The following is a 57671-nucleotide window of genomic DNA, read 5'->3' as shown; positions in this document are numbered from 1 at the left end:
TATCTGGCTGTTTGGTCTGGACAATAAAAGCCAGATGTTGCACCAGTTCCTGTAACACGGTGGATGGATCACGCACTTCACCATCATTAATATCGAAGCCGTTATAAAACAGCCATAAGTTGTCCTGCGCCAACAGCAGATTATCTAAAAATGCCCCTTGATCATCTTCCAGACGGGAACGGTCTCCCAACTGGGGTTTCAGCAAATCCATCAAATCGAAAGGTAAATGCTGGCTGCGATTTGGAAACTTGCCGCTATCGAGTCCAAGCATCACAATCAATTTATACGGGACAGGACGAATCTGCCCAATTTGACTAAAGGTAATTTGACCGGTCGGTTCAGCATGTTCCAACTGAGTTTCCAGCGTACTGTTAATTTCCGCCAGCAAATAAGGCAAGGGTAAGCTCAAACTGCGTAAGGCATGATGATCGTGCTCATCATAAAAACTCGCCAGTGTCAGCATTCGTTCTTGTTTTTTGATAATCTTATAAACCGCCGTTAAGGATTCAACACCGGCTTCTTCAAACTCGGCAATGTCCTGCATCAGGTATTTTAGCCATTGCTCCACAGGTACACTTTGACCTTGCTCATGCGCAATCATCCAGTCACGACGTGCATCAAAATCCTGATAAATCTGAATCAACTTGGCAATCAGCTCAAAGTCACTCGGCAAGACTTTGGCAAAACTCAGCGTGCCTTGAAACAAGCTATGTTCAGGAATGGCAATCCCCAAAGCCAAACGATCAAGCGCGAATTTAAAACTAAAGCGGTAGTCTTCATCGCCCTCACACAGGCTGCGTTTCAAATGCTGGGCATCTAGTCCACGCTTAAAGCCGGCATCTATCAGCAATTCAGTGATTCGTTCAATCGAATTGACTTCTAAAGCGTAGCGCTGCTGGGTTGCACTTAGACTGAGCCAATCGGCAAAATCTTCAATAGTAAACCGTTTTTGAATCAGCTCAATTCGCCCCAACACGGCTTTCCAGGCATTCAGTGCATCCAGTTGAGTCACGCCGGCAATTTTAATCGGCAAATAAACACTGTCTTTGGACAGTTGATGACTGCTGCCCGCTTTTTGCTGAATCAGGTCGCGCTCGCTAGGCGGTGGTGCAAATACACTACGAATCAGTGGTTCAAGCTCACTCAAACTTGGGCTTAAAACCAAGATGTCATTTGGTCTGCGTGGTGCATCTTTTGTGCCTTGTGCCAGCCAGTGAATCAGTTGTTCTTTTAAAACTTCGAGCTGGCGCAAACTGGAATGGCAGACATGAATCTGAATCGAATCATCCTGTTCATCCAGCACATATTGATGCTTTTCAGGCTCGACTAGATACAACACATCGGACTGAATTTTACCGAGCAGATTATCTTGATATTCATCGACAAAGGCATCTGCCCAGACCCCATCTTCGCCTGAAGACAAGTTGGACAACAACGAAAAATGATCTCGGGCCTGTTTACCAAAACGGGTCAGTAATGGATGGCGTGACTCACGCTGTTCTGCATTGAAATTTAGGGTAAATTCCTGAAAGAATTTCTCAATATCGGCATCCCTGGCTTTCGGATTTTTGGCAATAAAGCGTTCTTTGACCCCTACGTCGTAACGCGCTTTCCAGTTCGGATCGACACTGTCTGCCCAATATTCCTGTGATGGGTTGTAATGCAGAATATAGATGTCAATGTACTGCCCCAAACGGCGTAAAAATTCCAGTTGCATCGGCGGCAAATCGAGCAAGGTGAAAATCACCAACTGTCGTGGCAGTTTTTTTAAAGCCGCTTTACGTGTTTCAGGATCATCCAGAATTTCCCAGAACATGGCATCAATACTTTGCATTTGTTCAAAGTCCTGATGAAACACTTCCTGCCATAACCAGCGCTGCCACGCTTCCAGTTCACGTGCCTGATTTAAAGTAAATTCGGAAATTTCAGTATTGGTTTTAAAGAACATATCTTCAATGGAGAGTTCTTTATTTTGTCCCCACGCCTGTAACCAGTTGGTTTGGCAACTGCACATATTCGGCGGACAATTTTTCTGGCAATGCCCTCGATACTCCATGTAATGGCTAAACAGACGTGACACCTGTTCTGCTACCCAATACAGCATGCCCTGCTTTTTCAGCTGTTTTTCGATGCCTTGCTCTAAACGGTCGGCACTGTCATAAATCCGCTGCACAATAGAACGTAAAGGGTGATCGTGTGCCAAAGGATTTTGTTCAGCCTGAATAAAGGCTTTGAGTGCCTGAAACACGCGCCACTTAATAATAATGCGCGGGATATTGGCTTTACGGACTTGTTCTTTTTGCTCAGTCAGCACCCATTGATAGGCTGACCATTGAAAACCACGAATTCGATGATGAAACTGGGTATTGGCACTGATGCCTTTTTGTTCGGCCAGTTTCTGTGTCAGCCAGGCTTCAACTGCATGTGACGGCACAATAAAATGCTGGGTTTGCAGAACTTGAAAAGGCGTATTCGCAGGCATATTCACGGTCGTCAGCATGGCATGTACCAGTACATCAATACGCTGACTTTGAATCACATGAATTGCCATGAATGAGCTACCCCTTTAATGTTCGAAAATGAAATACCTACAAAACCATAAAGATTATTTACTATACATCTGCATCTGTCTATGTCACTTTTAGATTTCGGTTCGAATCAAAAATGTGTTTGAAATTCGCGCCTTAATAATGATTGAATAGAAAAACCAACACCAAGTTCAAGGTATTTACATTATGAAAATAGATAAAATTCCAGACTCAATAGACCCAGCATTAAATTTGGAAACCATTCGTGCAGAATGCTTAGAACTTGTCAAAAAACGTGCTTATTTTTCTGCAGGTGCTGCCGTCGTGCCTGTTCCGTTTCTGGATGTTGTCATCGACGTTGGAATTTTGTCACAACTCATTCCAGAAGTGAATGCACGTTTTGGTTTAGCTCCTGAACAAATCAGTGTCTATGATCCAGAAACCAAACAAGTGCAGTGGAATGAACTGCGTAAACGTGGAGTCGAATTCTCCGGTTTGGTCGTGGCACGTACTGCGGTGAAAAAATCCCTCAACAATGTGGCAGCAAAGGTCATCACCAAACAAGTGACTAAATTTATTCCTTTAGGCGGGCAAATTATTGCGGCAAGTTTAGGCTATTTTGTGATGAAAAAAGTGGCCGAGGCACATGTAGAAGAATGTTACAAAATCGCCAGTGGCGTTCAGCAAAAACAAAGAGCCCATGTAGTGAATTAACAACCTTTGTATGATAAGTATCGGACAATCAGGGCAGATCATCTCGTAACTGAGAGCTTAATCCGCTCTCAGTTGTTTTAAAATGGCGCGTAATACTTCTAAACGTGCGGTATTTTTATCATTGTTGGCAATAATGTACCACGGTGCATAATCGGTACCGGTTCGTTCAAACATATCTGCCGCGGCATTTAAATATTCATCCCATTTTTCACGATTACGCCAATCATCTGCGGTAATTTTAAAGCGTTTATGCGGGGTATCTTCACGTGCTTTAAAGCGCGCTTCTTGTTCATCTTTACTAATGGCCAGCCACAATTTAATCACCACTGTTTGACTATTGACTAAATCTTTTTCAAAACGGTTAATTTCATCATAGGCGCGTTGCCATTCAGCCTCACTGGCAAAACCTTCAATACGCTCGACCAATACCCTTCCATACCAGGAACGGTCAAAAATGGTAATATCCTCATCGGTCTGTAATTTGTTCCAGAATCGCCATAAATACGGGTGACGCAACTCATATTTTTCAGGTGCGGCAATGGTGTGAATATCATATTCACGTGGATCCAGATTTTTGACAATCCGTTTAATTGCACCGCCTTTACCTGCCGCGTCCATCCCTTCAAAAACAATAATGGCTTGACGATCATCAAAACGCAGGGCTTCGGCCACTTTTAGGGAGAGTTTTTTCAACTCTTTTTTATAGTCTTCATTACTCGCAGGCTGATTTTCCGGATGCAATAAAGCCTCTGCAACAATCGCTTGTTTCCACTCGGCTTGGGTTGTAACCAAATGTTCTGGACAATTCTCTAAGGCAGCTAAAATGATGTGGGCAAATTGCTGATCCCGTGCTTTTTCATCCTCACATTCAATCACCGTCCAGTCATCGGTAAAACGCTGGCGCAGTTTTTGTAAATTGTCATATTGCTTTTTATTGCGCCAGTCCAGACCATGTAATTTATGCCAGTGCACTTCACTAGGGTCCATATTGTCGAGTCGTTTCTGCAAAGATTTCCAGGACAAGTCAAACCAGACCTTAATCACATCGACATGGTTGTTTTTTAAATCCTGCTCAAACGCCCGCATATCTTCGATATAGGCATCAAACACAGTTTCATCTAGCGGTTTAGACACATGCAAAGCGGTGACCAGCAAATCACTGTACCAATTGCCAAACATCACCATGATTTGCCCTTCAGCAGGAATGAAAGGTGCATAAGGTTGCCAAAAAGTTTGCTTCTGATCCAGCATAATCGGTGGATCGGCTTTAACTCGCAAATAACGCGGATCGACCCATTCACGCAGTTGCTTAACCGACTCCCCTTTACCTGCAAGTTCAATTCCATTGACTAAAACCAACACGCTTTTGGCATTTTTTTGGTCGCGGGTATTTCTTAAAAGATATTGCGCTTCAACCAGGTTCAAGGAGAGTTCATCTTCATCCACGAGCTGACTTTCTATTTTTTCTGAAGGCATATTATTCTCTAATCTATTGTTCTTCATTGCAGTATAGCGAAGCTCAAAACCACACAATAGAGCAAGATGTTCAGTTTATGTTGCTTAGAATTGATTATTTCGACATCAAACTGACCGATTTGAAATCATTTTTCTATCATATTGTCATAGCGACTTCATCAATCTCCCTCTAATATTTAGCTATCTAAAAAAAATAGAGACGCATAATGTCAAAACTGGCTGCATTGGATGAATTGTTAGAGTTGTACTATCAATTGAATTATCATCAAAATCCTGACATTTCCCCACGTCTTCAAGATGTTCAAGCCTGGCAAAAACAGCGCATGCAAAACACGCATGTCAAACAATTCGCAGAAAAACACAATATTTTAATGTCCGAATACTTTCTGAATCGACTGTATGGCGGTTCAGATTTCGATGCTTTAGCAGAGCAAATTGCCCGTTTAACCAAATATGCCCATAAAGCAGAAAATCTGATTCCTGAAAATGCCATTAAAACCGGCACCTCTGGCGTTGAACTGGCGATTTTAGCCGTACAGCTAGATGAACAAGTCGCCATGCAATTGCTCGAAGATTATCATCCCCATGAAGCTTTAACTGATGAGATGATGCGTCTGACTTACCTTAAACTGAATCAGGGACAACATCGCCTCAAGCAGTTGGATTTACTGGATCAGCTCGGTTTTAGCCTAGATAAATACATGCGTTCATTCATGGTTTATACCGCATTTAAAATGTGTAAAGGCACTGCTCAAAAATATAACTTTCAGGTGATGTATGAGTTTATGCAGGATGGCTTTTTAGCGATGAAACCGTTAAAGTCGGCTGAGAAGTTCGTCAAAGATTTTACTGCGGTTGAACGACAAATCATTCATAAAGTTCATGCTGGTGATGCCCATCCATTTCAATAACGTCAGGCTGTGATGGAAGTAACACTGAGCCGCGAATAAAAACACAGAACAAATTTCTGTATATTATTCATAACAATTGCATGCTGATTACTGTACAACGTCTTAGAATCTGTCATCATGCAAGCACTGCAACATTAACCCTATTTTTATGTTAGGAGTGACTCTATGTCTAACGAAAATCAAACGCCTACCTCCACACCCGAGCCGGCACAAAATAAAGACAAAGTGAGTCCATTCTTAACTGAACCATTACCGCAAGGGACAGCACAAGGTCAGCAACACACCTTACAACAACAGTTGACCGATACGCCTGTCACCGGTTCAGTTCCTAAATACAATCTGCCGCGTGGCGCAAACACCGGCAATGTCGGTGAAACTACCCATTTTGGTTTTAAAACGGTAAGTAGCGAAGATAAAGCACAAAAAGTGGCGGAAGTGTTCCACTCGGTCGCGAGCAAATACGACATCATGAATGACTTGATGTCATTCGGTATTCACCGTTTATGGAAGCGCTTTGCCATTAACATGTCTGGCGTACGTCGTGGTCAGCATGTATTGGATATTGCAGGTGGTACAGGTGACTTGGCTAAAGTCTTCAGTCGTGAAGTTGGTCCTACCGGTCATGTGGTACTGTCTGACATCAATGAATCAATGCTGAATGTCGGTCGTGACCGTTTAATCGATGCCGGCTGTAGCAATGTCGATTTCGTTTTAGCCAATGCTGAAACTTTAGAGCCATTTGCAGACAACAGTTTTGACCTGCTCACCATCAGCTTTGGTTTACGTAACGTGACCGACAAAGATGCGGCACTCTCTGCAATGTACCGCGTGCTTAAGCCAGGCGGGCGTTTATTGGTGCTTGAATTCTCTAAACCTGTGTTTGAGCCATTCTCTAAACTTTATGACTTGTATTCGTTTACCGCTTTACCCATTATGGGCAAAATTATTGCCAATGACTCGGAAAGCTATAAATACCTGGCAGAATCCATCCGTATGCATCCAGACCAACGTACCCTTAAAGGTATGATGGAAAATGCAGGCTTCCAAAACTGTGATTACCACAACTTAACCGGTGGTATTGTGGCGGTTCACCGCGGCTTTAAACTTTAAGGTTTCATGCTATGTGGTCGATTCTGGCACTCGGTGCAGTTGAACGATTAATTCATCATGTGATTGATCTGGATGCGATTACCCGCATCCAGCTGAATGAACTGCAAGGCAAAATGTTGCGTGTGGTGATTGATTCACCACAGCTTTCTGTCGATGTATTTTTTGACGACAATAAGGTGCGTTTAGAACCGACAATCACCGGTCAAAGCGATGAACCCTCGATTTTCGAACAACGCCCGTTTGATAAAAACCAGCAAGTTTCTGAAGCGACCGCCACTTTGCAAGTTAAAAATGTGGTCGAGCTGTTGAAACTGTTATTGGCGGACGATGTCGGCAATATTCCGCTGCAAGGTGACTATCATTTGTTGCAGGATATTCAACGCATCATGCAACAGGCCGAACCGGATTTAGCCTCGCATTTAAGTCCGTGGATTGGTCCCGCCCTTGCACATGAACTGGGTAAGATTCAACTTGCACCGAAACATTTAAAACGTACCCTTTCAAGCTATGCATTCTTTGCCGAAGATGCATTAAAAGAAGATACAGGTCTGTTTGCCCCACGCTGGCAAATGGATGATCTCAATCAAGACACCCGAATTTTTAATCAAAACTTAGATCGCGCCGAAGCCAAAATTCAGCAGCTTCAGGCACAGATTGATTCAACTCAAAACCAGGTATAAACATTTATGATTCCGCACGTTTCACGTTTACTCGAACTTTGGCGCATCGCCGCGCACTATAGACTCGACACGTTGTTTCCTGCGGAAGAATTACCTGAAAAAGCCCGTCATGTTCTAAGCCTGATTCGCATGCACCCCGCTGCCTGGTCTAGCCGTGAACGTAAAAATCCACTCAAGCTGAAAGAAGCTTTAGAGGATATGGGGCCGTTAGCGATTAAACTCGGGCAATTGCTCTCGACCCGTCGTGATTTGATTCCACCCGAAGTTTTACAACAATTGGTGCTTTTACAAGACCAAGTCAAACCGTTTGACAATAACGTTGCCAAAATGCGCATTCAGGAATCGCTGAAAGCCGATGTAAATACCCTGTTTGCCCGTTTCGATGAACAACCACTTGCCGCGGCTTCCATCGCTCAGGTGCATACTGCGGCCTTGCATGATGGCCGTGAAGTGGTGGTGAAAGTCACCCGCCCCAATATTCGCACTCAAATTTTACAAGATTTTGAAATTCTAGATTGGCTCGGTGCCGCCTTAGAAAAACGCTTGGAAGCAGCACGTGCACTGCATTTATCGGAAATTATTCAGGACTATCGTCAAATCATTCTGAATGAACTGGATTTGACTTTAGAAGCCGACAACACTCGTCGTATGCGCCATTACTTCACGGGCTCAAGTATGATGTATGTGCCTGAAGTGTATATGGACAGCAAAGATGTAATGGTCGCTGAACGCATCACTGGCGTTCCTATTTCCGATATTGCCACTTTTGACCGTATGGGTATGAATCGCGCGGACTTGGCAGAGAAAGGTTTAACCATCTTTTTCACTCAAGTGTTCCGTGACAACTTCTTCCATGCCGACATGCATCCGGGTAACGTGTTTGTTGAAACCATTAACCCGAGTAATCCACGCTTTATTGCGCTGGATTGCGCGATTATGGGTGAACTTTCCAAACACGATCAAATGACCGTGGCACGCATGTTACTGGCAGTGATGAACAGTGACTTTATGCAACTGATTCTGGTGGTGCATCAAGCCGGTTGGATTCCGCCGGGCACAGACCAAGATGCTTTAGCGCGTGAAATGCGTCGTACCGTGGGACCCATGGTATCGAAACCTATGCATGAGCTGGACTTTGCCGGTATCCTGATTCAAGTGATGGATATTGCCCGTCGTTTCCATCTGGAAATTCCACCGCAGTTGATGCTGTTGCTGAAAACTTTGGTGCATGTAGAAGGCTTGGGAACTGATCTTTATCCGGAACTGGATATCTGGAAACTGGCAAAACCGATCCTCACCGACTGGATTAAAGCGCAAATGAATCCGCAGAAGAACCTGAAGGAATTGGGACAAAAAATTCCAGACCTTCTTCTGGGCGCACAAGACTTACCGAGCCTGATGATCGACAGTTTAAACGGTCTAAAAAACCAGTCTGCTTGGCATTCAAAACAGTTAAATGAATTGCAAAGCATGCGTTTGCAAATGGAAAACCAACAAAAACGCAGCTGGATTTTCGGTAGTTTAATGGCGATATTATTATCGATTGCGATTATTGCACCATGGTATGTTTCGATTCTGCTGATTGTATTTTCAAGCTTGCTTGCGGTTTGGCGTGTGGTGAAATAAAGAAATTCATGCAAATCTAGATTTTTAAGCAGCCAGACTATTTAAATAGTCTGGCTTTTTTTCTGCCTAATGACTGAGCAGTCAACAACTGATGACTCTTGCCATTGTTGCTTATGTCTAACAGCCTAAAATAACAACACACTTGTATATTTAATCATAGATCATGACGCAAATCCTGCTGAAACGTCCGCCTGCATTAAACTTAGGTGCCGGTCATCTTGCACGCCAACTGATTGAAAAAGAAGGTCTACAAGCACGCTTTGTAGATATTATTCCCGGTGCTGCAGGTGGTCCGAAAGGCATTGGCATACAAGGTTTAGACCAAGCTATTTTTGGCAATTTCTTGGCACAAGCCCCACAGCGCAGAACTCTGATCGGTTCATCCATTGGCAGTTGGCGTTTTGCCAGTATTCTGGCTTGGGGTGCTAAAGAAGGCACTGAACGTCTTTCAGAACTTTATACCAACCTGTATTTCGATAAAAAAATGTCACGTCACGATGTCGGCAATATTTGCAAAGGCATGTTGATTGATCTGATTCAAGACAAAGAACAACAACTGGTGGATCATCCTGATTATCATCTCGCTGTGATTTCCATTAAAGCCCAACATATTTTTCAGAGTGATCATTCCCTGCCATTACTGGCATCGGTGGCTGGCATTATTGGCAGTAATGCGCTTGGACGTAAACACAATCGTCTGTTCATGCAGCGCGTGATCAGTCAACCTGAAATGGGTACACAATTTAAAGTGGATGATGATTTTATCACCCATTATCAAACTTTAAATAGCGATAATGTCACACCTTGGCTAATGGCTTCTGCGTCCATTCCGGGCGTTATGGCGGCTATTCGTGATATTCCCGATGCACCCAAAGGCAGTTACCGTGATGGCGGGTTAATTGACTATCACATTGACCTGCCCTTTGAGAGTCAAGGCATTGTGCTATATCCGCACTTTAGCGACCGCATTACACCAGGCTGGTTCGATAAAATGTTGAAAAAGCGTCAAGCCAACCCTGAAAATCAGGCACGAACTTTACTGATTTCCCCTTCACAAGCATATTTGCAATCGCTACCGCTTGGACGTCTGCCGGATCGTAAAGACTTTAGCTTAAAAGGTTTAAACCACAAACAGCGCATTCAAATGTGGAACCAATGCGTAGCAGAAAGCCAGCGCTTGGGCGATGAATTTCTTGAAATGGTGGAAAAACAAAATTTTTCGCAATTTATACGAGATTTATAAAGCCATTGCAGGCTGCTTTCAGTATAGCCTGAGCTACGCTCTTGGTTTTAAATCTGCAGTCTTTTCAATTCTTTTGATCCTATGAAAATAGAGCACAGTATTTTTAAGCTTTCATATTGCAAAGAGATCAAGCGCCATTATGCGCATGCAGCGTATATTTTTTTCTCAAAGCAGTGCTAATCACGTACACTATGCGATGGCGATTTTCATTCGCTCTTTTTAATTTTGAACATATTTTTGGTGAAATTCTCATGAACAACGTGCAATGGCTCGATGAAGTAAAATTTAACGAACAAGGTCTAATTCCTGCCATTGCACAGCATCATCAAAGCGGTCGAGTACTGATGGTCGCATGGATGAATCGTGAAGCTTTAGCCTTAACGGCAGAAAAAAACCAAGCCGTTTACTTCTCCCGTTCACGCCAAAAATTGTGGCATAAGGGTGAAGAATCAGGTCATTTCCAAACCGTGTATGAAATCCGTCTGGACTGTGATGCTGACGTGATTGTATTGCAAATTGAACAACACGGCGGTATTGCCTGCCATACCGGTCGTGAATCGTGTTTCTACCGTAAATTGACACCAAATGGCTGGGAAATTGTCGATGCGCAATTAAAAGACCCAAGCCAAATTTACGCTGAAAAATCTGCCCATCCACATAACCCACATACGCTGGCCATGAATGCCTCGACTGCCCAATCTGAACAAGTGGAAGTGCTGGATTATTTAGGTCAGATGATGACAGAGCGCAAAGCAGCTGATCCAGATTCTTCTTATGTAGCCAAGCTGTATCACAAGGGCTTAAACAAGATTTTAGAAAAAGTCGGTGAAGAAAGCATTGAGACCGTCATCGCAGCGAAAGACTTTAAAGCCGAAGCGCATGAAGACAATAAAAATGATTTAATTTATGAAGTGGCAGATTTATGGTTCCATACCATTGTCATGCTCGGCTATTTCGACCTTGAACCACAATTGGTGCTCAACGAATTGGCACGTCGCCAAGGTTTATCCGGATTGGTTGAAAAAGCCAATCGTCAACATTAAGCCAATGACTGTGTCTAATTCGCAGAAACCGAACCCGACCTATGAGCAGGCTATTGCTATAGACAATGGGCGTTTAGGCAAATCCTTTAAAGTGATTGCGTATGCAGGCACAGGTAAAACCACCACTTTACAAATGATCAGTGATGCCATGCCCGAGCGGCGTGGCATGTATCTGGCGTTTAACAAAGCCATTGCATCAGAAGCGCAAAGTAAATTTCATCGTAATGTCGACTGTCGTACTTTTCACTCGCTGGCTTTTCGCAGTGCGCCGCGTGGCGTGACTGATAAATTGCGTTTACCGCGTTTAAGTCCGAGTTTCATTGCCAAGGAATATCGCCTGCAACCGATTACTTTGCGTCGGATGATGGGTGGACGTTATGAAAAATATGTAATGATGCCAAGTCGTCTGGCCAGTCTGGTTGCCAATGCGGTGAGTTATTTCTGTTCGACCAGTTCGCAATATCCTGCACCCCGCCATCTGCAGGCACCGAGCTGGTTGCATCCCGACGATATTACGGAACTACAAAAGCATCTTTATCCTGCGGTTGAACGTCGTTGGTTAGAATCGATTGATCCGAATCATCAAGCCGGCATTGGTCATGATATTTATCTGAAACTTTGGGCATTGTCTGAACCGAATATTCCGGCAGATTATGTTTTATTTGATGAAGCACAAGATGCCGATCCATTGATGCTGGGAATTTTGCTGCGTCAAAAAAATACCCAAGTGATTTATGTGGGGGACGCGCATCAACAGATTTATGCATGGCGCGGTGCAGTCAATGCCATGCAACAACTGCCTTTGCCTGAATCTCGTTTGACCACATCGTTTCGTTTCGGTGAAGAAATTGCCTTAAATGCCAATGCGATTTTGGGTGCTTTAAATGAAACGGTACCTTTACTTGGTAATCCTCATCTCCATTCTAAAGTGGTGAATAAACCGCATACCAAACAACGCGATGCGATTTTATGTCGTACCAATGCGCGTGCGATGGAATTATTGCTTGCCGGTTTGCTGCATGGCGAAAAAGTCAGTTTGCAAGCTGACCATGTCAAACTGAATCGCTTTGTCGATGCGGCCAGCATGCTCAAACAAGGCCGCCGTGTCATCGATGTGCCTGAACTGGCGTGGTTTAACTCTTGGCATGATGTACATGAATACTGTGAAACCAATGATGGCAGTGACATTAAACCTTTGGTGAAACTGGTCGATGATCACGGTACAGATCCACTCAAAAGAGCACTGGCAAAAATCACCCCGATTGAACATGCCGACTACATTATCTCTACCGCACACAAAGCCAAAGGTTTGGAGTGGGATCGTGTGCATATCGAAGATGACTATCAATTTAAAGTGAATGAAAAAGACCATAAAATTAGTGACGAAGAGTTAAGATTACTTTACGTTGCCTGCACACGTGCTAAAGTAAGTTTAAATATTCACCACATTTACGATTTGGTACAACAACTTAAAAAGCAAATGCCATTATCGCTGCGTAAAGCCGTGGGAGAATAATTTCAGCTCGTTTCGCAATGCAGGTGTTTTATGAAAATCGAATCCGTTCAACTTAAACACGCACTTCATTTTGCTGACCTCAAGCTGAAATTTAACGACAAACTGATTACCCTGATTCTAGGCGATCAAGGCTCAGGCAAGACCGCAGTTTTAAAATTCACTTATCAGGCACTGACCTGGTTTGCAGCGCGCTATAAAGACTTTCGCACTGCGGGGGTCGTAATGCTTGATCAAGATATTATGTTCACGCGCTTGCAATCCAAAATTGATATTCGGGTTCGAATTCCCAATGATATTGGTACTTTAACAGAAACCAGTGAGCCACAAGACAAAGCGCTTTCTTACTGCGATTGGCAGCTGTATAAAACGCTCAATAGTCATGGCATTGGCACCAGCAAAGCCGAAACCCAGCAACTGGAAAATTTGGTCGAACTTTATCAAAATGCGATCAAACATGATCCACTGCAAGGCTTGCCGCTCATTGCCTATTATCCTGCAGAACGGTTTGTCAATGAAATGAATATTCTGAGCAAAAACAATCCGGTCATTTTCCAGACCGCACATGCTTATGAAATTTCAACCCTTCCTTACACCACCTTTAGCCGTTTTTTTGAGTGGTTTCGTGAAATTAGTGATATTGAAAATGCCCAGATTGCCCAACTTTTTCAGCACTTGCTGTCCAATCCATCCGTTCAGAAAAATAAAGATAATGATTTCTTGCAGCAATTGGTCAACGCCCAGAAACAAATGAATGCACCCAGTCTGGATGCTTTAAAACAGGCCTTAAGTACGGTAATACCTGCTCTAGAAGATATTTATATCCAGTACCAACCCAAATTGCAGTTGATGGTGAGTTATCAAGGCAAAACCATGCTTTATCAACAACTCTCCAATAGCATTAAAAACTGGATCGCTCTGGTGGGAGATATCGTGCGTCGTTTATGTCTACTCAATCCGCACAGTTTATATCCCTGTCTTGAAGGGGATGGAATTTTACTGATTGATGCGATTGATCATCAGCTCGATCAAAATACCTGCCAAGTGATATTACAACGCTTACATCAGGCATTTCCGCGGCTACAAATTATTGCTACCGGCAATCGTAGTGAGTTACTGGAACATGCGGCAGACTATCAATGTTTAAAACTTGAAAATAAACAGATTTTTGATATGCAGTTACAACCCTTAAAAGACAAGTTTGATCATATTTATGAAAACCTGGTTTTTAATGAAGAAGTGATTGAAACAGATCCATGGCTTGAACCCGAATTAGAAAGCATCACGCTACAAACCATGTTGCAGCAGATTCAACAGCATTTAAGTGTAGAACAACAGGCTGAATTGCTTCGTTTAATGAATCAGCAAAATAATACCTCTTCACCCCACTCCCTGCCCTGAAACAAAATATTGAATGCCGTTAAAAAGATTCGATATTTTAAAGAGCCATTCTCAAGAATCATTTTTAAGTTTTCATCTGTCTAAACACGCGACACCAAGAAAGACTTGAGGGGCGTATAATACAGTCAAGTGTGCGCAAAAAGAATTGATGTTGTTTTACTCATGTAATAAAATCAAGTATCTTTAAAGTTTTATAGTAAAATCCGATTTTACTATCACTTTTTACAAGTTGCGCAACACAGCTTGTTTTTCAGTTTTTTGAATTCAATTTGGCTTTCAAGATTGAGAAGTTTTGGATTGCTCCTTGTGGTCCTGTAGTCCTTGAAAGATAAGATTCACCCTTAGGTTTTACAAACCTAATCACGACAGTGGATATCAGTGTGCTACCGATTATTATATTGTTACCGTTAATACTGGGCACAACCCTTGTCTCGTGGCTGAAACATTCTTCACGCGGGCTAACCGCTTTAGCGGCAATTGGTGTCAGTCTAAGCAGCCTGATCTTGTTACTAACGCAAGCAAAATACGTTTTTAATGGTGGAACCATCACCCAGAGCTGGTCATGGTTACCCCAGCTCGGCATCGATTTAAGCTTTCGTCTGGATGCCTTGGGCCTGTTGTTTGCTTTGCTGATTAGCGGTATCGGTACCCTGATTTATATTTATGCTTATTATTATTTAAGTCCAAGAAATTCTCTCAGTAAACTTTACCTGTTGCTGATGTTATTTATGGCAGCCATGCTGGGCATCTCGCTGTCGAATAATTTAATTTTAATGCTGATTTTTTGGGAACTGACCAGTATTTCGTCGTTCCTTTTGGTCGGTTACTGGAGCAATTACGAGGCTGCACAACGTGGTTCGCGTATGGCGTTGACGATCACCGGGATGGGCGGTCTATCAATGCTCGGTGGCTTTATTCTGCTCGGTCAAATTACTGGAACTTACCAGATAGACCAAATTTTAATGATGACAGAGAAAATTCAAAGCCATTCATTGTTTATTCCTACCCTCTTGCTAATTTTAATGGGTGCATTTACCAAAAGCGCCCAGTTTCCCTTTCATTTTTGGCTGCCCAATGCCATGGCGGCACCTACACCGGTATCGGCATATTTACATTCGGCCACCATGGTCAAAGCCGGAATTTTCCTGCTAGCACGTTTTACCCCGATCTTTGTCGGTGCAGCGCTTTATCATAATATTGTGACTTTTGTGGGGCTGTTTACCCTGTGTATGGCCGCCTTTTTTGCCATTTTTAAAGAAGATTTAAAAGGCTTACTCGCCTATTCCACCATTAGTCACTTAGGCTTGATTGTCTGCCTATTGGGGATAGGATCGCCGCTCGCGATTGCCGCAGCCATTTTTCATATCATTAACCATGCGACCTTTAAAGCCGCATTGTTCATGCTTGCCGGAATTATTGACCATGAAACCGGAACCCGTGATTTACGCAAGTTAAACGGGATCTGGCAACTCCTGCCGTTTACTGCCACCCTGACCATGATCACTGCTGCCTCTATGGCTGGCGTACCACTGACCAACGGTTTCTTGTCTAAAGAGATGTTCTTTACTGAATTGCTGGCCAATCTCTCTGGGCCAGTAATGATTTTTTCGGCGGTCATGGCAACACTGGCGGGAATCTTCGCGGTCGCTTATTCAGTACGCTTGGTTCATGGGGTCTTTTTTGATGGCCCGCTAGGTCGACAAGTTCCCAATCAAAATGCGCATGAGCCGCCTTTTGGCATGCGTGCACCCGCGCTTATACTTGCTGTTTTGTGTATCTTAGTCGGTCTTGCCCCTGCTCTTTTGGTTGAAAAAATTGTCAATTCAACCACGCGTGCCAGCACTCAATTACCGGACTTTGCAGGCACACATCTCGCAATTTGGCATGGCTTCAATGCCCCTTTAGTGATGAGTATTATTGCGCTATTGGGTGGGGTAATTTTCTATTTCGCTTTCGCTAAAAACGGTAAAATCCGTGAGATTGACCTTGATCCTATACTGGGTAAATTCCAAGGCAGAATCCTGTTTGATTTATTCTTAAAGCATCTGTTACTCAATTCACGCAAGTTTAAACGTAAAACTGAAAATGGTTCGCTGCAAAGCTATTTAATGTGGATTGTATTATTTAGTGCTGCATTACTTGCCATGCCACTGCTGAATCAGGGACTCACCACAGGTACACGTGAATTAACCCATGCACCTGCAATTGCGATTGTGCTTTGGCTGCTCTTGTTCTCTGCCTGCTGGATGATGTTGTGGTTCCATCATGAACGGATTAAAGCGGTGCTGATTAGTGGTGCGGTAGGTTTAGTGGTGACCCTGGTTTTTGTGACCTTGTCTGCACCCGATCTGGCTTTAACCCAAATTACGGTTGATGTCGTCACCACCGTACTCTTGCTAATGAGCTTATCATTATTGCCACAGCTTACCCCGTATGAATCCAGTGTTTCACGTCGCTGGCGTGATGCACTGATTGCCATTGGTGGCGGTCTCGGTATTGGCTGGATTAGCTGGTTGATCTTGACCCGTGATCACAACTCGATTTCATGGTTCTTCATGCAGCAATCGATTCCACTGGGCGGTGGAACCAATGTCGTGAATGTCATTTTGGTCGACTTCCGTGGTTTCGATACCTTTGGTGAGATTACCGTACTCGGTATTGCTGCCATTGGTGCCTTGTGTTTAATGGATGGCATGCGTACCCACGGTACCATCATTACTCAGGGTTTAACCTATCGTTTTAATCCCTCTCCATTAATGTTCCGTATCACCGCATCCTGGGTTTTACCATTAGCCCTGGTGGTAAGTCTTTATATCTTTCTGCGCGGTCATAACTTGCCGGGGGGTGGATTTATTGCCGGCTTAATTACCTCACTTGCCCTCTTGATTCAATACATTGCACTGGGTCAAGATCAGGCAGAACAAATGCTGAAAGCCCAATCGGGACGTTTATATGAAGTCTGGATTGGTTCAGGCTTAGTCATTGCAGGACTAACCGGACTGGGTGCCTGGTTCTGGGGACGTCCATTCCTCACCAGCGCACACTTTTATATCTCACCACCAGTTTTAGGTGAAATTCATCTGGCTTCTGCTGCCTTATTTGATGTCGGGGTCTATGTCACGGTTGTTGGTGCAACCATGCTGATGATTTCAGTCTTAGGTGACTCTCGTCATTCCGGCATGGCTGGCCCAGTATTGAAGGGAGAATAAAATGATCAGTCTAGAATTTTTACTCGCCTCTGCTATTGGATTACTGACAGCAACGGGAATTTATCTTATTTTGCGTGCCCGTACCTTTCCCGTGGTGCTAGGTCTTGCCATGATTGGTTATGCGGTCAATTTATTCCTGTTTGCCATGGGACGGATTCAGGTCAATGCTCCAGCGGTTCTGACTGAAACCACCAAAGCAACTGACCCCTTACCGCAAGCTTTAGTGTTAACAGCAATTGTCATTGGCTTTGCAACCACGGCTTTTATTATACAGTTGGCTTTACGTAGTCGCTATGAAACGGGAACAGATCACGTTGACTCCAAAGAAGATATTGTGCCAATTGACCCGCGTGAGGATGAGCCTTAATGAATGCTATCATCCAGTTTTGGACTGAACACACCCCTATTTTTAGCATTCTAATTCCAGCTTTTACTGCCTTTTTATTGGTGCTTTTGGGGAATCCAGGCGCAGGCGCATTATCACAGGATTGGCGTCAACCGTGGCGTCGTGGGATTAGTTACATCTCATCCATTTTAGGTTTAGCCACGGCTATTCTGTATTTGAACTTGGCCAGTAATGGGCAAATCAGTATCTATAGTTTAGGTGAATGGTCTGCACCATTCGGGATTGTCTTGGTGTTAGATCAGCTGTCTGCCCTGATGCTGGTGCTTACCTATGCCCTAGCGACCCCTATTTTATGGTATGCCAGTCATGAATGGGATGCACGAGGACGCTATTTTCATGTCATGTTCCATTTCTTGCTCATGGGCTTATGCGGTGCATTCCTGACAGGCGACTTATTTAACTTATTTGTATTCTTTGAGATCTTGTTGATGGCGTCTTATGTGCTGCTGGTACATGGACAAGGCAAGGCACGCTTTCAACTCGGAATTCATTACGTCACCATTAACTTGTTGGCCTCTGCCCTGTTTCTGATTGGACTTGGCATAATTTACGGCAGTGTCGGCAGTTTAAACATGACAGATGTCGCACGCCTGATTCCGCTATTAGAAGCCGACCAGCACAAACTCGCTGTCGCAGGTGGCTTACTGTTATTTGTCGTATTTGGGATTAAAGCTGCCATGTTGCCGCTAGGTTTCTGGTTACCGAAAACCTATGCGGTCGCAACAACCCCTGTTGCAGCAATTTTTACCATTATGACCAAAGTCGGCATTTATGCCATCTTACGTATTAATGGCACCATTTTTGAAGATGATTTAAGCCACAGCATTTTGGCGAGCTGGTTACTGCCGATTGGTCTTATCACCTCTATTTACGGTGTAATCGGGGCGATTGGTGCAGAACGCTTACGTCGCTTCGTCGGTTTTATGATTTTGTCTTCGATCGGAACCATCTTAATTGCGATTTCATTGTTTAACACTTTGGCATGGGCTGCGGCACTTTATTATTTAGTGCATAGCACCCTGATTGGGGCTGCATTTTATTTGCTCTCGGGCTGGATTACTTCACAACGCGGAGCATTCAAGGATCATTTCAATATTGCACCGCAAATGAAACAACATAAATTGGTGTCATTAGTCTTCTTTTTAATTGCTTTGATGATGGCAGGTTTACCACCATTTAGTGGATTTTTGGGCAAAATCTTTATCTTGCAAGCCACTTCACATTCACCCTATCAACTGGTGATTATTATTGTGGTGCTGATTGTAAGTTTACTCAGTATTATTGCGTTTACCCGAATTGGTTTTGTGCTGTTTTGGCGTGCAACCACGCCGGAAGACAATCCAAGTAAGGAGGAGTTTAAAGCCTATCAAGGTTTGCCTGAACAATCGCCTGCCCGAAATGACAAAACTATCTATTTACTGCTTTCAGGTTTAATCGTCTATATGATCTGTGCCGGCCCTATTCAGCAGTATATGTTTAAAACGGCTGAACAAATGCAAAATAATGTCCTCTATGAAGGGATTATTCTGCATAAAGATAACCTTAATCAGGTCATTAGCGTTCAACCTTATGATCCTGAAAACCTGCCTGAAACCAAATATGGCGGTGAAACAGTTGATCCTAATGCGCATCTGATTCCGTACATCATTTCTGAAAAGACGCTGCAAGGCGAGCATATCTCAGAGTATAAGCAACGCCAAATCAATCAACAGCACGTGCAGGAACCTGTTCATCCGGATGATGCCAAGCTCAAGCCAAGGGAGCCTTAACCATGCAAAAAACATCTTTCTGGGAAAATTGGTTACCGCATCCATTTGTATCGGTTATTGTGGCTGTAAGCTGGATCATGTTGGCACATAGTCTCGATTCAGCAACACTGCTTATGGCATTGTTGCTGGGGATTCTAATTCCGCGTTTGGTCAGCCCCTTTATTACCCGTACGCCAGATATCAACTGGGTGTTAGCGGCAAAATTATTTTTTGTGGTGTTATGGGATATTATTGTTTGTAATATTCAAGTGGCTAAACTGGTACTTGGACCGACCCATAAACTGCATCCCAAATGGTTTCGTGTACCTTTAGAAACTCAGCATGAACAAGTCAATGTATTGCTCGCACTGATTATTACCACTACCCCGGGTACAGTGACCGCAGGGATTGATGATGATCGTGGTGATATTTTAGTTCATGCCTTGAGTACTGATAATGCTGAAATAGACATTCTAGAAATTAAAAATCGTTATGAAAAAGCACTCATGGCTATTTTTGCTGTGGAATCAGGAGAAGACTCATGACCATTTTGCCTTATGCACTCGGCATATGTCTGGTAGCCATCACCATCTCGATGTTTCTTTGCCTGGTCCGTTTAGTCATGGGGCCATCTATTGTGGACCGTCTGCTGGCATTAGATACCTTATTTCTGAATGCAACGTGCCTAGTGGTGATTCTTGGCATCTATTGGGCAAGTACTGCCTTATTTGAAGGGGCTTTATTGGTTGCCATGCTTGGATTCGTTTCCACCGCAGCGCTGGCTCGCTACTTTACCACTGGCCATGTCGTAGATTAGGAGAAACAGTGATGCAACTCGCGATGGAAATTCTCGTCTCAATTTTTTTAATGATTGGCTCATTCTTTATGTTAGTCGGCGGTATTGGCATGGTGCGCTTACCTGACTTGTTTATGCGTCTGCATGCTCCGACAAAATCCAGCACCTTAGGTTTAGGTAGTTTTTTAATTGCTGCGATGATTTTTTCAGCTTTTCAAGGTCGGTTTGGTTTTGCCGAACTCTTACTGACTTTATTGGCGTTCATTACTGCGCCCGTATCTGCAAATTTAATGGCACAAGCCGCGCTGCATCTACGTTTACGTTCAACCAGTGGCGAAGTGCCTGAAGCACTTGAACGCCCCTTGCCTTGGCAACGAAGCCGGCGTCGCCCTCCAACTCAAGACAAAAAAAACTCACATGATGATCTAACATGAAATCATGCTCTTCTTTGCTGATCTTGAATTAAGAGATTGTTATAATTAAAATTTTCACTCGATTGAAGTTACAGTAGACTGAGCAAATTTAATTAATTTTCGATCAAAACTTTAGTCTTTTCTTTTTCAAATTCCTGTTCAGTAAGCACATCTTCATCTAATAATTTTTTTAAGGCTGCAAGTTTCTCATATTTCCCTACTACGAGATTATTATTTCCATTCTTAGATTTCTCAATACACTCAAACACTAGTTCTACTCGTGGAAAATTCCTCAATAGATATGGAGGCTTTGCAGCAGTTTCGGTAAGGCCATGCATTACTTTATTTTTACGCTCACAAAAAGTAATTGATGCGTGTTCCGCATTTTCTCGCACAGTTTGTAATGATACAAAACCTGTTGCTGCTTTCCGGAAAATACGATATGACTCTTCACTCCTTTTTGTCGGCTGATCCAATATCACAGTTCGATTAGCAAAAATTGCATTTTCAAATGGAGACTTACTTTTTGAAGCCAATTGAATAGGCGGTACACTTGAGCAACTGGAAATGATAAGGACAGCGACGATAAAAAATAGCTTATACATAATATTATAGCTCACGCAATGAAATGTTGGCCTGTCAAATCCTTTAAAACAGTCTTTAAATTAGTTATATAAATCAGTTATTTAAATTAAAAATAAAAGCATTAAATTATTAAAAACCGTCTAAATAAAAAAAAGCCACCCGAAGGTGGCTTTTTTATGACATCAATTATTCATCATCTTGCTTTGCTTCAGCAGGCGGTAAATCCTTCACTGCTTCTGCAATCAGACCAAACATATAATTGCCGTAAGCATTGGTTTTGTCATAATGGAAACGCAAACGTGGCGTAATACGTGTCTTGATACGACGACTCAATTCGTGACGCAAGAACCCAGATGCTTTATTTAATACATCTAAAGTTTCTTTGTTCGCGGCTTCGCTTTGGTCATCACCAAGTTCACGACCCATTACAGTCACATAAACTTCGGCATATCCTAAGTCTGCGCTAACTTTCACCGCAGAGATGGTCACAAGACCACCTAAGCGCGGATCTTTCAGCTCCTGACGAATCAGTTCAGACAACTCGCGCTGAACTGAATCACCCATACGCTTAAGACGCTGACTACCCGCCATTAAAGACTCCGTTTAATCAATTGAACATCGTACACTTCGATCTTATCGAGTGCTTTGATGTCTTTATAGCCTTTCACCGCAAGACCACATTCCATACCGGCACGAACTTCTTCAACCACTTCTTTATAGCGACGAAGAGATTCAAGCTCACCTTGGAACACAACCACGTCATCACGAAGGACACGGATTGGTTTATTACGATGCAACATACCTTCAAGCACCATACAGCCCGCAGCCGCACCAAATTTACTTGAGTGGAATACTTCACGTACTTGAGCCACACCCAGAATCGTTTCACGATGCTCAGGAGCCAACTTACCGCTCATCGCTGCTTTCACGTCATCAATTAATTCATAGATGATGCTGTAGTAACGAATGTCGATACCGTCTGCATCCGCTTTTTGACGTGCTGTAGTATCTGCACGTACGTTAAAGCCAAGCAGAACTGCTTCAGAAGATTCCGCAAGGGTAACGTCAGACTCGGTAATTGCACCAACACCAGAACCAATTACACGAACGCGTACTTCATCAGTAGCCAATGCCTGCAATGCTACAGTCAATGCTTCCAATGTACCGCGTACATCAGTTTTAAGCACAACGTTCACATAAGGAACATCTTTTTTGCCCATAGACGCCATGATGTTTTCAAGACGCATTGCACTTTGACGCTCAAGACGTTTTTCACGTTCACGAGACATACGTGCATCAGCGACTTCACGTGCTTTTTTCTCATCGTTAACAACAAGAACTTCGTCACCTGCCATTGGCGCTTCAGGAAGACCCAAGATTTCTACTGGAATTGAAGGTCCTGCTGATTTAACACGTTTACCGTTTTCATCTACCATCGCACGAACACGACCATAAGATGCACCAGCCAGCACTAAATCACCAACATTCAATGTACCGTTTTGTACAAGAATAGAAGCAACTGCACCGCGGTCTTTGTCTACACGCGCTTCAATGACCACACCTTGCGCAGCACCTTCTTCAGATGCTTTCAATTCAAGCAATTCTGATTGAATTAAAATAAGGTCAAGCAGTTCATCAATACCTTGGCCAGAATGTGCAGAAACCATGGCTACAGGTACGTCACCGCCCCATTGTTCAGGTACGATCTGTTTCGCAGTCAATTCATTCAATACGCGATCTGGATCGGCAGATTCTTTATCCATCTTGTTGATTGCAACAATGATTGGCGTACCTGCAGCACGAGCATGATCAATTGCTTCTGCAGTTTGTGGCATTACACCATCATCAGCTGCAACAACCAGAACCACGATATCAGTTGCTTTCGCACCACGTGAACGCATTGAAGTAAACGCTGCGTGTCCCGGTGTGTCTAAGAAAGTGATAATGCCTTTATCCGTTTTAACGTGATATGCACCGATATGCTGTGTGATACCGCCCGCTTCGCCCGCAGCCACTTTGGTACGACGAATACGGTCAAGAAGCGATGTTTTACCATGGTCAACATGACCCATGATGGTTACAACTGGCGCACGAGTGGTTTGAACGCCACGCGCTTCTTCAGCTGCTTCAAGTAAGTTATCTTCAGCTTGAGTATCAGAAACTAGAACTGGGTTATGACCCATTTCTTCAACCACGAGTGCTGCAATTTCTTGCTCAATCGCTTGGTTCTGAGTCACAAGCTCACCCATTTTCATGAGTGATTTGATGACTTCGCGAACCTTGATTGCCATTTTCGCAGCCAAGTCAGCAACAACAATGGTTTCACCAATTTCAACATCATAAATTTGTTTTTTAACAGGTTTTTCAAAACCATGCTTGTTGCCTTGACTGGTTTTTAAACCACGTTTAGGCTGTTTACTGAAGCTTTGCTCTTCTTGACCACGACGTCCACCTTTTTTCGGTGCACGTGCAGTTGGCGTATTGGTACCACGTTTGATTTCGCGGTCTTCTTTCGCAAATGAATCTTCATAAGCCTGACCAACAAGACCGGCCGCCAATGGAGAATCATCGACCACACGAATTGTTGCAGTGGTATCTTCAGAGGTGTACTTAGACGCCATCTGACGCATTTGTTCAAGCGTACGTTGTTGAGCTTCTTCAGCCGATTTACGACGTGCTGCTTCTTCAACTGCTTTTAATTGCGCTGATTGAGCTTCACGTACTTTTTTCTGTTCAGCTGTTTCAACTTGCTTAACCGTCTGCTTCACAATCGGTTTGTTGTTCGACTTACGCGTTACCACAACAGCAGCCTTGGAAACTTCTTGCTTATCGCTGGTTTGCTTAGCAGCAGCACGCATTGCTTCTAATGCTTTGCTCGCACCAGAAGATTGTGCTGGAGTCGCTTTAGGTTCTGCTGATTTAGTTTCAACAGTCCCTTGCGCTTGTTTGTCAGCTTGCGCTTTAGCCAATGCTTCAGCTTTAATCTGTTCAGGGTCTGGCTTGGTAAATGTATGCTTCTTGCGAACTTCTACATTAATAGTTTTCGCCTTACCTGATGTACTTGCCACTTTAGCCGTACTGGTTGTTTTACGTTTCAACGTGATTTTTCCTGCATTCCCATCGTTTTGACCATGAATTTTCTTCAAATGGTTAACGAGAGTATTTTGTTGTTCAGTGGAAATAATATCGTCAGCTTTACGTTGTGGTAAACCTGCGTCACGAACCTGCTCTAGGAGCTTCTCAACAGGACGTTCTACGCTGAGAGCTAACTCTTTAATCGACTTGTCCGGCATATATTTCCTCCTAGTTAAACCATGATTCGCGCGCTTTCATAATGAATTGGCCCGCTTTTTCAGCACCTAAACCTTCAATATCTGCAATATCGTCCGTTGCTTGGTCTGCCAAATCATCTACTGTTACCACACCGCGAGCTGCAAGTGCATACGCGATTTCCTGTGTCATCCCAGCCATTGCAACGAGTTCTGCACTTGGTTCTTGGATGTCTTCTTGTTGTCTTAAAGCATCAGCCAAGGTAATTTCTTTCGCACGGCTTTGCAATAATTCAACAGTTTCAGCATCTAACTCAATTTCATCGAATGTTTCAGCTGGAACATAAGCAATTTCTTCAAGAGAAGTGAAGCCCATTTCAACCAAAGCCATTGCTAAATCTTCTTCAATATCTAAACGTGTCACAAACATGTCGAGATATTGTTGAGCTTCATTTTGTTGACGCGCGTAGAATTCATCTTCGAGCATCATCTCCAATTTGTAGCCAGTCAATTCAGATGCTAAACGAACATTTTGACCTTGTGACCCAATGGCACGTGCCAACTGATCCGTTGCTGCAAAAATAATATCTGCGCTATGGACATCTTCATCAATCACAATACTGGATACATCAGCAGGCTCTAAAGCGCTAGCAATATACTGTGCTGGATCATCAGACCATACCACCACATCAATACGTTCACCATTCAATTCTGATTGTACCGCTTGGATACGTGTACCACGCATACCAATACATGCACCCACAGGGTCAATACGATGATCGTTGGTTTTCACAGCAATTTTAGCACGAACACCCGGTTGGCGTGCAGCTGCTTTAATTTCAATGATTTCTTCAGAAATTTCAGGAATTTCTTTTTTCATCAACGCAATCAGCATTTCAGGGCGCGCACGTGACAATAATAATTGTGCGCCACGACCTTCACGATTCACGCTATATAAAATGGCGCTCATACGTTGCTTAGGACGAAGAATTTCTTTAGGAATCATTTCTTCACGAGCAAGATATGCTTCAGCATTGTCACCTAAGTCAATAATGAAGCCATCTTTGGTTTGTTTTTTCACTTCACCGTAGATAAGTTCACCAACTTTAGATTCATATGCATCAGCGACTAAAGCACGCTCAGCTTCACGAATTTTTTGCACAATCACTTGTTTCGCAATTTGTGCAGCAATTCGACCGAAGTCAATCGACTCAACTTCAAGCTCACGGACATCACCGATTGCCCATTGTTCTGGGTCAAGATCCGAGATTGCATCCTGACAAGCAGGCATTTCGTGATCTTCGTCAGCCACCACTTCCCATTGACGGAAAGTACGGTAGTCACCCGTCTTACGATCGATTTCCACACGTAAACGTGCTTCTTCTGCATGGGTGCCTTCGTAAAATTTCTTTTTAGTCGCAGCAACTAAAGCTTGTTCAAGCGCTTCAAAAATTGCATCACGACTTACACCTTTTTCGTTACTAACCGTTTCTACTACGGTAAGAATTTCACGAGCCATAAGTCACCTATTCGTTCAGATTCTTATTGATTGAATGAATTAATCTTGAAAGATCAAATTTGATTTGTCGATATTATGACTGTCGATTTCAAGTACGTGTTGATTTTCAACTTCGACTTGAATGATTTCATTCTCAAGATCAACAGCAATCAGTTTCGCTTGGAATTTACGACGGTTCTCTACAGCACTGATCAGACGTAAAGCAATTTGCTGTCCAATATAGGCTGGCATTTGCGCAAGCTGGAAGAAAGGACGATCCCATCCCGGAGAAGACACTTCAAGTGAGTATTCACCAGAAATTGGATCATGCACATCAAGCATTGCGCCTACTTGCTGGGTTACGCGAACACAGTCTTGTACGCCAATGCCCTGACCTTGTTCAAGCTCGCCATCTTCATTCATGACAGGTTGCGTGTTGTTTTCGTTGGTTTTATCAATATAGATACGTAATAAAGAACGCTTACCCTGAGGAATAAATTCGATTCCCCAAAGTTCTACATTACAAGCTTGCACTGCAGGAGCTATAAGATCTTGGAGTGCTTGAGTTTTATTTGATAGCTTCATTTACTCTCGTCATTGTTGTGCGATTCAATGGTCACTGTGACCAGTTCAGACTAACTCAACTATATTAGTAGTGAAACATGACAATTTGACCAATGGATGTCGACACTACACGATAGCCAATAAAAAAGGGCGTAATCGCCCCTGTGTACACAGAAAAACCAAAGTCCACTGTGCAAAAAGGCCCACCATTTTTGTGAGCCTTTTAGAAACTTGGTAGCGGGAGCTGGATTTGAACCAACGACCTTCGGGTTATGAGCCCGACGAGCTACCAGACTGCTCCATCCCGCAACAACGTGCAAAAATTATATACAATTCATTGAGCATTTTCAATCAAAAAATGTTCAATGGTTGCTTGATTAAGTTGCACCCTAATCAAAAAGTGGTAGCGGGAGCTGGATTTGAACCAACGACCTTCGGGTTATGAGCCCGACGAGCTACCAGACTGCTCCATCCCGCAACAACATGCAAAAATCAATCACCATTTAAATATTATTTAAATCGTCTATTTAGTTTGCTTCTAAATAGTATTGGTAGCGGGAGCTGGATTTGAACCAACGACCTTCGGGTTATGAGCCCGACGAGCTACCAGACTGCTCCATCCCGCATCAACAGATTTGCTGCACAACACCAACTTATGTTCTGGATTACAAGTTGGTGCGGAAGGGGGGACTTGAACCCCCACGCCCGAAGGCACTACCACCTCAAGGTAGCGTGTCTACCAATTCCACCACCACCGCAGCTGTGTCGCATTCTAGTCGGATCAAGTTCAAAAAGAAAGAACTAAATCGGGTTATTCACCTGTTTTCGGTGCGACTGGCGAAGTTTCATTCGAATTCACAGGGGCAGTCGTAGTGGTTTGCACTGATTTCAAGCTATAAGCATCTGTGGTTTGTTTTTTCGCAAACACTGCTAAAGTTAAACTGGTGACAAAAAATAAAGCTGTCAAAATACCCGTTAAGCGAGTCATGAAATTCGCTGAACCTGAGGCACCAAATACAGTCGCAGCACCGCCGCCACCAAATGATGCGCCTGCATCTGCACCTTTACCATGTTGTACCAGAATCAATACAATCATTAAAATGGCTAAGATAATATGTACCACCAGCACAAAAGTTTGCATGCTGAACTCCTAATTATTTTGTATTTGCAAAAGCCTGAGCAATTTTATAGAAAGACTCTGCATTTAAAGATGCACCACCCACCAGCGCACCATTAATATCTGGACAGGCAGCCAACTCTACTGCATTTTCAGCTTTAACACTACCGCCATACAGAATAGCAATGCCTGGACCGAACGATGTAATTTGAGTTAAGCCTTCACGAATTTTGGCATGCATGGCTTGTGCATCTTCTGGGGAAGCCGTTTTACCGGTGCCAATTGCCCAGATTGGTTCATAGGCAATCACAATCTTTTGCCACTGTTCAGCTTGAACCACTGCGGCAATATCACAGATTTGTTGCAATACCACCTGCTCTGCTTGACCATTTTCACGTTGCTCCAGGCTTTCACCTACGCAGTAAATAATGGTCAATCCTGCATTTAAAGCATTTTTAACTTTTTCATTCAGTATTTGTGCAGTTTCGCTAAAGATCTCACGACGCTCAGAGTGACCAATCAGTACAAATTCAATTTTATGATCTTTTAGCAGTTCAGCACTCACTTCACCGGTATAGGCACCCGTACCTGCTATGCAAGAAATATTCTGTGCAACGGTATCAATAGTGCGTACTGAACTTGCCAATTCTGCTTGAACACTGGCCAAGGCTAGCATGGTAGGCGCAACACCTATACGACATTCTTCTTCTTTAATTTCATTATCTTGCAATAATTTTTTAAAACTTTTGATCAGCTCTTTGGCGTCTGCCTGCATTGGGTTCATTTTCCAATTGCCAACAACCCAAGGAGTAATAGCCGAACCCGACATACAGTAACCTATTAAAAACAATTCATTTAACCGCGCATATTCTACACGGAATTCAATATTTTTTAGAAAATTTTCACATGGCTTTTTATGTCATTATTATTTTTTACACGTTATTCTGGCATTCTCTAGAAAAACTTCTCCATGTAATTACGACTGGTTCAAGGTTTTATCTAATATCATCTAGATGACAACGTTTTCAGATATGGTATTTTTATATAACAAAAGTATAATTTAAAAATACCAATTATAAACAAATTGATTGAGCAGGCATATTAAAGCATGACAGCATTACAAGGTTCACCAAGATTTACTGGTTTTATTCGCCGTTTGGTTGAAGATGGCTTAGTTTCTGCTGAAAATATGCAGAATGTAGTATTAAGTGCAAAAAAAGCCAATCAAGATATTGTTCCTTTTTTAATTGATCAATTAAAACTTTCCTCCTTGGATATTGCCGAGAAAATTTCTCAAGAGTTTGGGGAACCTCTTTTTGACCTCAGCGTATATGATTCTGCACAAATTATCCGCGAAGGAATTGATGAAAAAATAATTACCAAACATCGGGTTTTACCTATTTTTAAACGTGGCAATTTACTCTATGTCGCCACCAGCAATCCCACCAATATGGATGCCATGGATGCAATCCGCTTCAGTAGTAAAATGAATATTGAAGCGATCATTGTCGAACATCAAAAATTAACCAAACTGATTGAACAAAACTTTGCCGAAGCAGATACCTTTGAATTCTCTGATGATGATATCGATCTAAATCTTGAGCAAGAAGACCTCAGCCAAAAAGAAGACGAAGACGATGGTCCACAAGGTGACGAAGCCCCCATTGTTAAATATATTAATAAATTATTAATTGATGCCATTCGTATGGGCGCTTCAGATTTACATTTTGAACCCTATGAAAAAAGTTATCGTGTTCGCTATCGCGTCGATGGTGTTCTACGTCAAATTGCCACCCCACCATTACAACTCGCGACACGTTTAGCCTCGCGCTTAAAAGTTATGTCTCAAATGGATATTTCTGAAAAGCGCTTACCGCAAGATGGCCGTATTAAACTTAAACTTTCAAAATCCAAAGCGATTGACTTTCGTGTTAACTCACTCCCTACCCTATTTGGAGAAAAACTGGTACTGCGTATTCTAGATCCATCAAGTGCGATGCTGGGTATTGACGCGTTAGGATATGAACCCGAGCAAAAAGAGTTATTTATGCAAGCTCTGGACAAACCGCAAGGCATGCTATTGATTACAGGCCCGACCGGTTCTGGTAAAACGGTTTCTTTATATACAGGTTTAAATATTCTCAATCGTGAAGATACCAACATTTCAACGGCAGAAGATCCGGTGGAAATTAACCTGGAAGGGATCAATCAGGTCAATGTCAATGCTAAAGTGGGCTTAACCTTCTCTGCTGCCCTCAAGTCATTCCTGCGTCAAGATCCTGATATTGTGATGGTCGGTGAGATCCGAGATTTAGAAACGGCAGAAATTGCCATTAAAGCGGCTCAGACGGGTCATATGGTGATGTCAACGCTCCACACCAACAGTGCACCTGAAACATTGACGCGCTTAAGGAATATGGGCGTACCTTCCTTTAACATTGCCACCTCTGTAAACTTGGTGATTGCACAACGTTTAGCTCGACGTTTATGTCCACAATGTAAAATTCCTGCTGATGTTCCAGAACCAAGTTTATTGGAAATGGGATTTAAAGAAGAAGATCTTAAACATCCAGATTTTCAAGTATATCAACCTGTCGGCTGTTCAGAATGTCGTGAAGGTTATAAGGGTCGTGTCGGTATTTATGAAGTCATGAAAGTGACACCTGAAATTTCGAAAATTATTATGGAAGATGGCAATGCACTTGAAATTGCAGCAGCATCTTTAAAATCGGGGTTTAATAATTTACGTCGTTCAGGATTAATTAAGGTCATGCAGGGGGTGACTTCTCTTCAAGAAGTCAATCGCGTGACTAGTGAATAGATCAAGCATTTAAAAATAAGGATAAATTCATGGCTGTCAAAAAAGCACAGATGATGCCAACCTTCAGTTATGAAGGGGTTGATCGTAAAGGGGAAAAACTGAAAGGAGAATTGCCTGCACGTAACATGGCACTTGCGAAAGTGACTTTGCGTAAGCAGGGAATTACCATTAAGACGATTCGGGAAAAGAGAAAAAATATTCTCGAAGGCTTAATGAAAAAAAAGGTATCCACACTCGATATCACTATTTTCACGCGTCAATTGGCGACCATGATGAAAGCGGGTGTGCCTTTAGTACAAAGCTTTGAAATTGTTGCAGAAGGCTTAGAGAACCCATCTATGCGTGAAGTGGTGTTAGGCATTAAGGGTGAAGTGGAAGGCGGGAATACCTTTGCAGGTGCACTTAAAAAATATCCTCAATATTTTGATAACTTATTTTGCTCACTCGTTGAGTCCGGTGAACAGTCCGGTGCATTGGAAACCATGCTTGATCGGGTCGCCATTTATAAAGAAAAAAGTGAACTTTTAAAGCAAAAAATTAAAAAGGCCATGAAATATCCTATGGCTGTGATTGTCGTTGCACTTGTGGTGACCATTATTTTGATGGTCAAAGTCGTTCCCGTATTCCAGGAATTGTTTAGCTCATTTGGTGCAGATTTACCGGCATTTACTAAGATGGTCGTGAATATGTCGGAATGGATGCAGAAATACTGGTTTGTGCTGATTATTGTCATTGGTGCCATTATTGCCGGTTTTATGGAAGCAAAAAAACGCAGTAAAAAATTTCGTGATTTTCTCGATAAAGCAGCGCTTAAAGCTCCTATTTTTGGTGACTTGGTTTATAAAGCCATTATTGCGCGTTACAGTCGTACTTTAGCAACCACATTTGCTGCCGGTGTACCTTTAATTGATGCTTTAGAGTCGACCGCTGGTGCAACCAACAATTGTGTCTATGAAGAAGCGGTGATGAAAATTCGCGATGATGTCGCCACTGGTCAACAATTGCAATTTGCAATGCGTGTAACCAACAAATTTCCATCCATGGCCGTGCAAATGGTCGCGATTGGTGAAGAGTCAGGTGCTCTCGACAGTATGCTGGATAAAGTGGCGACTCATTTTGAAAATGAAGTCGATAATGCCGTCGATGGCTTAACCTCAATGATGGAACCTTTAATTATGGCTGTACTTGGCGTCCTCGTTGGTGGTCTAGTTATTGCCATGTACCTGCCAATTTTCCAAATGGGTTCAGTCGTTTAATGCAAGAATTGATTGATTATTTTGCAAATAACCCAACTGCGCTTTATCTTGCAGTTGGGCTTTTTAGTCTCTGTATTGGTAGTTTTTTGAATGTCGTGATCTACCGCACACCAAAAATGATGGAACAAGAATGGCATACTGATTGCCAATTGTTTTTGCATCCCGAACAACCGATCATTGATGAATCTAAACTTAGCTTAAGCAAACCGGCTTCAACTTGCCCTAAATGCCATACTGAAATTCGCTGGTATCAAAATATTCCTGTCATCAGTTGGCTAGTTTTAGGTGGTAAATGCGGCTCTTGCAAAAATCCAATCAGCATTCGCTATCCATTGATTGAGCTACTCACTGCCATATGTTCATTGGTGATTGTTGCAGTCTTCGGACCAACCTTACAAATGCTCTTTGGTTTGCTTTTAACTTGGATGCTTATCGCACTCACCTTTATTGATTTTGATACTCAGCTTCTACCGGATCGTTATACCCTGACTTTAGCAGCACTAGGTTTAGGCATTAATAGTTATGCTATTTATACCTCTCCTACGTCTGCAGTCTGGGGCTATATTATTGGCTTCTTGTGTCTTTGGATTGTGTATTACCTGTTTAAACTCATTACCGGTAAGGAAGGCATGGGCTATGGAGACTTCAAGCTACTGGCGGCTTTAGGTGCCTGGATGGGACCTTTAATGCTGCCTTTAATTGTACTGCTTTCATCCATGGTCGGAGCAATCATTGGCATTATTTTGCTCAAAATCCGTAAAGAAAATCAGCCTTTTGCTTTTGGTCCTTATATTGCTATTGCAGGTTGGATTGCGTTTATTTGGGGTGAGCAGATTATGAAAGTTTATTTAGGACAATAATTTTTGGGTGAGTACATGACGTTTATCTTGGGTTTAACAGGCGGTATTGGCAGCGGAAAATCGGCCGCAAGTACATGGTTTGAAGCGCAAGGAATCACCGTTGTGGATGCGGATGTTGTGGCACGTCAGATTGTAGAAAAAGGACAACCTGCGTTACAACAAATTCACGCGGCTTTTGGGGATTGGGTTCTTTTAGGCAATGGAGAACTGAATCGCCAGGCTTTACGTGAACATATTTTCAAAGATCCAAACGCGCGTAAAGTGCTGGAAAGCATCACCCACCCTGCTATTCGTCAATCGATTATTCAACAACTTCAGGCTGCAACCAGTTCCTATGTAATTCTGGTTTCTCCACTGCTCTTTGAAACCAATCAACATGAATTAACTGATCATACGTTACTCATTGATGCGACTGAAGAATTACAAATTCAGCGCGCCAGCCAACGTGATGGGCAATCGATTGAACAAATTCAGAAAATTATTCAGGCACAAATGTCACGGCAAAAAAAACGAAGTTTAGCCAATGATATCGTGCTGAATGACGGACATCTTGACCATTTATATGCGCATTTAAAACCGCTGCATAACGCTTATTTACAACACAGCAAGCAAAAAAAAGCAGCCGATTAAGACTGCTTTTTTTGTTGATCCAGTTGCTGCTGTAAACTGTCTTTATGCATAAGCCAGCGCCACGGCTGCAAAGCACCAATCGCCATCCCAATCAAGCCACAGATAATCGCCAGACTTAAGGGTTCACCTAAAAGCGGCACAGCTAAAATTGCTGCCATAAACGGGGCCAAAGTCACGATACTGCCGGTCTTAAATGCACCCAGTCGCTTGATGGCTTCGACATAAGTCAGTGTTGCCACAATCACCACAAAAATGCCGTGAAAAATCACCTGCATCAGTAAATGGAGCGGCTCAGGTTCAGTTAAATTTTTTGGTAAAAATATTAAATAAATCGGCACATATACAATTGCCGACCAGATTGCAACACCGGCCATAGAATGCCATGCAGAAAGTTTCCATTGCCGCAATAGCACGGTAAAAACACCCCACCAGATTGCACTCAAGAAGAACAGCATGTCGCCAAAACCAAAAGCGATACCGGTTTCCTGATACATTAAAAAACTCATGGCAGCAATTGCAGTCAACATAATACCCAGACTAATCTGGATATGCTGATCAAAAGGCTGTTTAAACAGCAAAAATGCGGCTACTGCGGTACATAAAGGAATACAACCATTCAGAAAAATCGCCGCATGTGCTGCAGGGACATAGTGAAATGCAGTATACGAGGTCAGGCAATATCCTACCCCGCCAATCATTGCCAAAAGAAACGGTTCTTTTTTCCACAAAAAGGCGAGGTCTTTTTTATAGATCAGAATCGGCATTAAAATACAAAATGCCAGAGCAAAACGTAAAGCCGTGATATCCCAAGCACTGATTCCCCACTGTGCATTTAAGCGGGAAGTAATGGTAAATCCCCCCCAGATGCACATGGTAATGGCGACATAGAGATAACCTTGAGACCGGGGAGACATAGCAAACAACTTTTTAAATTTAGATAATAAAATTACACATTACGCTGGCGGCAAGCTTCATACAAAGCCATACCTGTTGCCACACTCACATTCAAACTTTGCAGGTTTCCTGCCATAGGGATGTAAACCGTCTGATCGCACTGGGACTGGGTAATTGGACGCAAGCCTGTATCTTCAGCGCCCATCACTACACATACCCCTGTTCCGGTGAAATCAAACTGTTGCACCGGTAATGCTTTTTCATCCAGCATGGTGCCGACAACACGCACATTGAATTCATCTTTGATGTTACCCAAGGTACGAGCAAGATTGGTTACTTGAATAAACTTCACTTTCTCTGCGCCGCCTGCGGCAATTTTACGTGCTGTCGGGGTTAAGCTTGCAGAACGATCACGCGATACAATCACTGCTTCAACACCCATAGCCGCTGCTGTACGAATACAAGCACCCAGGTTATGTGGATCAGTGACTTGGTCTAAAGCCAACAACAGTGCTTGAGGATTTTGTTTCAGCAAATCATCCAGATCTTGCTCATTCAATGTCGGATGCGGACGAACTGCAGCAACCACCCCCTGATGAAAAGGCTGACCCGCCAATTTTTCCAGTTTGTCACGACTGGCCTGTTGTACACTGATTCCAAAAGGATCAGCCAAAGCCAAAACGTTTTTCAAACGCTGATCGTCACGACCTTTTAGCGTAAATAAAGTAAGTACACGCTCTGGCTCAAGCTCAAGTAATGACTCCACTGAGTGAACGCCATAAAAATATTCGGTTTTTGCCATGAACGGCCTCTAAAATATATGTATACAATGCAAAAAAGAAAAATCCTGCAAAGCTGACTTTACAGGATTGATGCTTAAATCTAGTTTAACTGATTCAGGCTAAAATTTCTTTGCCTTAATCCGACTTATGCTTAGCCTTCTAAATGGCAAACATAATCGAGCACTTCATCGGTTTCAATTTTAAAACGGCTATTGCCTGGGACATAAAAAGACTGTCCTGCACGGAACAATTCACTCTCGATTTTATCCGCGATTTGTACACGACATTCCCCTGAAATAATTTCCATACGTTCAGGGACATGAGTTTCGAAAGTCAGTGCTTGTTCAGTCGGTAAAATTACCCCTAGTGTCTTTTTTGTGCCATCTTCGAATTGCACGGTATGACTAATACATGAACCGCCGAAGTAAACATTCGATTTTTTGATAACAGAAACATGATCAAACTGATTTGACATGCGTATTCTCCAGATAATGCGCATTTATAATTTTTGATTGATGTAGTTTAAAGGCCTGCATTCAACTAATCAATCGGTGTTTCATACGGCTAAATCAATATTTTACAAATTGTTGCAGTTATTTTTCTACATCAATCAGAGGAAGATTTACCACAAGTTTGCGAGAGTCTAAATCAACCTTAGCATAAGCACAAATAAGTTTTTGTACTTCATCGACTAAAGGTCTATTTGCTTTTCCACGCAGCAAATGTTGTACCAAAACAATGACAATCAGCCAAGCAATTTGCTATACACCTAAAGCCTAGCAGTATGGCTCAATTCAGTATTTAAACTTCGACCCCAGATAGTTATCAAGAAATACTGATCCATGATTTGTATTGATAGATATTTGCCTAGTTTGCGAAGTATTTTTTAACAGTATGAAAATATAATTTCTTAAAACTATCCATAAAATCAAATTATTATGCAGATAAAAATCATCCAGATTATTTGAGCGTGACTGATAGAGGTTTATCTGCGTTAGATTCTCTTCTCGCAGGCTTGGCTACCTGCAACCTAATACCGTAGTAATATTGAATTCAATTGAAGCAGAGATTGTTTTTATAACGTATCTTCAGTAAAAGGTATTTTCATTATAAATATCAGGTAAAATAGTAATGTTTTACGTCATCTTAAAATAAAAGCTGGCTTGTGACCAAAACAAAATTTCACTATCTTAGATTAAAACTTTTCGCAGCTCGGATGCGTTTATGCTGACACACTTAACTCTGATCAATTTCGCTTTAGCCGATCATTTAGCCATTGATATTGAACCAGGTTTCAATGTCCTGACCGGTGAGACAGGTGCGGGTAAATCTTTATTACTGGATGCCCTCTCTGCCTGTTTGGGTGAGCGCACCGATACCAATTACGTCCGTTTTGGTTCAGATAAAGCCGATGTCACCGCTGTTTTTAGTTATAAAGAACAAAGTCCCGAAGCCGAATGGCTTAAAGCACATGAGTTAAATGATGAATCTGGCGAAATTCATTTAAGACGAGTGATTTTCGCGACGGGTCGCAGTAAAGCGTGGATTAATGGTCGCCCGAGCAGCTTGGCTGAACTGAAAGAAATTGGTCGTTTACTGGTGCAACTGTATAGCCAACACAGTCAGCAACAATTGCTGGAACATCCTTATCCCAAGCATTGGTTAGATCGTTACAACAACTTTTATCAACCTGCACAAGATGTCCGTGATGCCTATAGCACCTGGCAAAAAGATATTCGTCAGCATCAAGCTGCATTAGATGCGCAAGCAACCCGTAAACAACGGATTGAAACTTTAGAATTACAGCTTGAAGAACTCGAAGAAATTACTCAAATTGACTATAAAGAGATTGAGCAAGAGTTCGACCGTTTAAGTCATCATGAACATATCATGCTGGATTGTAGCTATAGCTTAAATGCGCTGGATGAAGCTGAACAAAATATCACCCAAGAGGTTTCTTCGATTATTCGTCGTTTGGAATCGCATGCCGGTCGCAGTGAGCTACTCGCAGAAATTTATAATTCATTAGTAAATGCACAAAGTGAACTTGCTGATGCGACGGCGAATTTACATCAATTTATTGACCGCCAAAGTTTTGATCCTGAACGCATGGAAGAGCTCAACTTGCAACTGGAAATCTTCCACCGTTTAGCGCGTAAATATCGTACTCAACCTGAAACGCTAAAAGAAGAATATGAAGCCTGGCAGGCGGAACTTGAACAGCTCCATCAACTGGAAGATCCTGAGACTTTAGCTGAACAAGTAGAATTGTCACATCAAGACTTTTTAGCCAAAGCTCAGCACCTAGATGATATTCGTCGTGAAGCCGCGAGTCCTTTAGCTAAAAAACTCACAGAACAAGTGAAACAACTGGCATTGCCTGAAGCCCATTTTGAATTCAAGTTTGAACCTTTGGAACAAGCATCATCAGAAGGTCTCAGCTTTATTCAACTGCTGTTTACCGCAAATAAGGGCATTCCTGCACAACCCTTGGCACGTGTAGCCTCTGGTGGTGAACTGTCACGTATTGCTTTGGTCATGCAAGTGATGAATGCTGAAAAAACCGAATCTGAAGTGTTGGTGTTCGATGAAATTGATGTCGGAATCAGTGGCGGTACGGCAGAAATGGTTGGACGCTTATTGGCAGATTTAGCACAACATGTACAGATTTTATGTATTACCCATCAAGCTCAAGTGGCAGCACAATCAGATCAACACCTGTTGGTGAAGAAACGCCAAACTGATCCTGCAAGCAGCACCATTATCGACCTGAGCGAAGAACAACGTATTGATGAGCTGGCGCGTATGACGGGTGGTGTCGAAATTAACGACACAACCCTGCAACATGCCAAGCAATTACGTCAACTTAAGTTTCATCAGGTATAAGTTTATAGGCTAAATCACAAAAAATGATTGGCGAAACTCAATTAGTTTAGTAAGTTGCTTATAAAAGCATTATTATTAATTTAATCAGATTTTTTGATTTTAAGGGGGGATAGCTTAGATGACTAAACAATATCTGACACATCGCTGTCTGATTGCACCTCCTGATTCAGCCGATGATTTTTTCGCCAATACCGTGATTTATTTGGCACGACATGATGAAGATGGTGCTCAAGGCATTATCATTAACCGCCCTTCTGGTCTTTCAATCAAAGAATTATTGAACGATCTGGAAATTGAAGCGGATAATGTCAATCCCCATGATGTATTACAGGGTGGACCTTTACGCCCGGAAGCAGGCTTTGTGCTGCATACCGGTCAACCGACCTGGCATTCATCCATTGCGGTGGGTGAAAATGTCTGTATCACCACATCTAAAGATATTTTAGATGCCATTGCACATAATGAAGGCGTTGGACGTTATCAAATTGCCTTGGGCTATGCGAGTTGGGGCAAAAATCAACTTGAAGCAGAAATGGCGCGTGGCGACTGGCTCATCTGTGATTCAGATATGGATTTAATTTTTAACTTACCTTACGACGACCGTTGGGATGCTGCCTATAAGAAAATGGGCGTAGACCGCACTTGGCTTTCATCAGAGATTGGACATGCCTGATTCATCACAACTCCAGCTGATTATGGCATTCGATTTTGGTACACAGAAAATGGGCATGGCGGTCGGTCAATCATTAATTGAAAGTGCCAATCCGCTTGCCCTGTTTCCGATGAAAGACGGTATTCCCAACTGGGATGAATTACTGAAAATTGTGAAACAGTATCAACCGACTCTATTTTTAGTGGGTTTGCCGTTGAATATGGATGATAGCGAATCTGAACTTTCGGTACGTTCACGCAAGTTTGCCCGCCGTTTGCGCCATCAAACCAATATTGAAACCTTGATGGTGGATGAACGCCTGACCACGCGTGAAGCTCGTGACGAACTGGAGCATTATCAAGCCCAAGGTCGTGCTAAAAAACTGTCTGCAGATAGTGTTGCCGCTGCGCTGTTTATTGAAAGCTGGTATCGCAACCCTGAAGGGCTTAGGCCATAAATTGCTAAAAAATATTGCTAAAAAAGCCATTCAAAATTGAATGGCTTTTTTAATTATTTAGATGAAGTACAACAAAGATAACCGCGATGACTCGGCTCATTTTTTAGATTGACCTGATATATCAGATCAATTTGATCGAGCTGTTTCATGCGCTCAGACATTGCCACCAGATTTACCACCAATACGGTTAGCAACATTTCCTGAAACGGTTTGGTCATGTACTGAAGGCTAGATTTCTCATCTGATAAATGTACTGCTATTGCATGAATATCTAAGATATCCCGCGTGATATTCCCCAACACCGGGTTGTAATTATGCAGTTGTTTTTGATTCAGCAATATTTGATCAAATAATGCTTTAGCATCCTGATTGTTGTTGAAACATGAGTTTCCACTGCCGGTCCGATGTGCATCGGAAAAATGGTCGTGCTGATTATGGCACTACAGACCTCACTTACAGTGATTTATAGAAAGCGGCCACTTGACCATATAGAAGATAGACACCGTATCGGCATGAAATAATGTTGTAGCAAATAATGACCGTGGTATTAGCATAGGGATATAACTGCGTAGTGTTCTATCCAGCAGTCAGGTATACAGGCAGAATCCCACCCAACTCGTCAAGAAAAAAGTAAATAACCCTGATGTATTCATCGAAAGTGGGGTGATTGCAATTGAGACGATTGCACCCAGCAAGGTTCCCAAAACCCGACAAGTCCTTTTTGAAGAGGTCATGCCAGCGTATGGATTGGCACTGACGAATGTTTGGTTAGCAGCATTGGTTATCTCAAATTCAGGTTTAATGCTTCCTCCACACTTTTTTTAACGACAACTAAAGTGCACGATATACCTTCAAGCTATATCGTGCAAAAAGCGTACATGTGCAAACATGTCATCAGAAATGAATGGAGAAATTTTCGCATCACGTTCTTTATTCGAAATAAAATAGAAGAAACAGCTAATCTAACAAGGTTAAAAATTCATCATTAGATATTTATTTTGAACATTTTTTAAAAAAACTACAATAAGTCAAAAAATAATAGCTCATTATGACAATGTAGCTAAAACTAACAGAATATATTTAATCAATAACCATTAAGTTTCTCATGCTGGAAATAAAATATTTTTAAATACTGACAAATACAGCGTTGTCTGAACAAAAGCTCTGCTCTTGCTATTTTTTTGTTATAAAGTAATGCGTATTACTTTCTCTTTTTATATGCTTTGACCAAGCAGGTACTTATGGCAATTTCTAGTTTTGGTAAGATTCTCACCGTTTTGGATCTGTTTTCGGTGTCTCGTCCTATCATTAATGTCGATATCATTAGTGAGGAATTAGGGCTATCTAAACCCACCAGTTACCGGTATTTGAAAGAGCTCGTATCCTCAGAATTATTACAACGTTTAAGTGGCACTTCAGGTGACTACACCCTCGGTACTAAAATTGCAGTACTGGACTATATTTCCCGTACCACAGATCCTTTGGTGCAAATTAGCATTCCGTTTATGCAGCAAATTGTGGAACGTACTGAATTCGGCTGTCTGCTCACGCATTTGAATTATGATTCATGTATCGATATTCATCATGAACTGTATAAAGACTTGACCACCCTGATTTATGGCCGTGGTTGCCCTCGCCCTATCTATAAGGGTTCCTCTGCCAAAGTCATTCTGGCGCACTTACCCAAACAGCGCATTTTGGATTATTACCAGCGCTTTGCGACTGAATTTTCTGAAGTCGGATTTGCGCATAGCGAAGAAGAATTCCTGTTACAGATGAAACAGATTAAAAAGCAGGGCTATTATTTCTCAAATGGAGAAGTTGATCCGAATTTGGCCAGCCTTTCTATTCCGGTGAAATTTTCCAGCAAAGAACCGCCTTTAGCTTTGACCTTATTAGGCTCTAGAAATCGCTTTGAATTTATTAATTTTCAGAAACTGATCGAAATCTTGCAGGAAAATGCAGCATTGATTGAAAAGAAATTTGCTGAATTATCTAGAGATGATGAGCTTTAAAATGATGTTAAAATTCAACCAAATATCAATTTACGCAAAATAAAGCATACTTTATAATTGAATTATTTAATTTATTCTCATAATATGATTATTGTTCTTCATGTAGCCAATTGTATTCCATGACAATTTGAGCAACATCCTCAGAGAAAAGCTTATGCCTATGCATGAGCTTTTTTTTGCCTTATTTTTAGCCGGTTAAATGCATCCCTTTACCCTTTAGAAAAAATAACGGAAGGTCAGATTAATCCGTGGTTCTACTATTCTTGTCGATTTCATTAAAGCATGTTTCCAGTACTGCTGGGTTTGGCCTCGCATCACAATCAGCTGACCACTATGTAACAGCACATCGACTTTTGCAGCTTTATTTTTATGCTTAAAACTGAATTTTCGTGTGGCACCGAAACTTAAAGAAGCAATTACAGTTTCTTGTCCGGTATCAGAGATTAAAGTCGCTTCATCATCACTATGCCAACCTAGGCCCTGCGTACCCTCCTCATACAGATTAGCCAAACAGGAATTAAACGAATGTCCAACCAATTTTTCAATATGCTGCTTTAAACGAAATAACGCAGGATTCCACAGATGTGCCTGCTTAAATGTGCCTGAATAGTGATATTGGTAATTTTCATCGCCATACCAAGCCACTTGGCGTTTGGTGATATGGTGTTGGCCAAATAAAAATACCTGGTCATGTTGCCAAGCTAAATTGCTTAAAAAATACTGCAAATATTTTTCACTCTGCTCAGGTGTTAAAATCAGGCCATAATCTTCTACAATCCCGTCACAAGGCAAGAGATTGGCTTGAGCTTCCGGTGCAAACAATTCAAAGTTCATGGTCAAAATACACAGTCAGAAATAAATGTAATATTCACTTTTATTTTAGCTAATTATTTCTGCTCACAATTCAAAACATTGTATGCGCTTGTGACATCAGAAAATCAGGCTTAGACTGAAATTAAGCTGAACAATAAAAAAATTGCATATGAATTTATGGCACTTATTTCAAAAACTTCGACCTTTTGTCCGTCCCTATCGCTTATTGGTCCTTGCAACCCTCATTTTAACCCTGATTGGATCCTTCACAGCACAGGTCAATGCACTGACTTTAAGATATGCCGTTGATAGTATTAATCGCCTGATTGAAACAGGTTCAGGACTTTCAGAAGGCTGGCATATTCTAATCACCATCTCTGCCATTTTGCTGGGTAAAGAAGTCATTAATGCTTTCGTGCAATTTGGACAAAAATTTTATGGCGAAAAACTGAGAATTTTTGTCTCGCAGGATTTAGCCCAAGGCATCATTGAAAAATTTCTGACTTATCGCCTGACTTTTTTTAATGAAGACAATAACCAGGCCGGTAAATTACAAACTCGTATCGACCGCGGTATTGGTTCGCTAACGCGCTTGGTGCAAATCTTCTTTATTGATATTTTACCGTTATTTACCAGTGCGATTGTGGCATTGGGGCTGATGTTCTATGCCAACTTCTATGTTGGATTGGTGGCTTTAAGTATTGTGCCCATTTATTTTTGGCTGACCTATAAACAGGCACAAAAACTGGGGGGATGGCGACGTAATCTGCGCGATGGACGTGAAAAAAAGAGCCAAGGCATTTTAAGCATTATCACCTCGATTACCGTGATTAAATCTTTTAATCGCGAATCGATTGAATCCGACAAACAGCTCAAACTCCAAAAAGAACTGACCAACAATCAGATGCAGACCCGGCAAACCAGTTTTCTGTTTGACGGTTTAAAAACCTTTATAGAACAGATTGGTATTGTGCTGATCATCATTTTAACCGCTTATTTTGTGCTGGATGGGCAAATGAGTATTGGTATGATTATGTACCATGTGCTGTTGTTCAATAATGTCTCTGCCCCGATTCGTTCCTTGCACCGTATTTATGATGAAGTGAATGACGCGATGATTTACTCAGAAAGCTTCTTTAAAATTTTAGAAGCCGATCATGAAATTGAGCCAAGTGGTGCACAAAAACCTGTTATTACAGGCAAGTTCGAACTTAAAAATGTCGAATTTTATTATCCTAATGGCCTTCATGCATTAAAGAACATCAATCTAGTGATTCAACCGAATAAAATCACCGCTTTGGTCGGTTTATCGGGTGCGGGGAAATCGACCTTGATCAGCTTATTGGATAAATTTTATCAACCCGCGGCTGGGGAGATTCAACTCGATGGCATAAATTTAGAAGACATCGACACTCACTATCTACGTGACCATATTGGTTTGGTACTGCAAAAGAATCATATTTTCCAAGGTTCTATTTTTGAGAATATTCGCTATGGTCAAACCGATGCCAGTCTAGAAGATGTTATGACTGCGGCCCAAAAAGCCTCAATTCATGAGCAAATTTTACAGCTTCCCCATGCTTATGATGCCGATGCCTTGATGCTTTCAGGCGGACAACAACAACGGATTGCACTTGCCCGAATGTTCTTAAAGAACCCACCGATTATTTTTCTGGATGAACCGACTGCCAGTTTAGATGCGATTGCCTCGGAGCAAATTAAACAAAGTCTGGATCAAATCAAACAAGGACGAACCGTGATTATGATTTCGCATAGTTTGTCGCAAATAATTGATGCCGATTACACCTATGTGATGAAAGAAGGCTGCATTGCCGAACACGGCGAACATGATGCGCTCTATCACCAAGAGGGTGTATATAAAGAAATTTTTGATGCTATGGCCAAGAGTTTAAACATTGAAAAGATTGCCAAAACTTTTGAGGAGGATTCTGAGGAAGAAACACATAGTTAGAAACAACGTCTGTTTGGAGTCTGTGATTTAAATTTGGTTTTAGTGAATCTGATACTGATAAAAAAGCCTCAATCTAGGTTGAGGCTTTTTTGAGAATTGATTTAGAAATTAGCGCTCTTGGACTTTTTCTTCAATTTCTTCAACACTGGTGTGGCGTACGTCTAAACCTTTGACTATATAAATGACTTGTTCAGAAATATTCCGCGCATGATCACCAATCCGTTCTAAGGAACGTAGTACCCACAACACATTGATCACCCGTGAAATATGACGCGGATCTTCAATCATATAGGTCATTAAGGTGCGTGTTGCAGATTGATATTCACGGTCAATATCGGCATCGGCAAGTAATACACGCAAAGCTTGATCGATATCTAAACGCGCAAAAGCATCCAAGGCATCATGAATCATTACCCGCACCTGATTACCAATATGACGGGTTTCCATGTAGCCGCGAGGGGAATTACCTTCTTCACACAAATTTTGCGCAATACGTGCAATTTTTGCCGCTTCATCACCAATACGTTCTAAATCAGTATTGGCTTTAGACATCGCTATTACCATACGCAAGTCAATTGCAGCCGGATGACGGCGCGCCAAAATCAGGGTTAAGGCTTCATCAATTTCCGTCTCTAAACGATTGACAATATTATCCTGAAATTGCACATCAATCGCCAAACTGGCATCGGTATCTAATAAAGCACGGATACCATTGGCAACTTGCTGTTCAACTAAGCCGCCCATGGTCATAAATTTAGTATTTACATCCTGCAACTCTTCATTAAATTGCGAAGAAATATGGTGATTCAACACCGGGTTATTTGACAAGGGGGCGTACTCCACAACAGCAATTTTAGTATTAAAAATCTTGGTCAATATTAAATCATATCTAATATGAAGCTTTGATGACAAACATCCAAATTTTTAGCTGGCTGGTTTGGCTGCTTTATCGATCAGCCAAGCATTCATTGCTTCAACATCCTGTTCTGTTAATTTGCCAACAGCAGCTTTCAAACGTAGCACATTAATTAAGTAATCATATTGTGCATTTAAGTAATCCTGCTTGGCAGAAAAAGCATTTCGTTGCGCTAAAAGCACATCTACCATGGTTTTCAAGCCTTCCTGATACTGTGCTTTAGAAGCTTGAGAAACAATACTGGCGGAATCCATGGCCGCTTTACGCGCTTGTAGTTTGGCTTGATCGGTTTCTACCTGCATATAGGATTTTTTTACATCGATATTGGCTTTACGAATGGCAGCATCCAGCTGGGCCTCACTTTTTTTCACATTCACTGCGGCTTTTTGAATGGATTTTTGCGTGCGCCCACCGTTATACACATTCCAGTTTATTTCAACACCCAGCTGATCAAACTGACCATCACTGGATATGACATTTTGCGGCGACTGCTTGGCATACCCATAAGTGCCTACTGCTTCAATTTGCGGATATAAAGCGGCTTTTTCTATCCGTTTCTGATCCTCTGCATAACGCTGTTGAATCCGGGCTTGCTGAATGGAAAGATTCTGGCTTTGTGCTAAAGCCGTCCAAGCCGCTAAATCAGCAGGATACGGTTTTTGAAATTGAAAGTCGTCTCTGAGTACTGCCAAGTTTTCACGATAGGGCCCAATGATTTGGGCCAGTTGCTCTTGTGCCAAAATCAATTGCACCTGAGTGGCAATACGATTCGCTCTTGCACTTTCATATTGCGCATTGGCTTCACTGACATCACTTTTTGCAACCAGACCTTCGCGCAATTTTGCATTCATGACATTGAGCTGTTCCAACAAGGCCTTTTCTTCTTGTAGATTTGCAGTGGTTAAACTCTGTTGACGTAACACATTAAAATAAGATTCAGAAACATTTAAAATATGTTCCTGGCGTTGTAATTGTAAGTTGACTTCACTCAAACTGACCGAAGTCTTAACTTGCTTTAAACCTTCCCACGCATCCCAACGGAAGATCGGTTGCCGTGCGGTCATGGCAATTTGTTTAGTCGTTGAGGAAGATGTACTAAATGCGTCCTGAGGAAAACCAGGAATACTGGTCTGGTTCGCATCTTGGCTTTTTCGTGTGACATTTCCAGAAACAGTAATCGTTGGAAGCAAATTTCCTTTCGCAATCCCCAGATTTAATTGGTCCGCCTCATACTGTAAAAGATTGGCTTGCCAGTTTGGATCAGTACTTTTTGCACGTTGATAAGCCTCAACCAAATCCAAAGCATAACTGCACGGACTTACAAGCAAAACACATGCACTGATGACTGTTTTTATATTCATTTTTTATGCTAAATCCCTGCACCGTACCAGACCATCTGCAAACACGCCTCGTTCAAAGAAAACTACATAATATTAGAATGATATCTTTGATTTTCCGTATGATTTTTATTAATTTTTACAACTTCCCCATGCTCTATCCATTTATCTGTCAAATGCTAGTCAATGGTCACAGCAGGTAACTAAACTCCCTCACAATACTACACAGACAAAATCCTTTTTAGCGATAAAATAGCCGCAACCCACCAAAAACATTGCTGCATTTATCCAGATATATAATGACCGTGCCTTTCAAAAAAAAATTCTCTGTAAAGAAATGCCTGCCGTTTGTCATTTTGATGCTTTTGCTCGGCTGTCAAAAACCTGAACCACAGCCTATTCCAGAACAGGTACAAAAACAATCGCAGCAAGAGGAAACGGTGGATTTATCTTTATTATGCAAAAATATTGAAAATAATATGGCGGAAATTAATGCGGAACGTACCACTTTTGCATTAGAACAGATCAATCAAGATTTAAAATTATGCTTACCGCTGTCTACATTTGCCGAACAACAGCATTTGTTAGTACTGTCCAATCAAATGTATAACAACTTCCTGACAGTGAATAGAACACCGTCACAACAAGTGGCTTTTGAAGCTTATGCTTTTGATCTGGCACAGCATCCTACGATTCAACAAAACCATTTTGAACAACTGACTTTACGTGACCAATATTTATTAAAGCACAAGGGGCAAGCCTATATCGAGCTGTTCGATGCAGGCAAAGGTTTAGTCAATTATCGTCGTAGTCCTGAATATTTAGCCAAAATTTTTGCTCCCTATATGCCTCAAGCAGAACAAGTTTTTATCGAAAATTTGGCAACACAGAATATGATGCCGGTGTTTGTTGAAGACACCTTAATGATTGAGCCGCATGAGATTGCCACTCGTGCCTTATTTTGGGAAGAATATTTAAATCAATATCCTAAAAGTAGCTATCGCAAAGATGCAGAGTACCTGTTGCACATGTATACCCAGTTTTTATTTAAAGGTATGAACGACTCGCCTGTCTCTGACACTTATACTGATAAATATTCAATTCAAAGTAGTTCGCTGGATGAAATTGAAAAATTAGCTCGGGTCAAAAATTCGTATTTAGCGCTTCAAGCTAAAAAATTTCTGCAATTTCTACAATTATCTGAACAGCAGCGCTTAAAAGAAATTCCACTTCAATTAAGTCCAAAACAACAACAACAACAGTCGATGTCTGAAAATCAGCTCACACTCAAACAGTTAGACCAATATTTAGGTTTACAGAATTTAAGCCTGTCTAAAACACGTGATTGTTTTAGTGATTCAGTATGCCTTTAATCTTTGCTTTAAATTAAAAATTTATAGAACGCCCTAAAAGCGATATTTAATGTGAATGTTTTTTAGTGGTTGGGCATGTTAATATCTGTCCATCGCTTGACGGAGCGCGAGTAATTCCTCGCTGAGATTGTGTCGGTTTTTTCTATAAAGAACTTAAGCACGAGTACCGTTGAACCTGATCAGGCTAGAACCTGCGTAGGAATCAAGCATCTAAAAACTGAAGCCCTTAATTTATCTGTTGGTTGATTTTCTAATGAATTAAACCAGATAAATCTGCCACGTTTTTGGTCGTGCTTGATTCGTTGATGTCATTCATAAGGATCATTGCAATGAACCAGTTAACGAATCTATCTGCAACAGATATTTCTGCTCAACACGAGCAAGATGCTAAAGATCTCACCCGTATTTTACCCGCTTCAAAAAAAGTCTATATCCAAGGCTCTCGCGCTGACATTCAAGTACCCATGCGTGCCATTGAACTGACCGATACCCCGACCGGCTTAGGCGGCGAACAGAATCCTGATATTCTGGTTTATGACACTTCAGGTGTGTATACCGACCCTCAAATTGCAATTGACCTGAATAAAGGTTTACCCAATGTGCGTGAAGCTTGGATTGAAGAACGTCAAGATACAGAACGTTTAAATACGCTAACCTCTGCCTTTGGACAAGAACGTCTAAAAGATATTCGCACGGCACAGATTCGCTTTGCCCATATTCAAAAACCGCGTCGTGCCAAATCGGGCAAAAATGTCACCCAAATGCATTATGCACGTCAGGGCATCATTACCCCTGAAATGGAATATATCGCCATCCGTGAAAATCAGCGCCAGCTTGAGGGGGTCGATGCACGTCAACATGTTGGTCAAAACTTCGGGGCGAAAAACCTGACTGAAATTACCCCTGAATTTGTGCGTCAGGAAGTCGCTGAAGGACGCGCGATTATTCCGGCCAATATTAACCATCCTGAAATTGAACCGATGATTATTGGGCGTAATTTCTTGGTTAAGATTAATGCCAACATCGGTAACTCTGCACTCGGTTCAAGCATTGATGAAGAAGTAGCGAAAATGACCTGGGCGACCCGCTGGGGCGCAGACACCATCATGGATTTATCGACCGGCAAAAATATCCATGAAACCCGTGAATGGATTATCCGTAACTCGCCTGTTCCGATTGGCACGGTTCCGATCTATCAAGCACTGGAAAAAGTCGATGGTGTGGCCGAAGATTTAACTTGGGAAATCTTTAAAGACACGTTGATTGAACAGGCTGAACAAGGTGTAGATTACTTTACCATTCATGCAGGCGTACTGCTTCGTTATGTTCCGCTCACGGCAAACCGCTTAACCGGGATTGTCTCGCGTGGTGGATCCATCATGGCGCAGTGGTGCCTTGCCCATCATCAAGAAAACTTCCTGTATACCCATTTCGATGAAATCTGCGAAATCATGAAAGCCTATGACGTATCGTTCAGTTTAGGCGATGGCTTACGTCCGGGCTGTATTCAGGATGCCAATGACGAAGCCCAGTTTAGTGAACTGCGTACCTTGGGCGAACTGACGCATCGCGCGTGGCAACATGATGTGCAAGTCATGATTGAAGGTCCGGGACATGTGCCGATGCATATGATTAAGGAAAATATGGACCTGCAACTTGAAGTCTGCCAAGAAGCGCCTTTTTATACCCTTGGGCCTTTAACCACGGATATTGCTCCAGGTTATGACCATATTACTTCAGCAATTGGTGCCGCGATGATTGGCTGGTACGGCACAGCCATGCTGTGCTATGTCACACCAAAAGAACATTTAGGTTTACCAAATAAGAAAGATGTTAAAGATGGTATCATCACCTATAAAATTGCCGCACATGCTGCCGATCTGGCCAAAGGTCATCCGGGTTCACAGGTGCGTGACAATGCCTTGTCTAAAGCACGTTTCGAATTCCGCTGGGAAGACCAGTTTAACTTGAGTCTTGACCCCGATACCGCACGCAGCATGCATGATGAAACCATGCCCAAGGAAGCCCATAAATCAGCGCACTTTTGTTCGATGTGCGGACCAAAGTTCTGCTCCATGAAAATCACCCAAAATGTGAGAGATTATGCGAAAAATCAAAGCAATGCAGAACATAGGCAAGAACAAAATGCGGAGATAGAAGCAGGATTCGAAACCATGAAAACCACTTATCAGAAACATGGTCAGAAATTGTACCACAAGCTGTAATTTGGTAAAAAAAGTCTTTTATTTTCATGAAATTCTCAGTTAGGATGAGTGCTTGCTTTTCATCCTGACTGAGCTATATGAATATTATTAGGCAAGCAACATATAACAGCGACGAAGTCAAAATTCAGTCACGCGAATATCTTTTCCGCGGCTTCATTCAGGTTGAAAAAGTCAGTCTCCGACATCGTTTATTTAATCAGACTGAATACACGCCCACCATTCAACGTGAACTCATTCACCGACCTGAAGCTGCTGGTGTGCTGATTTATGATGATGCCCAACAAAAATTTGCCTTAATTGAACAATTCCGTGTCGGCGCGATGGATGATTCAGATTCACCCTGGCAACTGGAAGTGATTGCCGGGGTACTGGATGGTGATGAATCGCCTGAAAGCTGCATATGCCGTGAGAGTCTAGAAGAATCAGGCTGTGAAATTAATGAATTACAGCATCTATTCAGCTTTTATCCATCTGCCGGTGCCTGCTCAGAACTGTTCCATTTATACAGTGCACAAGTCAATCTTCCTCAACAAGGCGGTGTATTTGGGATGCCAGATGAAGGCGAAAATATTCAATTGCATCTGATTGACTACAGTGAAATTGCAAATCTACTCACCAATGGTCGATTAAGAAATGCACCGGTTATTATGGCATTGCAATGGTTGCAACAACATATTAAAGCTACAAGAAATGTCTAAGGAGTCAGACATGATTGTATCCAATTGCCATGAAACCCAGCAAGACTGGACCATTATTCAAATTTCAGATACACATTTGATGAATCAGGAAGATTTAGAATTTGTGCATATGAATCCTGAACATAGCTTTCATGCCGTAATGAAACAAATTCAGCAGCAATATCCAAATGCAGATGCCATTATTCATACTGGTGATTTAGCCCAAGTGCCAGTGAAAGAAACCTATACTCGTTATTTGGAATTTATGCAGAGTTTAGGGATCCCGTTTTATCAAATCCCCGGAAATCATGACAATATTGACCTGTTCCCTTTCTACCATAATCAAAATCAGGTTCATGTGATTCATTTTGGCAGGTGGAGCATCGTGTTATTAAATAGCGCTGTGCGTGACAAAACTGATGGCTGGATTGAGGAAGCGCAACTGCAACAACTCGATCAAATTTTATCTAAATTCCAACAGCAATTTGTGCTTGTGGCATGTCATCATCATCCTTTCGATATGAAATCAAAATGGATTGATCAACATAAATTGAAAAACACTGAAAATTTAACCGATATTTTAGCCAGACACAGTAATGTGAAAGCGGTCGTAAGTGGTCATGTTCATCAAGACTCCTTGAATGAATGGAAAAATATTCAGTTTTTTTCAACACCTTCAACCTGTGTCCAGTTCAGACCTTTAAGTGAGGATTTTGCTCTAGATGAGGAAGCACCGGGGTTTCGTGTATTACATTTGAAAGCAAATGGCGAGTTACAAACTGAGATTCATCGTACCGAAAAGTTGCAGCAAACAATTAATGTTGAAATTTCGGGTTATTAACTTTTCATTTTGCTTTTTTTCTATTATTTTATGGCTTCAAAAGAAAGCGTGATAGATGGAATCCAGACATCAAAGACTATCAAAAAGTATAAAAAGTCTATATGATGACGGCCCTCGAAGGAGAATCTCCTGAGGGTTGGATAAAAACACTTGCATATCACCATATTTTTTGCGTATAGATAGTACGTATATGATGAGGAATGCCCTAAATGGCGAATGACAACCAAAATCAAGTCTTGGACGAACAAACTGATGTTGTAGACGAAAAATCTACAAAACGTGTGCGAAAAACCAAGCCAAAAGCGTCAGAAAGTGGTTCTACTGCTAGCTTATTTGGTATTGCACCTTATCAGCCGAAAAAAAATGAAGAATACATGTCCGAAGGACAGCTTGAACATTTCCGCCAAATTCTTTTGGCATGGAAAGAAGAGCTGATGTCTGAAGTGGATCGTACTTTAAACACCATGCAGGATGAAAATACTGCATTGCCTGATGTAAATGACCGTGCGACACAAGAAGAAGAGTTTGCAATTGAACTCCGTACACGTGACCGTGAACGTAAATTAATTCGTAAAATTGAGCAATCAATTGAAGCGATTAAAAACGATGACTATGGTTTCTGTGAAACGTGTGGTATTGAAATTGGTCTGCGCCGTCTTGAAGCGCGTCCAACTGCAACCCTTTGTATTGACTGCAAAACTTTAGCAGAGATCAAAGAGAAGCAAAATAACGGTTAATTACAGTTTATGCTTAATAATCCTCCTCTAACTCCTCCTTTAATAAAGGAGGGGGATAACAGGATGGCTCTTGCGCAGCGGCGAAACGATGTTTCGCTGACTCGCTACTCAGGTCGGTTTGCGCCATCGCCAACCGGCCCTTTGCATTTTGGCTCACTCATCACCGCTGTGGCCAGTTATTGCGATGCACGTGCACATAAGGGTAAATGGCTGGTTCGGATTGAAGATACCGACATTCCGCGTATTTATCCCGGCAGTGAAACGCATATCCTGCGTTCACTTGAAGCCTTTCAATTTGAAGCTGATGCAGAAATCATTTTCCAAAAAGACCGCTTAGACATCTACGATGCTGTCATTGATCAATTGCATCAAAAGCATCTGGTTTATGCCTGTCAATGTACCCGCAAAATATTGGGTTCCAATCATATCTATGCCGGAACTTGCCGCGATTTAAAGCTGCCTTTTGAGCAGCAAGCCATTCGTGTCCAAGTATCCGATCAAGAAATTTGCTTCAGCGATCGTCTGCAAGGTACACACTGTTCCAATCTGCAATACGATCTAGGTGATTTCGTGCTCAAGCGCCGTGATGGCATTATGAACTATCAACTGGCTGTGGTGGTCGATGATTATCTGCAAGGCATAACCCATGTGGTTCGTGGTGCAGACCTACTGGATAACACTGAACGGCAAATATGGCTCGGTTCGATACTGGGCTATCCCAAACTTGAATATATACACCTGCCCTTGGCAATGAACGATCAGGGACAAAAGCTCTCTAAACAAAATATGGCGCAAGCGCTCGATCTCAACCGCGCACCTGAATTACTCCAACAAGCGATTCACGCCTTGCATCAAGCGGAAGTTGATTTAGACACCCCAGAACGTATGCTCAAGCAAGCTATCGCGCAGTGGGATATACAACAGATTCCACACACAATAGAACTGCAAGGCACTTATTTATAAAATCGAAAATGCGCTAAGCTAAAAGACAAAACTTAAAAAGAGTTCAGTCTATGTTTTTTATTTTTGGAATGGGTCCGAAGACCAAAGTCGTCGAGAAAAGTCAGTTCCTTTGTCCGGTATGCAGAACTAGAAGTGCATATGAGTTAAAACAACAGCGTAATTATTTTTCTTTATTTTTTATCCCACTGATTCCTCTTTCAAAAGCAAAAGCAGAATTTGTGAAATGTCTGCATTGTGGCACTGAAATGCCAAGCACAGTGTTAAACCATGCTCAGCAGGATTGAGAGTCAGAATTAAAGCTAGAAGCTTGACTCTTCTTTACTTGGGTTGGCTTTTTGGGTGGTGGCATCAATTTTCAGCACTAAGCTGATCATCACGGCACACATAATTAACGATGAACCGCCATAACTGATAAACGGCAGGGTCAAACCTTTGGTTGGCAGCATCCCCATATTCATCCCTGCATTCACCAAAATTTGCAGCAGGAAAATAATGCTGATGCCATAGGCCAAATAGCCTGCGCGTAAATATTGATGCTGCAAAGCACGATGACCAATTTTGATACAACATAACAGCATCACGAAGGACAAGATCAATACGGTGCTGATCCCAAGGAAGCCAAACTCTTCACCTAAAATCGCCAACATAAAGTCGGTATGCGCTTCAGGAAGATAAGACATTTTCTGGATACTGTGTCCTAGACCCACCCCGGCCCATTCACCCCGACCAAAGGCCATCAGTGCATTGGAAAGCTGATAACCTGTACCTAAGGGGTCAGCCCAAGGATCGGTAAAAGACAAAGCCCGTTGTAAGCGGTAGGGCTCAAAGATAATCGCAGCTCCTAAACCCAGGATAATTGCCAGCATGAAACCAATGAACTGAATCGGTGGGGCTCCTGCTAAAAAGAACACCCCCAAAATCATCAAGACAATCACTGCTGTTGCCCCCAAGTCCGGTTCAGCCAGGATTAGACCGACGGTAATTACCATGACTCCACCTAAGCGGAACAGGCCGGAAAGGTTGTTTCGAACCTCTTGTGCCCTGCGTACCACATAATCAGCGGTAAAAATGGCCATCATGACTTTAGCGACTTCGGAGGCCTGCAAAGTAAAACCAGCAATACGAATCCATCGGGTTGAACCATTGACCTCGGTGCCGACCACTAAAACCACAGCGAGCAACAGAATGGTCATGATCCACAAGGGAAAGGTATTATTGAACCAGATATTGAGCGAGACTTTATAAGTCAGAAATGCTGCAATGCCTGCCACTAAAATTGAAATTCCGTGTCGAATCACAAAGTGAAACGGATTTTCATGTAAACGGTCGGCATAGGGCATCGATGCCGATGCCACCATGATTGAGCCGATACAAAGTAAAGCAAGCACACAAAAAATCAGCACATTACGTGGCGTAACTTCAGCGGGGATTTTTGCTCCCCACTCATTATAGACCTGATTAATTTTACTTATGGTCGTCTGAGCTAACCCAGCCATACAACTTTCCTTATCATTCTTCTAAGCAAGTGTGTTCACACATTCAACAAACTGGTGTCCACGTTCACTATAACCTTTAAACATATCAAAACTTGCACATGCAGGTGACAATAGCACCACATCATTGGCTTGTGTATGTTGTTGACATAATTCCACGGCTTCTTTTAAAGATTCGGCGTGAAGCAATAGCGTTGTCCCTGCAATCGCTTTTTCAATCACTGAACGGTCTTCACCAATCAATACCGCGACTTTTGCATATTTGCTTAAGGCATCACGTAAGGCAGTAAAATCCTGTCCTTTACCCTGACCACCTAAAATAATCGCCAATTTGCCCTGTTGCGGCTCAATAGCAGCACCCAAACCATCAATTGCAGCTAATGTTGCGCCAATATTGGTGCCTTTGGAGTCATTGTAATAACGCACTCCATTCACTTCTTTGACAAATTCACAGCGGTGCTCCAAGCCTTTAAAGGTTTTTAAAGTTTCAAGCATCGACTCAAGTGGCAAACCCATCGCCTCGCCCAACGCCAAGCATGCCAGAGCATTGGCTACATTGTGGGTGCCCTGAATGTACATGTCGGAACTTTTCAGTAAACGCTCGCGACCACGTGCTAACCAGATTGTGCCGTCATCTTCTTTTAAGATGCCATATTGCTTCATATCCGGGGCATTTAAACCAAAACTTTGTATCGGTGTAGCATCTGGAACCAAGGGACGCGTCAGTGAGTCATCACGGTTATAGACGACTTTCTTCACCCCTTGAAAGATGCGATGTTTTGCGGTGTGATAGCCCATCATGTCACCATGACGGTCTAAGTGGTCTTCACTCAAATTAAGGACGACTGCGACTTCTGCGGCCAAATTAGATGTGGTTTCCAACTGGAAGCTTGAAAGTTCCAAGATATACAGTTCAGGATCATCTTTGGTTAAATCCAGTGCAGGACGACCGAGGTTGCCACCGACTGCCACCTTAATTCCGGCATCTTTCGCCATTAAGCCAATCAGTGTGGTGACAGTACTTTTTGCGTTTGAACCGGTGATCGCCATAATTGGCTTATCTGTGGCACGGCGTAAAATCTGGATTTCGCTCACCACAGGAATGCCCTTGGTAACCGCTGCCTGAATTTCAGGAGTTTTTGGATCAAGCCCGGGACTAATTACGATTTCTTCGGCCTGTAATAACAGCTCTTGATCGAGCTGACCAAAACTGGTTTGAACTTCGTCTGGAATTTGATCGTGTCCCGGAGGCGTCTTTCGAGAATCTGTTACTGCAACGCGGTAGCCATTTTCATGTAAGAAATTTACTGCTGCAACACCTGAAATTCCGAGCCCTGCAACGACTTTTAATCCACCACGTTGAATTAACATTTTTACCCCATATCTTGGTATGTTTTAAAACTGACAAAATGTTAGCACTTTGCTCTTTTGAATGCTTTTTCTGTTTTGACTTTATGCCGCCTTTTTTGTGTCCGCGCGTAAAAAAACCGTCATAAAAAAGACGGTTTTTTTAAATTGGACGAAAACTCGGAATTTATTTCCATTTTACCGCTTGGACTTCTGGTTTAGTCTTAACGGTGTCCTCAGTGGCAGAACAACCACAACTGCCGCCACAGCCCATAACCATGACAGGTTTAAACCATTTGGCCAGTGTTGACCACCCTTGCTTATCACAAAAACTGGACAACTGCATAAAGACTGAGTTTGCCGTCTGAGGAAACACTTTCTTGAAGACCACAACCGCACTCCAAATCACCAATGCCGCAACAATTACAACTTCAATCATCTCAATCTCCCATGCAGATTATTTTGAGTCACATGAACCCAGTCCAGTTAACCCAAATAGTACGATGCAATTTGATAGGTCAGGAACGACATCAAATAAGCCAAACCAAATAAATAAGCCGTCATAAAGCTCACAGTTTTCCATGAACCGGTTTCACGTTTTACCGTTGCCAAGGTTGCCAGACAATGAGGCGCGTAAATAAACCAGACCAAAAGGGATAAACCGGTCGCGAGTGACCAGCCAAGACGACCATCACTGCTAATAATAGATGCCAAACCTTGCGATATTGCATCATCATCGGTTGCAGACAAGGCATAAACCGTACCTAGTGCAGCTACTACAACTTCACGTGCCGCCATGGCAGGAATCAAGGCAATACAGATCTGCCAGTTAAAGCCCAGCGGAGCAAAAATCGGTTGCATCACATGACCGAGCATACCCGCGAGGGAATAATCAATTGCAGGTAAAGTCGCGCCTTCTGGGGGCTGCGGAAAGGTACACAAGAACCAAAGCAAGATCGAAAGTGCGAAGATGATGCCACCAACACGTTTCAAGAAGATTTTGGCCCGGTCCAGCAAACCAATCCAAATACTTTTAACGTCAGGAAAACGGTAGCTCGGCAATTCCATCAGCAACATATGTTGTGATTTATCTTTTTGAAAGAATTTCAGGATGAAAGATACAATCAGTGCGCTGACAATCCCGGCCATATATAAAGCAAACAGCACCAGACCTTGCAGGTTTAAAACGCCCCAAACCATATATTCCGGAATAAAGGCGGCAATAAGTAACGCATATACCGGTAGACGGGCTGAACAGGTCATCAGCGGTGCAACAAAAATCGTGGTTAAACGATCTCGTGGGTCGCTAATACTGCGGGTTGCCATAATCCCGGGTACCGCACAGGCAAAACTGGAAAGCAACGGAATAAAGGCACGACCTGAAAGACCGGCTTTAAACATCAGTTTATCTAGCAAAAACGCAGCGCGTGGTAAATAACCTGATTCTTCTAACACCAAAATAAAGAAGAACAGAATCAAAATTTGTGGCAAGAACACCACCACACCACCTGCCCCTGCAATCACACCATCAACCACCAAGCTATTCAGGAGTGGATGCGAAATATGCTGTCCAACAAATTCACCGAGCCAGCCAAAAAACGTTTCAATTCCGTCCATAAACGGTGCAGCCCAAGCAAATACTGCCTGGAAAACCACAAACATCATTAGTGCGAGGCTAACTAGGCCTAAAACAGGATGTAAAAATATTTTATCGAGGAAGTCAGAGCGTTTATCTTCCTGATCGACTGAATGCACCACATCATGCAAAATCGTGCTGATTTTCTGATGATTGTCGCCAGTTAAGCCACTGAGTTCGGTATGTGGGATCGAATATTTACCTTGATCGAGCGCATTCATCAGGTTTTCAATGCCTG

The 57671-nt window shown here is 42.3% G+C and carries 52 protein-coding genes, 4 tRNA genes and 1 riboswitch (2 of these 57 cut by a window edge); of the genes, 31 read left to right on the top strand and 25 right to left on the bottom strand.

Annotated features, from left to right (window positions below):
- Positions 1-2551, bottom strand: the 5' portion of a protein-coding gene (locus tag ACP69Y_RS11645; RefSeq protein WP_425918541.1) for an exodeoxyribonuclease V subunit gamma. It extends 1142 nt beyond the left edge of the window; the window shows 2551 of its 3693 coding nt (coding positions 1-2551); the start codon lies at positions 2549-2551; the stop codon falls past the left edge of the window.
- Positions 2552-2735: 184 nt separating this feature from the next.
- Between ACP69Y_RS11645 and ACP69Y_RS11640 the strand changes: the two genes are divergently transcribed.
- The gene (locus ACP69Y_RS11640; protein WP_425918540.1) at positions 2736-3242 is read left to right on the top strand and encodes a hypothetical protein; all 507 of its coding nucleotides are present in this window, start codon (positions 2736-2738) and stop codon (positions 3240-3242) included.
- A gap of 57 nt (positions 3243-3299) precedes the next feature.
- On the opposite strand, the gene pap is transcribed toward ACP69Y_RS11640, so the two are convergent.
- Positions 3300-4718 carry a polyphosphate:AMP phosphotransferase gene (pap, locus tag ACP69Y_RS11635; protein ID WP_425918539.1) on the bottom strand — a complete coding sequence of 473 codons (1419 nt, stop codon included), beginning with the start codon at positions 4716-4718 and terminating at the stop codon, positions 3300-3302.
- 206 nt (positions 4719-4924) lie between these two features.
- Between pap and ACP69Y_RS11630 the strand changes: the two genes are divergently transcribed.
- From ACP69Y_RS11630 to ACP69Y_RS11565, 14 genes are all read left to right on the top strand, one after another.
- Positions 4925-5629 (top strand): FFLEELY motif protein, encoded by a 705-nt coding sequence (locus ACP69Y_RS11630; RefSeq protein ID WP_425918538.1) that lies wholly within the window; start codon positions 4925-4927, stop codon positions 5627-5629.
- A 165-nt stretch (positions 5630-5794) separates the two neighbouring features.
- Positions 5795-6739, top strand: a complete 945-nt coding sequence (gene ubiE, locus ACP69Y_RS11625; protein WP_425918537.1) for a bifunctional demethylmenaquinone methyltransferase/2-methoxy-6-polyprenyl-1,4-benzoquinol methylase UbiE — start codon at positions 5795-5797, stop codon at positions 6737-6739.
- A gap of 11 nt (positions 6740-6750) precedes the next feature.
- On the top strand, positions 6751-7419 hold the full coding sequence (locus ACP69Y_RS11620; RefSeq protein ID WP_425918536.1) for a ubiquinone biosynthesis accessory factor UbiJ: 669 nt from the start codon (positions 6751-6753) through the stop codon (positions 7417-7419).
- A gap of 6 nt (positions 7420-7425) precedes the next feature.
- Entirely contained in the window at positions 7426-9045 is a 1620-nt protein-coding gene (locus ACP69Y_RS11615) for an ABC1 kinase family protein (protein ID WP_425918535.1), read from the top strand.
- Between the two features lie 163 nt (positions 9046-9208).
- Positions 9209-10288, top strand: a complete 1080-nt coding sequence (locus ACP69Y_RS11610) for a patatin-like phospholipase family protein (protein ID WP_425918534.1) — start codon at positions 9209-9211, stop codon at positions 10286-10288.
- A gap of 251 nt (positions 10289-10539) precedes the next feature.
- Entirely contained in the window at positions 10540-11331 is a 792-nt protein-coding gene (gene hisIE / locus ACP69Y_RS11605) for a bifunctional phosphoribosyl-AMP cyclohydrolase/phosphoribosyl-ATP diphosphatase HisIE (protein ID WP_425918533.1), read from the top strand.
- A gap of 10 nt (positions 11332-11341) precedes the next feature.
- Positions 11342-12847, top strand: coding sequence for a UvrD-helicase domain-containing protein (locus tag ACP69Y_RS11600; RefSeq protein WP_425918532.1), 1506 nt, complete (start codon positions 11342-11344; stop codon positions 12845-12847).
- Between the two features lie 30 nt (positions 12848-12877).
- Positions 12878-14245 (top strand): ATP-binding protein, encoded by a 1368-nt coding sequence (locus tag ACP69Y_RS11595; RefSeq protein ID WP_425918531.1) that lies wholly within the window; start codon positions 12878-12880, stop codon positions 14243-14245.
- 368 nt (positions 14246-14613) lie between these two features.
- A complete protein-coding gene (locus ACP69Y_RS11590; protein ID WP_425918530.1) occupies positions 14614-17454 on the top strand; it encodes a monovalent cation/H+ antiporter subunit A in 2841 nt (946 codons plus the stop codon).
- 1 nt (position 17455) lies between these two features.
- Positions 17456-17821 carry a Na+/H+ antiporter subunit C gene (locus ACP69Y_RS11585; protein ID WP_131216028.1) on the top strand — a complete coding sequence of 122 codons (366 nt, stop codon included), beginning with the start codon at positions 17456-17458 and terminating at the stop codon, positions 17819-17821.
- The gene (locus ACP69Y_RS11580; RefSeq protein ID WP_425918529.1) at positions 17821-19629 is read left to right on the top strand and encodes a monovalent cation/H+ antiporter subunit D; all 1809 of its coding nucleotides are present in this window, start codon (positions 17821-17823) and stop codon (positions 19627-19629) included. The genes ACP69Y_RS11585 and ACP69Y_RS11580 overlap by 1 nt, the downstream gene beginning before the upstream one ends.
- A gap of 2 nt (positions 19630-19631) precedes the next feature.
- Positions 19632-20153, top strand: a complete 522-nt coding sequence (locus tag ACP69Y_RS11575; protein ID WP_425918528.1) for a Na+/H+ antiporter subunit E — start codon at positions 19632-19634, stop codon at positions 20151-20153.
- Entirely contained in the window at positions 20150-20425 is a 276-nt protein-coding gene (locus tag ACP69Y_RS11570) for a monovalent cation/H+ antiporter subunit F (protein ID WP_425918527.1), read from the top strand. The genes ACP69Y_RS11575 and ACP69Y_RS11570 overlap by 4 nt, the downstream gene beginning before the upstream one ends.
- Before the next feature lie 11 nt (positions 20426-20436).
- The gene (locus ACP69Y_RS11565; RefSeq protein WP_425918526.1) at positions 20437-20838 is read left to right on the top strand and encodes a Na+/H+ antiporter subunit G; all 402 of its coding nucleotides are present in this window, start codon (positions 20437-20439) and stop codon (positions 20836-20838) included.
- 92 nt (positions 20839-20930) lie between these two features.
- Here ACP69Y_RS11565 and ACP69Y_RS11560 read toward each other — a convergent pair whose 3' ends face one another.
- The 11 genes from ACP69Y_RS11560 to tpiA form a co-directional block, all read right to left on the bottom strand.
- A complete protein-coding gene (locus tag ACP69Y_RS11560) occupies positions 20931-21422 on the bottom strand; it encodes an SHOCT domain-containing protein (RefSeq protein ID WP_425918525.1) in 492 nt (163 codons plus the stop codon).
- 166 nt (positions 21423-21588) lie between these two features.
- Complete coding sequence (locus ACP69Y_RS11555) at positions 21589-21993, bottom strand: ribosome-binding factor A (RefSeq protein ID WP_131216036.1); 405 nt, start codon at positions 21991-21993, stop codon at positions 21589-21591.
- A complete protein-coding gene (gene infB / locus ACP69Y_RS11550; protein ID WP_425918524.1) occupies positions 21993-24695 on the bottom strand; it encodes a translation initiation factor IF-2 in 2703 nt (900 codons plus the stop codon). Before infB ends, ACP69Y_RS11555 begins: the two co-directional genes overlap by 1 nt.
- Positions 24696-24705: 10 nt before the next feature.
- Positions 24706-26190 carry a transcription termination factor NusA gene (gene nusA, locus ACP69Y_RS11545; RefSeq protein ID WP_425918523.1) on the bottom strand — a complete coding sequence of 495 codons (1485 nt, stop codon included), beginning with the start codon at positions 26188-26190 and terminating at the stop codon, positions 24706-24708.
- A gap of 39 nt (positions 26191-26229) precedes the next feature.
- Positions 26230-26754 (bottom strand): ribosome maturation factor RimP, encoded by a 525-nt coding sequence (gene rimP / locus ACP69Y_RS11540; RefSeq protein WP_425918522.1) that lies wholly within the window; start codon positions 26752-26754, stop codon positions 26230-26232.
- A 211-nt stretch (positions 26755-26965) separates the two neighbouring features.
- Positions 26966-27042 (bottom strand) — tRNA-Met (locus ACP69Y_RS11535).
- A gap of 92 nt (positions 27043-27134) precedes the next feature.
- Positions 27135-27211: transfer RNA gene (locus tag ACP69Y_RS11530), tRNA-Met, on the bottom strand.
- Between the two features lie 71 nt (positions 27212-27282).
- A tRNA-Met gene (locus ACP69Y_RS11525) sits at positions 27283-27359 on the bottom strand.
- 47 nt (positions 27360-27406) lie between these two features.
- Positions 27407-27491, bottom strand: a tRNA-Leu gene (locus tag ACP69Y_RS11520).
- Between the two features lie 53 nt (positions 27492-27544).
- Positions 27545-27874: a preprotein translocase subunit SecG gene (gene secG / locus ACP69Y_RS11515; RefSeq protein WP_425918521.1), complete on the bottom strand. Its 330-nt coding sequence runs from the start codon at positions 27872-27874 to the stop codon at positions 27545-27547.
- Positions 27875-27887: 13 nt separating this feature from the next.
- Positions 27888-28679, bottom strand: a complete 792-nt coding sequence (gene tpiA / locus ACP69Y_RS11510) for a triose-phosphate isomerase (RefSeq protein ID WP_425918520.1) — start codon at positions 28677-28679, stop codon at positions 27888-27890.
- A 279-nt stretch (positions 28680-28958) separates the two neighbouring features.
- Here tpiA and pilB point away from each other — a divergent pair, with 279 nt between their 5' ends.
- The 4 genes from pilB to coaE are packed head-to-tail and all read left to right on the top strand — an operon-like array spanning position 28959 to position 33417.
- On the top strand, positions 28959-30671 hold the full coding sequence (gene pilB / locus ACP69Y_RS11505) for a type IV-A pilus assembly ATPase PilB (protein ID WP_425918519.1): 1713 nt from the start codon (positions 28959-28961) through the stop codon (positions 30669-30671).
- Between the two features lie 29 nt (positions 30672-30700).
- The gene (locus ACP69Y_RS11500; protein WP_407303216.1) at positions 30701-31927 is read left to right on the top strand and encodes a type II secretion system F family protein; all 1227 of its coding nucleotides are present in this window, start codon (positions 30701-30703) and stop codon (positions 31925-31927) included.
- Positions 31927-32787 carry a prepilin peptidase gene (locus ACP69Y_RS11495; RefSeq protein ID WP_425918518.1) on the top strand — a complete coding sequence of 287 codons (861 nt, stop codon included), beginning with the start codon at positions 31927-31929 and terminating at the stop codon, positions 32785-32787. Before ACP69Y_RS11500 ends, ACP69Y_RS11495 begins: the two co-directional genes overlap by 1 nt.
- A gap of 15 nt (positions 32788-32802) precedes the next feature.
- Positions 32803-33417 (top strand): dephospho-CoA kinase, encoded by a 615-nt coding sequence (gene coaE / locus ACP69Y_RS11490; RefSeq protein ID WP_425918517.1) that lies wholly within the window; start codon positions 32803-32805, stop codon positions 33415-33417.
- Here coaE and ACP69Y_RS11485 read toward each other — a convergent pair.
- From ACP69Y_RS11485 to ACP69Y_RS11475, 3 genes are all read right to left on the bottom strand, one after another.
- A complete protein-coding gene (locus ACP69Y_RS11485) occupies positions 33414-34331 on the bottom strand; it encodes a DMT family transporter (RefSeq protein WP_425918516.1) in 918 nt (305 codons plus the stop codon). The genes coaE and ACP69Y_RS11485 overlap by 4 nt on opposite strands.
- A gap of 32 nt (positions 34332-34363) precedes the next feature.
- Positions 34364-35113: a 23S rRNA (guanosine(2251)-2'-O)-methyltransferase RlmB gene (gene rlmB / locus ACP69Y_RS11480; protein WP_425918515.1), complete on the bottom strand. Its 750-nt coding sequence runs from the start codon at positions 35111-35113 to the stop codon at positions 34364-34366.
- A gap of 131 nt (positions 35114-35244) precedes the next feature.
- Positions 35245-35568, bottom strand: a complete 324-nt coding sequence (locus ACP69Y_RS11475; RefSeq protein ID WP_067866108.1) for a pyrimidine/purine nucleoside phosphorylase — start codon at positions 35566-35568, stop codon at positions 35245-35247.
- Between the two features lie 749 nt (positions 35569-36317).
- Here ACP69Y_RS11475 and recN point away from each other — a divergent pair.
- From recN to ruvX, 3 genes are all read left to right on the top strand, one after another.
- A complete protein-coding gene (recN, locus tag ACP69Y_RS11470; RefSeq protein WP_425918514.1) occupies positions 36318-37979 on the top strand; it encodes a DNA repair protein RecN in 1662 nt (553 codons plus the stop codon).
- A 118-nt stretch (positions 37980-38097) separates the two neighbouring features.
- Positions 38098-38652 (top strand): YqgE/AlgH family protein, encoded by a 555-nt coding sequence (locus ACP69Y_RS11465; RefSeq protein WP_425918513.1) that lies wholly within the window; start codon positions 38098-38100, stop codon positions 38650-38652.
- Positions 38645-39088 carry a Holliday junction resolvase RuvX gene (ruvX, locus tag ACP69Y_RS11460; protein WP_425918512.1) on the top strand — a complete coding sequence of 148 codons (444 nt, stop codon included), beginning with the start codon at positions 38645-38647 and terminating at the stop codon, positions 39086-39088. Before ACP69Y_RS11465 ends, ruvX begins: the two co-directional genes overlap by 8 nt.
- Before the next feature lie 53 nt (positions 39089-39141).
- On the opposite strand, the gene ACP69Y_RS11455 is transcribed toward ruvX, so the two are convergent.
- Positions 39142-39426, bottom strand: a complete 285-nt coding sequence (locus ACP69Y_RS11455) for a hypothetical protein (protein WP_425918511.1) — start codon at positions 39424-39426, stop codon at positions 39142-39144.
- 249 nt (positions 39427-39675) lie between these two features.
- A complete protein-coding gene (locus tag ACP69Y_RS11450; protein WP_425918561.1) occupies positions 39676-39873 on the bottom strand; it encodes an FUSC family protein in 198 nt (65 codons plus the stop codon).
- 456 nt (positions 39874-40329) lie between these two features.
- Between ACP69Y_RS11450 and ACP69Y_RS11445 the strand changes: the two genes are divergently transcribed.
- Positions 40330-41103 (top strand): IclR family transcriptional regulator, encoded by a 774-nt coding sequence (locus tag ACP69Y_RS11445; protein ID WP_425918510.1) that lies wholly within the window; start codon positions 40330-40332, stop codon positions 41101-41103.
- Positions 41104-41319: 216 nt separating this feature from the next.
- On the opposite strand, the gene ACP69Y_RS11440 is transcribed toward ACP69Y_RS11445, so the two are convergent.
- Positions 41320-41937, bottom strand: a complete 618-nt coding sequence (locus ACP69Y_RS11440) for an alpha-ketoglutarate-dependent dioxygenase AlkB family protein (protein WP_425918509.1) — start codon at positions 41935-41937, stop codon at positions 41320-41322.
- A 148-nt stretch (positions 41938-42085) separates the two neighbouring features.
- On the opposite strand from ACP69Y_RS11440, the gene ACP69Y_RS11435 reads away from it, so the two are divergent.
- A complete protein-coding gene (locus tag ACP69Y_RS11435; RefSeq protein ID WP_425918508.1) occupies positions 42086-43888 on the top strand; it encodes an ABC transporter ATP-binding protein in 1803 nt (600 codons plus the stop codon).
- 108 nt (positions 43889-43996) lie between these two features.
- On the opposite strand, the gene phoU is transcribed toward ACP69Y_RS11435, so the two are convergent.
- Complete coding sequence (gene phoU, locus ACP69Y_RS11430; RefSeq protein WP_425918507.1) at positions 43997-44716, bottom strand: phosphate signaling complex protein PhoU; 720 nt, start codon at positions 44714-44716, stop codon at positions 43997-43999.
- A 96-nt stretch (positions 44717-44812) separates the two neighbouring features.
- Positions 44813-46165 carry a TolC family outer membrane protein gene (locus ACP69Y_RS11425; RefSeq protein ID WP_425918506.1) on the bottom strand — a complete coding sequence of 451 codons (1353 nt, stop codon included), beginning with the start codon at positions 46163-46165 and terminating at the stop codon, positions 44813-44815.
- A gap of 275 nt (positions 46166-46440) precedes the next feature.
- Here ACP69Y_RS11425 and ACP69Y_RS11420 point away from each other — a divergent pair, with 275 nt between their 5' ends.
- The 7 genes from ACP69Y_RS11420 (at position 46441) to ACP69Y_RS11390 (ending at position 53241) form a co-directional block, all read left to right on the top strand.
- Positions 46441-47514 carry a hypothetical protein gene (locus ACP69Y_RS11420; protein ID WP_425918505.1) on the top strand — a complete coding sequence of 358 codons (1074 nt, stop codon included), beginning with the start codon at positions 46441-46443 and terminating at the stop codon, positions 47512-47514.
- Positions 47515-47604: 90 nt separating this feature from the next.
- A riboswitch (TPP riboswitch) is annotated at positions 47605-47733 on the top strand.
- Between the two features lie 110 nt (positions 47734-47843).
- Positions 47844-49739 (top strand): phosphomethylpyrimidine synthase ThiC, encoded by a 1896-nt coding sequence (gene thiC, locus ACP69Y_RS11415; RefSeq protein ID WP_425918504.1) that lies wholly within the window; start codon positions 47844-47846, stop codon positions 49737-49739.
- Positions 49740-49816: 77 nt separating this feature from the next.
- Positions 49817-50437, top strand: coding sequence for an NUDIX domain-containing protein (locus tag ACP69Y_RS11410; protein WP_425918503.1), 621 nt, complete (start codon positions 49817-49819; stop codon positions 50435-50437).
- A gap of 10 nt (positions 50438-50447) precedes the next feature.
- The gene (cpdA, locus tag ACP69Y_RS11405; protein ID WP_425918502.1) at positions 50448-51257 is read left to right on the top strand and encodes a 3',5'-cyclic-AMP phosphodiesterase; all 810 of its coding nucleotides are present in this window, start codon (positions 50448-50450) and stop codon (positions 51255-51257) included.
- Between the two features lie 209 nt (positions 51258-51466).
- On the top strand, positions 51467-51994 hold the full coding sequence (gene dksA / locus ACP69Y_RS11400) for an RNA polymerase-binding protein DksA (protein WP_067722416.1): 528 nt from the start codon (positions 51467-51469) through the stop codon (positions 51992-51994).
- Between the two features lie 9 nt (positions 51995-52003).
- Entirely contained in the window at positions 52004-52957 is a 954-nt protein-coding gene (gluQRS, locus tag ACP69Y_RS11395) for a tRNA glutamyl-Q(34) synthetase GluQRS (protein WP_425918501.1), read from the top strand.
- A 50-nt stretch (positions 52958-53007) separates the two neighbouring features.
- Positions 53008-53241 carry a zinc-ribbon domain-containing protein gene (locus ACP69Y_RS11390; RefSeq protein ID WP_425918500.1) on the top strand — a complete coding sequence of 78 codons (234 nt, stop codon included), beginning with the start codon at positions 53008-53010 and terminating at the stop codon, positions 53239-53241.
- A 15-nt stretch (positions 53242-53256) separates the two neighbouring features.
- On the opposite strand, the gene ftsW is transcribed toward ACP69Y_RS11390, so the two are convergent.
- From ftsW to feoB, 4 genes are all read right to left on the bottom strand, one after another.
- Positions 53257-54453, bottom strand: a complete 1197-nt coding sequence (gene ftsW, locus ACP69Y_RS11385; protein WP_425918499.1) for a putative lipid II flippase FtsW — start codon at positions 54451-54453, stop codon at positions 53257-53259.
- 21 nt (positions 54454-54474) lie between these two features.
- Positions 54475-55821 carry a UDP-N-acetylmuramoyl-L-alanine--D-glutamate ligase gene (murD, locus tag ACP69Y_RS11380; RefSeq protein ID WP_425918498.1) on the bottom strand — a complete coding sequence of 449 codons (1347 nt, stop codon included), beginning with the start codon at positions 55819-55821 and terminating at the stop codon, positions 54475-54477.
- A gap of 163 nt (positions 55822-55984) precedes the next feature.
- Entirely contained in the window at positions 55985-56236 is a 252-nt protein-coding gene (locus ACP69Y_RS11375; protein WP_425918497.1) for a DUF6587 family protein, read from the bottom strand.
- A 47-nt stretch (positions 56237-56283) separates the two neighbouring features.
- Positions 56284-57671: the 3' portion of a ferrous iron transporter B gene (gene feoB / locus ACP69Y_RS11370; RefSeq protein WP_425918496.1), read on the bottom strand. The gene runs 469 nt beyond the window's last position; 1388 of the gene's 1857 nt are visible here — the last part of the coding sequence; the start codon falls outside the window, past its right edge — the gene reads right to left on this strand; the stop codon is at positions 56284-56286.

Origin of the sequence: Acinetobacter sp. TSRC1-2 (assembly GCF_049895885.1) — a bacterium.
Classification (GTDB): Bacteria; Pseudomonadota; Gammaproteobacteria; order Pseudomonadales; family Moraxellaceae; genus Acinetobacter.
This window is presented reverse-complemented; position numbering and strand designations above follow the sequence as displayed.

Coding starts and splice junctions, on each gene's coding strand:
- hisIE (WP_425918533.1), top strand. CDS start 10,540: ATGAACAACGTGCAATGGCTCGATGAAGTAAAATTTAACGAACAAGGT.
- ACP69Y_RS11570 (WP_425918527.1), top strand. CDS start 20,150: ATGACCATTTTGCCTTATGCACTCGGCATATGTCTGGTAGCCATCACC.
- ACP69Y_RS11565 (WP_425918526.1), top strand. CDS start 20,437: ATGCAACTCGCGATGGAAATTCTCGTCTCAATTTTTTTAATGATTGGC.
- murD (WP_425918498.1), bottom strand. CDS start 55,821: ATGTTAATTCAACGTGGTGGATTAAAAGTCGTTGCAGGGCTCGGAATT.
- ubiE (WP_425918537.1), top strand. CDS start 5,795: ATGTCTAACGAAAATCAAACGCCTACCTCCACACCCGAGCCGGCACAA.
- nusA (WP_425918523.1), bottom strand. CDS start 26,190: ATGGCTCGTGAAATTCTTACCGTAGTAGAAACGGTTAGTAACGAAAAA.
- ACP69Y_RS11620 (WP_425918536.1), top strand. CDS start 6,751: ATGTGGTCGATTCTGGCACTCGGTGCAGTTGAACGATTAATTCATCAT.
- cpdA (WP_425918502.1), top strand. CDS start 50,448: ATGATTGTATCCAATTGCCATGAAACCCAGCAAGACTGGACCATTATT.
- rlmB (WP_425918515.1), bottom strand. CDS start 35,113: ATGGCAAAAACCGAATATTTTTATGGCGTTCACTCAGTGGAGTCATTA.
- ACP69Y_RS11555 (WP_131216036.1), bottom strand. CDS start 21,993: ATGGCGGGTAGTCAGCGTCTTAAGCGTATGGGTGATTCAGTTCAGCGC.
- ACP69Y_RS11595 (WP_425918531.1), top strand. CDS start 12,878: ATGAAAATCGAATCCGTTCAACTTAAACACGCACTTCATTTTGCTGAC.
- tpiA (WP_425918520.1), bottom strand. CDS start 28,679: ATGTCGGGTTCGGCTATTACTCCTTGGGTTGTTGGCAATTGGAAAATG.
- ACP69Y_RS11495 (WP_425918518.1), top strand. CDS start 31,927: ATGCAAGAATTGATTGATTATTTTGCAAATAACCCAACTGCGCTTTAT.
- ACP69Y_RS11485 (WP_425918516.1), bottom strand. CDS start 34,331: ATGTCTCCCCGGTCTCAAGGTTATCTCTATGTCGCCATTACCATGTGC.
- ACP69Y_RS11585 (WP_131216028.1), top strand. CDS start 17,456: ATGATCAGTCTAGAATTTTTACTCGCCTCTGCTATTGGATTACTGACA.
- ACP69Y_RS11630 (WP_425918538.1), top strand. CDS start 4,925: ATGTCAAAACTGGCTGCATTGGATGAATTGTTAGAGTTGTACTATCAA.
- ACP69Y_RS11465 (WP_425918513.1), top strand. CDS start 38,098: ATGACTAAACAATATCTGACACATCGCTGTCTGATTGCACCTCCTGAT.
- rimP (WP_425918522.1), bottom strand. CDS start 26,754: ATGAAGCTATCAAATAAAACTCAAGCACTCCAAGATCTTATAGCTCCT.
- ACP69Y_RS11425 (WP_425918506.1), bottom strand. CDS start 46,165: ATGAATATAAAAACAGTCATCAGTGCATGTGTTTTGCTTGTAAGTCCG.
- pap (WP_425918539.1), bottom strand. CDS start 4,718: ATGCCTTCAGAAAAAATAGAAAGTCAGCTCGTGGATGAAGATGAACTC.
- ACP69Y_RS11475 (WP_067866108.1), bottom strand. CDS start 35,568: ATGTCAAATCAGTTTGATCATGTTTCTGTTATCAAAAAATCGAATGTT.
- ACP69Y_RS11560 (WP_425918525.1), bottom strand. CDS start 21,422: ATGTATAAGCTATTTTTTATCGTCGCTGTCCTTATCATTTCCAGTTGC.
- infB (WP_425918524.1), bottom strand. CDS start 24,695: ATGCCGGACAAGTCGATTAAAGAGTTAGCTCTCAGCGTAGAACGTCCT.
- ACP69Y_RS11390 (WP_425918500.1), top strand. CDS start 53,008: ATGTTTTTTATTTTTGGAATGGGTCCGAAGACCAAAGTCGTCGAGAAA.
- ACP69Y_RS11640 (WP_425918540.1), top strand. CDS start 2,736: ATGAAAATAGATAAAATTCCAGACTCAATAGACCCAGCATTAAATTTG.
- thiC (WP_425918504.1), top strand. CDS start 47,844: ATGAACCAGTTAACGAATCTATCTGCAACAGATATTTCTGCTCAACAC.
- ACP69Y_RS11500 (WP_407303216.1), top strand. CDS start 30,701: ATGGCTGTCAAAAAAGCACAGATGATGCCAACCTTCAGTTATGAAGGG.
- ACP69Y_RS11615 (WP_425918535.1), top strand. CDS start 7,426: ATGATTCCGCACGTTTCACGTTTACTCGAACTTTGGCGCATCGCCGCG.
- recN (WP_425918514.1), top strand. CDS start 36,318: ATGCTGACACACTTAACTCTGATCAATTTCGCTTTAGCCGATCATTTA.
- ACP69Y_RS11580 (WP_425918529.1), top strand. CDS start 17,821: ATGAATGCTATCATCCAGTTTTGGACTGAACACACCCCTATTTTTAGC.
- coaE (WP_425918517.1), top strand. CDS start 32,803: ATGACGTTTATCTTGGGTTTAACAGGCGGTATTGGCAGCGGAAAATCG.
- ACP69Y_RS11575 (WP_425918528.1), top strand. CDS start 19,632: ATGCAAAAAACATCTTTCTGGGAAAATTGGTTACCGCATCCATTTGTA.
- secG (WP_425918521.1), bottom strand. CDS start 27,874: ATGCAAACTTTTGTGCTGGTGGTACATATTATCTTAGCCATTTTAATG.
- ACP69Y_RS11445 (WP_425918510.1), top strand. CDS start 40,330: ATGGCAATTTCTAGTTTTGGTAAGATTCTCACCGTTTTGGATCTGTTT.
- ACP69Y_RS11610 (WP_425918534.1), top strand. CDS start 9,209: ATGACGCAAATCCTGCTGAAACGTCCGCCTGCATTAAACTTAGGTGCC.
- ruvX (WP_425918512.1), top strand. CDS start 38,645: ATGCCTGATTCATCACAACTCCAGCTGATTATGGCATTCGATTTTGGT.
- gluQRS (WP_425918501.1), top strand. CDS start 52,004: ATGCTTAATAATCCTCCTCTAACTCCTCCTTTAATAAAGGAGGGGGAT.
- ACP69Y_RS11440 (WP_425918509.1), bottom strand. CDS start 41,937: ATGAACTTTGAATTGTTTGCACCGGAAGCTCAAGCCAATCTCTTGCCT.
- ACP69Y_RS11420 (WP_425918505.1), top strand. CDS start 46,441: ATGACCGTGCCTTTCAAAAAAAAATTCTCTGTAAAGAAATGCCTGCCG.
- pilB (WP_425918519.1), top strand. CDS start 28,959: ATGACAGCATTACAAGGTTCACCAAGATTTACTGGTTTTATTCGCCGT.
- ACP69Y_RS11435 (WP_425918508.1), top strand. CDS start 42,086: ATGAATTTATGGCACTTATTTCAAAAACTTCGACCTTTTGTCCGTCCC.
- ACP69Y_RS11375 (WP_425918497.1), bottom strand. CDS start 56,236: ATGATTGAAGTTGTAATTGTTGCGGCATTGGTGATTTGGAGTGCGGTT.
- ftsW (WP_425918499.1), bottom strand. CDS start 54,453: ATGGCTGGGTTAGCTCAGACGACCATAAGTAAAATTAATCAGGTCTAT.
- dksA (WP_067722416.1), top strand. CDS start 51,467: ATGGCGAATGACAACCAAAATCAAGTCTTGGACGAACAAACTGATGTT.
- ACP69Y_RS11410 (WP_425918503.1), top strand. CDS start 49,817: ATGAATATTATTAGGCAAGCAACATATAACAGCGACGAAGTCAAAATT.